The sequence below is a fragment of the Tabrizicola sp. T74 genome, assembly GCF_057219935.1.
In genome coordinates this window covers 381,166-437,632 of the sequence record NZ_JBXVVT010000005.1, presented here as the reverse complement: position 1 = coordinate 437,632, position 56,467 = coordinate 381,166, and the positions used below count along the sequence as shown (strand labels likewise).

Here is a 56,467-nt window from a genome sequence, read left to right as displayed (position 1 = left end):
GCGTCGCACTTCATCACGTCGACGCGGACCCGGGCGACCCGGGTGTTGGCCTTGTCGTTCATGAACAGGTACTTGCCGTCGTACTTGCCGTCGGTGAACGACATGTGGACGTGGTGCAGGTCGCCGTTGTCGTGGACCTTCTTGCCGTTTGCAGCGAGCTGCTTCTTCGTCTTCTCGGTCATGGTGCGCTGATGGATGCGGATCGATTCATTGGTCTCGCCCCAGCCGGTGGCCGAGCAACGGTTGAAGACCGGCACCCGCATCAACTCGCGCATCGACGGGATGCCGAGGATGCGCATTTCCCCGGTCTGGCCCGAGGACCAGAAGCCGTAATGCGTATCAAGCTGGCCGGGGGCGACGTCGAAGCCTTCCGCCGCCTGGGCCACCGCGGCCGAGGTGCCAAGCGCCAGCGCGCCGACGCCTGCGCCGGTGCCAAGCGCCAGACGCCCGCCCAAGGCGCCTGCCAGCGCCGCGCCGCCGGCCGTGGCTCCCAGAAGGCCGCGGCGTGAAATCCCCGTGTTCGGTCGTTCAGACATGGTCTGTCCTTTCATTCAGCTGGTTGGGGTTGCTTGTGGTTCGGATGGCCCGAGAGATCCCGGACCGGGCTGGCGGCCGCCGTTTCGCGCCGCTTCAGTTTCCTGATGACGACCGGGCATTTGGTCGTGGAGTGGTAGAGCACCTGGCAATGCAGGCAGTTGATGCATTCGTTCGGGTTGATCTCGCCCGTCGGGTGGATCGACTGCACCGGGCATTCATGCGCGCAGGTCTGGCAGGGGTTGCCGCATTCGCGGTAGCGCTTCAGCCAGTCGAACATCCGGATGCGTGCCGGGATCGCCAGCGCCGCGCCCAAGGGGCAGAGGTAGCGGCAGAAGAAGCGTTCGACGAACAACCCCGCTGCCAGCAGGGCCAGCGCATAGGCGACGAAGGGCCAGGCGCGGACGAATTTCAGCACGATAGCGGTCTTGAACGGCTCCACCTCGGCCAGGGCTTCGGCCTGTTCGATGCTGACGAGACTCGCCCCGAAAAGGCCAAGGAAGATCATGTACTTGATCGGCCACAACCGTTCATGGAGGCCCCATGGCAGGGTCCACTGCGGGATGTGAAGACGCCGAGCGATCTGGTTCGTCAGTTCCTGCAGCGCGCCGAAGGGGCAAAGCCAGCCGCAATAGGCCCCTCGGCCCCAGAAGATCAGCGCGGCGGCGACAGAGAACCACAGGATGAAGGTCAGCGGGTCCAGAAGGAACGCCTGCCAGCTGAAGCCCGAGGTCAGCGCCCCGAACAGCGCCATCAGGTTCACCACGGACAGCTGTGCATTGGCGTACCAGCCCAGGAAGACCAGCGTCACGGTCAGGAAGCCCATGCGGAACCAGTAGAACCGCCGTTCGTTCCGCACCGCGAAATGCTGGAAGAAGAACACCAGCGTCAGCACCGCCAGCATGGCGGCGGTCACCGCGATCTCCACCCGCTTGTCCGCCCAGATCCGCTTCCACAGTGCCTGGTGGGCAGCGGTTTCCTCCTGCGTGGCGACAGCCTCGGCCGGGGCGGTGTCGGTGGTGGCGGCGGCGGGCACCGGAACCGGGCGGAGGTACTTCTCCGGCAACTGGTAGCCCAGGTCGAAGGTGGTAAAGACCTTCTCGATCGGCCCGACCTCGCGGTGCACCAGAAGCTGGATACGGAAGGGCTTCGTCGGGTCGAACCCCACATCGGCCGGGACCTTGAACAGGTCGGTCTCGGTGAACTCCGGCGCGCCTTCGGCCACGACCGAGCCCAGCCGCTTGTGCATCTTGTCGCGGAACCGGACCGAGACATCGTCCTGGATCAGCACGATCCGGTCGAAGATGCCGCCGCGCACATAGCCCGAGCCCTTGAAGCTGTAGAGCCCGCGCCCCATCACGACGATGGCGTGTTCCCCGGGCTTCAGCCAGTTGCCCAAGTTCGCAGCCTCGCCTTCGCCCAGGATCGCGCGGGCAATGGCGGGGTGGGACACCAAGGCCGCCTGCATCTCGATGAAGGGTGTCTCCGGCGGCTCGGTCAGGGCGCGTTCAGTGGCGCGCGGGTCGCCCAGGGCGGCAAAGGCCGCGTTGACCTGGCCCACGTCCAGCGACAGGCGGCGCAGCGTGCCGTCGCCTTCCAGCGTCATCCAGTCCGGCGCGGCGGTGGCATCCGGGTTCAGCTCGAACACCGGGCCGGTTGGCGTGGCCCCAGCGGCCAGCCCCCCCAGCCCCAGCGCCCGCGCCACCTTCAGGCCCGCGCGCACGATGCTGTCGTCGATCACCATCACCGTGACCGTCGCGCCCGAGATGATGTCGACGTCATGCGCACTGCCGCCCGCCTGCGCCTCGGCCACCAGGTCAAGGCCGATGTATCCCGCGGCCATCGCATCGATCTTCGACTGCGGGATCCCGATCAGGACGATCGGCTCGGAATGCTTGACCAGCTTCACCCCGGTCACATGCGCGTCCTTGTCCACTGCGACCAGCGTATGGATCGGCTTGCCGGAATAGCCGGTGGTCGACACGAAATCGCTGGTGACGAAGGCCCAGCCGATCGTCTCTCCGCCCTTCAGGACCGGGGCGACGGACGGGTCGGCCTGCGGCAGGCCATAGGCCTCGGCCCCGGCGACAAGCTCGCTGGCGGGCACCTTGTCCAGGAATTGCGGCAGGACCGGCTCGGCCAGGGCGGGCAGGGCGGCCAGGACCAAGGGCAGGAGGAAGGAGAGGAGGCGGGGAAGGATCATGCTTGGGCGCCTTCAGGTATCGTCCGAAGGCCACTGACCCGGGGTCGCAAGCTGGATTGATCTTGCTCAATAATCCAGCTGACCGGCAGGGGAAGGGACCGGATGGCAGGGCGTGGTTCCCCGGGACGCCAGTCGTCGTCGCCCCCAAGCGGTGGGCCGCGGGTATCGGGGCGAAGATGGGTGGCAGAGTGGATGTCCGGGGTGCGCCAAAGCGCCGGATCCAAGGGGATGCGGAAAGCCACAGCAGCCAGGGCGACCACAGGTGTGCGCGGAAGTGGGGCAGAAAACAGAAGACAGTCCAGACACTTGACATGTGAACTGCCCGGATTGACCGGGTTGCCTTCACCGTCCAGCCAGACTTCCGTGATCTCTCCGCCGGCGCAAAGTTCAACCAGCATCGCGCCTTTGGCCGGGCCGCCGACACCCGGTCCGGCCAGGACCAAAGCCAGGGCCAGAATCAGGCTGTGGAGGCTGTGGACGATTCGCTGCATGCCAAAAGTCTGGGCCGACGCGAGGGGTATCGCATTGATAAAGATCAAATGGTGATAAATCTCGACCCTGCACTTGGCTCCACTTCCGGACCAAGGCCAGGTGGAGCCATGGGGCCCGCCCCGGTTTGCGGCAGCCTTCGGCTTGGGGAAGTCGCTGAATTCGCGGCGCGGATTGACTTTCGTCGCCGCCGGTCCTGAATTGCGTCAACCCAGTCAGGACACCCGATGCGCCCCGAAGATCTTGCGGAAATCCGGCAGCTGCCCCTGTTCCGCAACATGCTGCAAGCCAACTTTGCCGCGCTGATGCAGGCGGCCTATGCCCAGCAGTTTCCTGCGGGACTAGAGCTGATCCGCCAGGGCGGCCGTGCCGATTTCCTGCATGTGGTGGTCGAAGGCAGCGTCGAACTGCATGCCGACTGGCAAGGCCGCAGCACGACGATGGCGGTGGTGCGCCCGGTCGGCACCTTCATCCTGGCCGCCTGCATCCGCGACCTGCCTTACCTCATGTCGGCCCGGACACTGGAGCCGTCGCGGGTCCTGTTGGTGCCGTCCTCGGACCTGCGGGCGATCTTTCGCAGCGATGCCGAATTCGCGGTGTCCATCGTGGGCGAACTGGCCGGGGCCTTCCGGTTCATGGCCCGCCATGCGAAGAACCTGAAGCTGCGCACCTCACGCGAAAGGATCGCCAGCTATCTTCTGGAACAGTCGCAGCAGGCCGGGGGCGCGGACCGGTTCGTGCTGCAGGTCGAGAAGCGGCTGGTGGCCTCTTACCTCGGGATGACGCCAGAGAACCTGTCCCGCGCGCTGAAGTCGCTGGAGGCGGACGGGGTCTCGCTGAAGGGCCAGACGGTGACGATCACCGACCGCGCAAAACTGGTGGCGGCCAGCCCGCCCGATATCCTGATCGATGGCCCCGACCCCGAGCCGATGAGCGGCGGGGTCAGCCTTCCCGGCCCGGCTATGCCCAGGCGCTGACCCCCCGCCCTTGGTTCTTGACGGAGTCCCATCGATGGCGTAGGTCCGGTCTTGGGACACCCTTCCCCAACGAAGGGCTTTTAGCTGGAAGGCTACCATGACAGACCTGACCCCGCCGGCCTCGCGCCCGGCCAACCCGCGTTTCTCCTCGGGTCCTTGCGCGAAAATCCCCGGATATACCCTGAACATGCTGGCTGATGCGCCGTTGGGCCGCAGCCACCGCGCCGCTGTCGGCAAGGCCAAGCTGAAAGAGGCGATCGACCTGACGCGCGAGATCCTCGGCGTCCCGGCCGACTACCGGATTGGCATCGTCCCCGCCTCGGACACCGGCGCGGTCGAGATGGCGATGTGGTCGCTTCTCGGTGCCCGCCCGGTGGAGATGCTGGCCTGGGAAAGCTTTGGCGAGGGCTGGGTGACCGATGTGGTCAAGCAGCTGAAACTGGACGCGACCGTCCGCAAGGCGCCTTACGGCCAGATCGTGGACTTTGCCCAGGTCGACTTCGACAAGGACGTGGTCTTCACCTGGAACGGCACCACCTCGGGCGTGCGCCTGCCGAACGGTGACGCGATCCCCGCGAACCGCGCGGGCCTGACGATCTGCGACGCGACCAGCGCGGCCTTTGCAATGGACCTGCCCTGGGACAAGCTCGATGTCACCACCTTCTCCTGGCAGAAGGTCCTGGGCGGTGAGGGCGCGCATGGCGTCCTGATCCTGTCGCCCCGCGCGGTGGAGCGGCTGGAGACCTACACCCCCGCCTGGCCTCTTCCGAAGATCTTCCGGCTGACTGCCAAGGGCAAGCTGATCGAAGGCATCTTCCAGGGCGAGACGATCAACACCCCCTCGATGCTCGCCAACGAGGATTACCTCGTCGCGCTGAAATGGGCGAAGTCCATCGGCGGCCTCAAGGGCCTGATCGCCCGCGCCAATGCCAACGCCAAGGTCGTCTGGGACTTCTGCGCCCAGAACCCCTGGATCGCGAACCTGGCCGAGGACCCGGCAACGGCGTCCACAACCAGCGTGTGCCTCAAGTTCACCGACCCGCGCATCACCGACGGCGAGGCTTTCGCCAAGGCCGTCGCCAAGCGGATCGAGAAGGCCGGCGCGGGCTTTGACCTTGGCGCCTACCGCGACGCGCCTCCGGGCCTGCGCATCTGGTGCGGCTCGACGGTCGAGACCTCGGACGTCCAGGCGCTGATGCCCTGGATCGCCCATGCCTTCGAGGCCGAGATCGCGGCGCTCGCGCAGGCCGCGTGAACGCGGCGGTGCGCTGTAGCGCACCCTACACACCCCCTTCCGTAGGGTGGGCGATCCGCCCACCTTCCCCACCCAATTCAGGACCCGAACCATGCCCAAAGTCCTCGTATCCGACGAACTCTCCGAAACCGCCGTCCAGATCTTCCGCGACCGCGGGGTCGAGGTCGACTACCTGCCGAAGCTCGGCAAGGACAAGGAGGCGCTTGCCGCCGCCATCGGCCAATACGACGGCCTTGCCATCCGCTCGGCCACCAAGGTCACCGAGAAGCTGCTGGAACACGCCACCAACCTGAAAGTGGTGGGCCGCGCCGGGATCGGGGTGGACAACGTCGACATCCCGGCGGCGTCCAAGAAGGGCGTCATCGTGATGAACACGCCCTTCGGCAACTCGATCACCACGGCAGAACATGCCATCGCCATGATGTTCGCTGTTGCCCGGCAAATCCCCGAAGCCAACGCCTCTACCCACGCCGGAAAGTGGGAAAAGTCCAAGTTCATGGGGGTGGAGCTGTTCAACAAGACCCTGGGCGTGATCGGTGCGGGGAACATCGGCGGCATCGTCTGCGACCGCGCCGTGGCGCTGCAGATGAAGGTCGTGGCCTATGACCCCTTCCTGTCCGACGACCGCGCGAAGCAGCTGGGCGTCACCAAGGTCGACCTGGAAGACCTCCTCGCCCGCGCCGACTTCATCACGCTGCACGTCCCCCTCACCGACAAGACCCGCAACATCCTGAGCCGCGAGAACCTCGCCAAGACCAAGAAGGGCGTCCGCATCATCAATTGCGCCCGCGGCGGGCTGATCGACGAAGCGGCGCTGAAGGACGCGCTCGACAGTGGCCATGTCGCCGGGGCGGCACTCGACGTCTTCGAGACCGAACCCGCCACCGAAAACCCGCTCTTCAACCACCCGAACGTCGTCTGCACCCCGCACCTCGGCGCCTCGACCACGGAAGCGCAGGAAAACGTGGCGCTGCAGGTCGCCGAGCAGATGTCGGACTACCTCCTTACCGGCGCCGTGCAGAACGCGCTTAACATGCCGAACGTCACCGCCGAAGAGGCCGCGGTGATGGGACCGTGGATCAAGCTGGCCGGGCATCTGGGAGCCTTCATCGGCCAGATGACCGACGAGCCGATCAAGGCCATCAACATCCTTTACGACGGCACGGTCGCCAACATGAACCTCGCCGCGCTGAACCAGGCGGTGATCGCGGGCGTCCTCAAGGCGCACAACCCCGACGTCAACCTCGTCTCGGCCCCCGTGGTCGCCAAGGACAAGGGCATCCAGATCTCCACCACCCGGCAGGAGAAGACGGGGGTCTTCGACGCCTACATCAAGGTGACGATGGTGACCGACAAGCGCGAACGCTCGGTCGCCGGGACCTGCTTCTCGGACGGCAAGCCGCGTTTCATCCAGATCAAGGGCATCAACATCGACGCCGAGATCGGGCAGCACATGCTGTACACGACGAACGAGGACGTGCCGGGCATCATCGGCCTTCTCGGCATGACGATGGGCAAGAACAACGTCAACATCGCGAACTTCACCCTCGGCCGCTCGGGCGTGGGCCAGGACGCCATCGCGATCCTCTACCTTGACCAGCCGATCGACCCACGCGTGATCGAGACGCTGGAAGGCACCGGCATGTTCCAGCAAGTGAAAGCCTTGCAGTTCGACGTCGCCTAGGAAATCCTGCCTCGGCCGGGCACCCCGCCCGCGCCGAGGCCCCCATGCTTCTTCCCGATCTCCTCCACGCACTCGCCGAGTTGACGGCGACCGAGCCACGCGCCGAGGCGCAAGCTACTGCCGCAGACCTTCGCGCCGCTAAGGGCACCGATTTTCCGGCGCGGGCCGCATCCACCCTCTCCCCTGGCATCCTGCACACCGCCAGCCTGCCCGGCCATCCCGCCGCGCGCCTGATCCACGACGCGCACCAATGGCTCCCCTGGGCCGACAGTCCCGCCGCCTCGCTGCAGCCGACCGGCCTGCGCGCGATCAAGTCCATCGTCACGCTTCTTGGCCCCGAGGGACCAATCCCCTCCGAAACCCTCCTCTTCGGCCTCTTCTACCAGGCCCCGGGCAGCTATTACCCGCTCCACGCCCACAACGCCGCCGAGACCTACACGGTCCTCGCAGGCAGCGCCCTCTGGCAGGCCGGCGACCGTCGGTTCCAGACGACCGTAGCCCAGCCCATCCATCACCCGCCGAACCTGCCCCACGCCATGCGCGCCGGCCCCGAAGGTTTCCTCGCCATGTGGCGCTGGTCCGGCGACATCGGCTTTGACAGCTACCGGATGCTGCCCGACCCGGACGCCTGACCCGCACCCGAAACCTCACCGTCTTGCAGCTTGCTCTTTTCCCAAATACTCCACGGGGGTCCGGGGGTGTGAAACCCCCGGGGCTATCCAAGGGAACCCCATGCACCTTTACGCCATCGGCGACATCCACGGGCATATCGGCCTTCTGCAGGCCGCGCATGACCTGATCGCCGACGACATGGCGCGGCATGGGCCGGGCCCCGTGATCCACCTCGGCGACCTCGTCGACCGTGGCCCGGACAGCCGGGGGGTGATCGACTTCCTGATGCAGGGCATCGCGCAGGGCCAGGACTGGGTGGTCCTCAAGGGCAACCACGACCGGATGTTCTCACGCTTCCTGCGGAACCCGTTCGAGCCCGAACCCGGCCTGCGCGCTGACCTCGGCTGGCTGCACCCAAAGCTTGGCGGGCCGGATACGCTCCGCTCCTATGGCGTCGTAAACGCCGGTGATCGCCCCACCGACAAGGTCCATGCCGAGGCGCGGGACCTGGTGCCAAAGGCGCATCTCGACTTTCTGGCGTCCCGTCCGACCCTGCACCTGGCGGGAGACTGCGCCTTTGTCCATGCGGGGATCCGGCCCGGCATCCCGCTGGAGGAGCAGGCGGAAACCGACCTGGTCTGGATCCGCGAGCCCTTCCTGAGCGAGATCACCCCCCACGGCCCGCTGATCGTCCACGGCCACACTGCCATCGAGGCAGCGACCCACTACGGCAACCGGCTGAACCTCGACTCGGGCGCGGCCTATGGCGGCCCCCTGTCCGCCGTGGTGATCGAGGGCCGCGAAGCCGCGCTTCTGACCCCACAAGGCCGTCAATCCCTGCCCATCCGCCGCTGACCGCGAAGAGTGAGCGGCAGCGATCGATGAGCCGCCCCTTCAGGGATGCTGCCGCCGGATCAGCCGCTTGACCGACCGGCCACCGAGATAGCCGAAGACCACTGCGCCAATTCCGAACACTTCGACAAAGGCCGGGCCGTCCGGCATGCCACGAACGGCCAGAAGGGCGCCCAACATCATGTAGCCGGCCACACTGATCCACAGCCAGAACCACAGCTCGCCCCGCGTCGGACCAAAGCGCCAGGGGTTCTTTTCTTCCATCGCCTTGCCTCCTGCAGGCCTGCCACAGGACGCGAGGATTCGTCCCGACCTCTGGAATATACTACTTTACCGGCGCTTGGCCGCATGCTTGCCTCTGCGCCATGAACAGTCAAAGCTCGCCGAACCGCCTCACCCCGATCCTCGTCACGCTGGGGATCATCCTACTCTCTGCCGCTTACCTTCTGTGGATCGGGCGTGAGCCGATCTGCAAATGCGGCTACATCAAGCTGTGGCATGGCGAGGTGGTGAGTTCCGAAAACTCGCAGCATATCAGCGACTGGTACACCCCCAGCCACATCATCCATGGCTTCCTGTTCTTCGGCCTGTTGTGGCTTGTGGCCCGGCGGCTGTCCTTCGGCTGGAAGCTGGCCATCGCCACCCTGATCGAGGCTGCGTGGGAGATTGTCGAGAACTCGGACGCTGTGATCGAACGCTACCGGACGGTGACGATCTCGCTCGACTACTACGGCGACTCGGTGCTGAACGTGGTGGCCGATATCGTCGCGATGATCGTCGGTTTCTGGCTGGCGTCAAAGCTGCCGGTCTGGGCCACGGTGGCGCTGATCGTGCTGTTCGAGGCGGTCACGATCTGGTTGATCCGCGACGGGTTGGCGCTCAACATTCTCATGCTCCTCTACCCGCTCGACTGGGTGGCGGAATGGCAGGCGGGGCGCTAGGGCCCCGAATTTTCGCCGAAAATTCGTGCTCTCAGACCCGCATCCGCCGTAGCGACAAAAGCGCGGCCGCGCTGACTGTCACCAGGATCGCCGCCACCAGCACGAAGAAGCCCCGGTCGCCCATCCCGGCGCTCATCGGCGCAAGGACCAGCGGCGTCACGATTGCCCCCACAAGGCCCGAGGCGACGATGGTCGGCGGCACGCGCAGGTCCTCACCCATCTTGCCGCTGGCGGTCACGTAGAAGCCCGGGAAGAACAGGCCCGTCGACGCCCCCATCGCCACGAAGAACGGCCCCGGCGCCAGGAATACCGCGCCCAGGGCAAACAAAGCCGCTGACCCGACCGCCACAGTGTAAAGGACAAAGGGCTGCACCCGGTGCGCGACAAAGATCAGCACCACCCGTGCCAGCAGGAACACCACGAAGAACGCGCTGAGGAGCTGCGCTGCGGTGTCTTCCGCAACGCCGGCCCGGATCAGCGCGGTGGGGCCAAGGCCCGCTAGGCTCGCCTCCATCCCGATGGCGACCGCGCCAAAGACAAGGATGCCCCACTGCGGCCGGAACGCCTTGACCTCGCCCGCCTGCGTCCCGCCCTCGCGCCCCGCCGCCCCCGCGCCCAGCCAGATCGCCACCAGCGCGAGCGCCACGATCCCGAAGGCCCAGGCCGGATCGCTGCCCACCCAGACGAAGACCAGCGGCGCGGCGATGGCCCCCACGCCGAAGGTCGCGTTCAAGAGGCTCAGCATCGACGGCCCCGTCGCCCCGAACGCCCGCATCACGCGTGGATTGAACACCGCCGTCGCCATGCCATAGCCCGCCCCGAACAGCATCCCGCCCGCCAGGATCAGCACCCAGGTCGGCCCCAGCGCCATCAGCCCGGCGCCCGCCGCCATCACTGCCAGCGTCTGCCGCGGCCCGATCAGCGCGCCCTTGAAATACATCAGCCCCACGCCAAGGAAGCAGCCGACCCAGAGAAGCGCCACGAACAGGCCCGCCTCGCCATCACTCAGCGCAAAGTCCCGCACATAAACCGGCAGCGCCGGCCCGAACAGCGCCTGCCCCGCCCCCATCATCACGAATGTCGCCACCCCGGCGATGAGCAGCCCCAGATGGGCCCGGATCAGGTCTTTCACGTCGCTCTCCTGCTTGCCCGCCCCCTCTCCCGCGACCGTCAGTGCATGTCAATGCTGCCCGTGACGTGACGTCCGCCTCTGCAACCGGCCATCCATCGTGCAAATTGCTTCCACCCGTCAGGAGGACGCCATGACCGACATCCACATCCTCTCTGCCGCCCGCACCGCCATCGGCGGCTTCGGCGGCTCGCTCGCTGCCCTGCCGCCCATTGATATCGCCACCCACGCCGCGAAGGCCGCCCTTGCCCGCGCCGGGGTCGAGGGTGCGCAGATCGGCCAGGTCGTCATGGGCCATGTCATCAACACCGAGCCGCGCGACATGTACCTGTCCCGCGTCATGGCGATGAACGCAGGCATCCCCGAGACCACACCCGCGATGAACGTCAACCGCCTCTGCGGCTCCGGCGCGCAGGCCGTGGTCTCGGCCGTCCAGGCGCTGATGCTCGGCGACGCCGACCTGGCGCTGGCGGGCGGGGCGGAATGCATGAGCCGCTCGCCCTACATCCTCCCCGCCGCCCGCTTTGGCCAGAAGATGGGCGACACCCGCGCGCTCGACATGATGACCGGCGCGCTGACCTGTCCGTTCGGGACCGGGCACATGGGCGTGACGGCCGAGAACGTCGCCGTGCAGCATGGCATCAGCCGCGAGGATCAGGACGCCTTCGCGCTGGAAAGCCAGACCCGCGCCGCCCGCGCCATCGCGGAAGGCAGGTTCGTAAGCCAGATCGTGCCCGTCGAGGTCGGCGGCAAGAAGGGCCCCGCGATCTTCGCCCTGGACGAACACCCGAAGACCACCAGCGCCGAGGCCCTGGCGGGACTGAAGCCCGCCTTCCAGAAGGACGGCACGGTGACGGCAGGCAATGCGAGCGGAATCAACGACGGCGCAGCGGCGCTGGTCCTGTCGCGGTCCGACAAGGGCTCCCGCGCGCGCATCATGGGCTATGCGCTGGCGGGCGTAGACCCCAAGGTCATGGGCCTTGGCCCGATCCCGGCGGTGCAGGCGCTGTGCAAGAAGCTCGGCGTCAAGCCGCAGTCCTTCGATGTGGTCGAATCGAACGAGGCCTTCGCTGCACAGGCCATTGCTGTCTCCCGCGCGCTGGACCTCGACCCGGCGAAAGTGAACCCGAACGGCGGGGCCATTGCCCTGGGCCACCCGGTCGGCGCAACGGGGTCGATCCTGGTGGTCAAAGCCCTGCACGAGCTGGAACGCACCGGCGGGCGCACAGCCTTGATCACCATGTGCATCGGCGGCGGCCAGGGCATCGCGCTGGCCATCGAACGCGCCTGATCGCTCCTCTTTCGACTTCGTCTCCTCCTCGCTGTGCCGTACGCGAGGAGTGACGAAGTCATCGACGAGCAGACCCTCAGCGCACCTGCACCTGCACCCGGTCCGACCGCCCTTCGGCGTCGATCACGCTCAGCGTCACGAAGCCCGCTCCCGGCATCGCCAGCATCGCCTCGCGTGCGTCAAGGCCAACCACCACCGGCACACCGTCGGCCAGCCAGGTGAAGGGCGCCGTCCCGCCCGCGACTTTCACCTTCAGACCCGAGGCCAGCAGTTCCACCTCGGCCCCATCGGGGGGGAAGGCCACGGCGGGAGCGTCCGGCTCTGCCTCGAACACGGCGGACCGTGACCGGAACCGCTGCAAGGGCTGCGGCAGTTCGGCATTGGCGACCAGCAAGGTCGAGGCCGGGGCAGGGGGCTGCGGGTCAAGCTTGCCCTTCAGGCGGTTGAAGGCCTGGAACAGCACCGGGGCTGCCACATCGGCCCCGAAGGCTCCCGGCACCGGGGTGCCATCCGCCCGACCCATCCAGACCCCGATCACATGCGTCCCGTCATAGCCGATGGCCCAGGCATCCCGGTGGCCGTAGGAGGTCCCGGTCTTGTAGGCGAGCCGGTTCGACGGTGCCCCCGGCGGTGGCGCAAGGCCCGCCAGGATGTCGCCGACCTGCCAGGCCGCAACGTCCGACACCACCCGTTGCCCTTCCGCCCAAGCGCTGTCCTGCCGCCAGACCAAAGGCCGCGCCACGCCCCCCCGCGCCAATGTTGCGTAAAGCTGCACCATGTCGGACAGGCTGACGCCCACACCCCCCAGCGCGATGGCGAGGCCCGGCTGGTCGCCGGGGAACACGGGCTTCATCCCGGCCTTCTCCATCGCCGAGATCAGCCGCGCTGGTCCCATCGCATCGGTCAGCTCCACCACCGGGATGTTCCGCGACAGCTGCAGGGCCTCGCGCATCCGGATCGTACCCATGTAGAGCTTGTCGAAGTTCTGCGGCGCATAGGTGCCGAAGGCCATCGGCTTGTCGTCGATCATCGTCTCGGGGTGGCCCAGCCCCTCGTCGAAGGCCAAGGCATAGACCAGCGGCTTAAGCGTCGAGCCCGGGGACCGCAGCGCCTGGGTCATGTCGACGAACCCCTGTCGAAGGTCGGCCTGATACCCCGCCGAGCCGACGCTGGCCAGGACCTCCCCCGAGGCATGGTCCGCCACCAGTATCGCCACCTGCAACCGGTCCCCCCGGCCCTCCACCGCCTCCAGCGCCAGCGCCTCCAGCTTCTTCTGCAGGTCGCGGTCGAGGGTCAAATGGTGCGCCCCCGCCTGCGGCTGATCCGCCCGCGCGCGGTCGGCCAGATGGGGGGCAAAGGCCGGGAAGGGCTTCCTGAGGCCCGGCACCGCCTCGCGCAAGGCAGCCTCGGCCTCCTCGGGGTCAAGGACGCCTTCCCCCACCGCCCGCGCCAACACCCGGTTCCGCGCGGCTTCCGCACGGTCGGCGGCGCGGTCCGGGCGGCGGGTTTCGGGCGATTGCGGGATCGCCACGAGGAGCGCCGCCTCTGCGGGCGTCAGGCGGTAGGGTTCCTTGCCGAAATAGCTGATCGAGGCCGCCCGGACGCCTTCCAGGTTCCCCCCGAACGGCGCGAGGTGCAGGTAAAGCTGCAGGATCTGGTCCTTCGACAGCCGCCGCTCCAGCGCCAAGGCAACCCGCATCTGCCGCAGCTTGCCGCCGACCTCGCCGGTCGTGCCTTCCTCAAGAAGGCGGGCCACCTGCATGGTCAGGGTCGAGCCCCCCGAGACGACGCGACCGTTCCACACGGCCTGAAGCACCGCCCGGGTCATGGACCGCGTGTCCACCCCTGAATGCTGGTAGAACCGCTTGTCCTCATAGGCCAAGAGCATCCGCAGATAACCCTGGTCCACCTTGTCGGGCGGCAGTGCCAGGCGCCAACGGCCATCGGCCACCGTGTAGGCGCGCAGCAGATCGCCATCGCGGTCCAGGACCTCGACCGACATCTCCACCGCCAGGGGTGGCAGGATGGTCGCGTCGATCCAGGCATCGAACCGGTCGCGGCCCAAGGCGGCAAGCCAGAGGCCGAGGGCAAGGACAATGAACCAGCGTGCGCGGATCATGACGGGCCGCTCCTCGAGCACTTCGTGCACTCCTCGCTTGGCGCCCCTCCGACGAGTGCCCGAAGGGCTCGAGGAGGTTTACCCCGCGCCCCCGCAAGACAACGGAGGCGCGACTGCTTTCGCCCGTGGGTCACTTGACGACCGTCACCTCACCCGTCTCGCTTCTGGCCCGGAAGTCCGGCCGGTACATGTCCTCGACGCTTGCCGCAGGGTGGTGGAAGGTGCCGGGGCTCACCGCCCGCACCACGTAAGCCAGCTTGAAAGGCTGGTCCGACGACCAGTCGACCGCCGTCAGGAAGCGGTCCTGCCGGAACTCCGAATGCTGGACGTCCTGCAGCGTATCCAGCCACGACAGCTCGGACGTGGACCCCGCCGACATCAGGTTCGGGTTGTCGATCTCGAACCCTGCCGGCAGCGGATCGCTGACCATCAGCCGCGCCTCGCCGTAACTGAACGGAGTCACCTCCAGCACCACCACCAGCCGCGTCCCCGCCGCCACGTTCTCTAGCGCCACCGGTTCACCGGCCATGGTGAAATAGCTCCGCGTGATCGCATAGCCGTTGCCACCCGCCGGTTCGGGTTCCGAGGGCACGCCATAGGTGGTGACCGTCACCGTCGTATCCGGCCCGTCGTTCTTCACCACCACCGGCACCACCGACCCCGCGTCCATCACCCGCACCAGCGGGCCGTCCGCAGGCTTGCCGTCGATCGTCACCCCCTGCACGTCGGGCCGGTCGATCAGAGCATTGGCCGCCAGCAGCGTCCAGGTCGTCTCTTGCGTGGAAAGGTTCCCACCCCGCCGCGCCAGCCGATCCGTCAGCGCCTCGCGGTCGACCGCATTCGACCCCGCCTCCACCGCCAACGTCAGCAAGGCCGCCGCATCGCGGTACTGGGTGCCATAATCCACCCGCCAGACCTGCCCCTGCTCAGGCGCCTCGGCCTCCATCTTCGTCACGGCCTTGCGGAACATCGCATCCGCCCGCGCCTGGTCGCCGTAGGACGCCAGCGCCGCCCCCAACTGACCCATCGCGAGCGGGGTCGCGAAGTCGTCGCCCTTCACGTCCGCATAGTAGCGCAGGTCGCCAATCGCCGCCGCGCCTTCCCGCGCCAGCACCATCAGCGCATAGGCCAGCGCCTCGCCGCCGCCATTGGTTTCAGCCGAGAAATCAGGCGCGTAGTTCACCTGATTCCGCAGGTTCGCCAGCGCCGACTTGAACGCCACGTCCGGCACCGCGTAGCCCTGTGCCTTGGCCCGGCTCAGGAAGTCGGTGACGAAGGCATCCAGCCAGAAGTCGCCCTCGCCCGGACCCCAAAGCCCGAAGCCACCGGTCGAGGACTGATTGGCCAGGATCTCGACAATGGCCTCGTTGATCCGGCCCTGCAGCGCATCATCGCCGTCAAGATCCATCACCCGCGCCACTTCATCGAAGTACAGAAGCGGCAGCGCCCGGCTGGTCATCTGCTCGGTGCAGCCATAGGGATACCGGTCCAAGGCCGCCAGAAGGCCCGGAGCGTTCAGCCGCGCCAGGGGACCTATGGCCATCGTGGCCTTGCCTGACCCCGGCACCAACCCGGCAAAGACGTTCTCGTCGAAGGTGAAGGTCTGGCCGCTCGCAAGTTCCAACCGGCTGATCTTCGCGACCTCCGGATCGTTCACCTGCACCGGGATGGTCAGCGTCTTCTTCAGCACCTTGCCGTCCGGCGTCGTCAGCGAAATGTCGATGGTATCCACCCCGACATCCCCCGCCGTCACCGGCACCTCGAACACCGCCTTGGCCTTGTCACCAAGGTCAAAGCCCGAAGGCACCTCGCCCAGCGTTAGCCCGTTTGCAGTCACGTCCAGGCTCATCCGGCCCGACGGCCCGGTGGCATGGACGATCTCCAGCAAGAGCCGCGAGGTATCGCCCGGCGACAGGAAGCGCGGCACCGAAGCCGTCACCACCACCGGATCGCGCACCAGCACGTCGGCAGATGCCTGCCCGACCCCGGTCTTCGACCAGGCCACGGCCATCACCTTCACCGTCCCGTTGAAGCTGGGCAGGTCAAAGGTCGCCCGCGCATAGCCATCCGCGCCCACTTCCACCGGGCCGGTGAAATAGGCCACCAGTTGCTCTGTGGGCGGAGGCGCCTGCAACCGCGCCTGCGCGCCCGCATCACCGCCCGAGCGGACCTCACCCGTGGCACCGTTCAGCCCGTCGATCAGCCGGCCATAGATGTCACGGATGCCGACGCCCAGCCGCCGTTGGCCGAAGTAGTGGGCCTGCGGGTCCGGCGCCTCGAACCCCGTCAGGTTCAGGATGCCGACATCTACAGCGGCGATGGTGACATAGGCCGTCTCGCCTGCCGCCACCCCTTCCACCGTCACCGCGACGTCCAGTGGCCCACGCGGAGCCGCCTCTGCCGCCATCTCCACCGTCGCCTTCAGCGCCCGCGCGCCCGGGTCGATGCTGGCATGCGTCAGCCCCAGCGCCCGCGCCGGGTTCCGACCCGCCGCCACATCCATCGGCCGCAGGACCGAGGCCGTCACATAGACCCCCGCGCCCCATTCGTCTGTGACAGGAAGCTGGATGAGGTTCTCACCCTCCTTCACTTCCACCGCCTGCATGGCGACCAGCCGGTTCGACAGCACCGTCACCAGCGCCGTCCCCGCCGCGCGCGGCACGATCCGCAAGGTCGCGGTGTCGCCCGGCTTGTAGGCCGGTTTGTCCAGCGACAGTTCCAGCGTGTCCGGCGTGGCCGAGGCGTCCGCCGGCGCATACCAGCCCGCCCAGAACTCCATCGAGGTCGCGGCCTTCCCGCCATCCGCCGCCGTCACCAGAACCTCATAGGTCCCCCAGGTCACGTCCGCCGACACCTCGACCGGAGCGGTGCCCAAAGTCGCCTCGCCCTCGGCCACCACCTCGCGGCTGACCACCGGCTCCCAGCTCCAGTTGCCGTAGCTTTGGTACCACTGGTAGTCGTATTGCACGCGGGAGACGGTCCACTTGACCGGCAGTGCGACCGCTGTCTCGCCCTGCACGGCGAGAAGCTGGAACCGCGCCGCGCTGCCTTCGCCGACCACCCCGTCGAACAACGGCTTCACCCCGATCATCGGTTCTGCCGAAGTGACCGCCTTCGTCACCTGCCGCTCTACCGGACGGCCCGAGCCTTCGGCGACGCGGATCGTCACGCGGGCCTCCAGCGGGCGGTGCGGGTCCTCGATCACCGGCAGGAAGACCGGGATCGTGGCGTTCCCCGCCTCATCCGTCTCGCCCCCGTTCAAGGCTTCCATCACCGCGTTGAACGGCTGGTCATGCCGCCCGAAGACATAGCTGGGGAATGCCTCCAGACCCTCGGCGGCCCGCAACAGGACCTCGCCCTCGATGGCAAGCCCCGCGCCGGGGGCACCGAACAGATACTTCGCCGCCACTGTCAGATCGACCGCCGAATCCTGCCCGACGAGCAAGGGCGCATCGGCCAGCGTCAGGTCGAAGTCGATCCGTTCCGGCAGGAAATCCTCGACTAGGAAGGTCTTGGACGCCAGGGCCGGGGCCTCCAGATCGGCGAACATCTCCAGCCGCCAGACCCCGCGCGGGGCCGCGCCCGCGATGGGCAGGCTGAACACATGCCCGCCCGCGCCAAAGTCATCGACCTGCTGGCGCGAATACTCGACGCCATCGGGCCGCTTCAGCACCGCCGTCAGCGGCAGGCCTTCAACCGCCGCCTGCTCTGCATCGCGGGCCAAGGCCGTCACATAGACTGTCTCGCCCGCGCGGTAGGCCCCACGGTCGGTCGTGACGAACACATCCACCGGCGGAGCCGCCTCGCGCCCCTCGACGCCACGGTCCGACAGGTCGAACTCCGGATCGGTCAGCGACAGGAAAGCGATGTCCTGATCCGACTCCTTCACCACCACCATCGCCGGGGCCGAGCCCCCCGTCCCCCGCGTCAGGCCCGCATCGAACCGCGCATAGCCCTGGTCATCCGTGGTGGCCTTGCCCAGAACCGTATTGGCGCGGTTCAGCAGCTCCACCGTCACGCCGGGCTTGGCCCCCGCCGTCCCCAAGGAGCGGACGAACACATGCAGCCCGTCCACCCCCGACATCGTGGTGACGCCCAGGTCCGAGATCACGAACCACTGCCACGCGGGGGGGATATTGTAGGGGTCCACCCCCGGCACCGCTGCCTTCAGCGCGTAGATGCCCGCAGGCAGGCCCTGCAGCGCCTCGCCCATCGGCAGTCGGGTGGTGACGTCCTTGTTCACCTCCTGGCCCACCGTCGCGGACCCCGTCCACAGGCTTTCGCCCACGGTGTCGGCAAAGTATTCCTCGGAATAGACGTTGATCGGCGCGCCGAAATAGTAGTCCTGGATTGACCGCAGCAGGTTCCGGTCGGTCACCCGGTACAGCTCCAGGTCCAGCTTCTCGGTGTTCACCGTCTGCACCGGCAGCGCGGGATCACCCGCCTTCGGCAGCACATAGCCGCGTCCCGGGAACTTCACCCCCGGCGCGCGGTCGCGGATGTACTGGCTGATCTCCACCGACTTCGCCATCGCCTGCCCATCCGCCGCCGGAAGCCCCTCGCGGAAGGTCACACTGTAGCGCTTGCCATGCTCCATCCCCGCCACGCAGAGCTGCCGCCAGCCGCCGTTTTCAACGGTCAGGCCGGGGTCCTTCAGCTGGACGAAGGTGGAATAGTCGACGCCCGAGGCCACCAGGTCCTCAGAGAAGGTCACGCAGACCCGCGGAAGCGCCAGGTCGGACTGAACCAGCGTCTCGACGATCCGGAAGCCGTACTTCCCGATCGCATCTTCCAGAAGCGCCGCCGTATCCGTCCGCTCTTGCAGGGACTGCGCCAGCCGCAGGGCCTGCACCGTGTCGCGCCCCCGCCCGTTCCGTTCCAGCACTTCGGCCATCGTCACCAGTATCGTGTGCCGGAGCGCCGGATTTTCCGCGCGCAGATAGCCGTTGATCGACGACAGGAAAGCCTGGTTGAAGAAATACCCCGACTGATTGCTGTCCGCGATCCCCGCCTGCAGCTGCCGCCGCGCGAACTCGCCCCAGGTCGCCGCATCGTCGGTCAGGTTCAGGGCCGCCCCGGTGAAGGCCGCGGCCTCGCCCCAACTGCCCCGCCCCTCGGCCTCGACCGCCGCGGCCAGATGCTCTTCGGCAGTCCAGGGGCCCGTCGTGTGCTGCCGCCCGAGCCCCAGCGCCTGGTCGAAGGCGGGCTGGATGTCCCAGTCGGCCAGGAAGGCCAACTCGCCCCGCCGCGCGGTGGCGGCCTCGCGTACCCCGGCATCCGCCTCGATCACATAGGCCGAATAGGCGCCCGCAAAGAACTCGCCCGCGCCGGGGCCGTTCTTGATGAAACAGGACGCGTTTCGCGTGTTGAACACATAGGCCGTCGCACGCGCGTTGGTCAGCGCCGCCCGCTCGCAGGCTTCGATCGTTGTGTCAAACACGCTGGCGATGTCACCGCCCGGAAGGTCCTGGTCCTGGGTCACGACGAATCGCCGCTCGGGAATCAGGTCCTGCGCCGCCGCCAGTCCGGCGCTTCCCACGAATAGCGCTGCCAGCGCCACTTTCAGAAACCAACGCATCGAAAATGCCTCCCTGACCGATTGGCCCAACCGCTTGAACCGACTGTCGCATGGCCCGCCCGGCACAGGCAAGCGGGCGAACTGCGTCGGCGTTAAGCCTTGGTTCATCTTGAGTTGCGAGGCTAGTCGCGAAAACCGGATGTGCGGGTCCCCCCGGCATCGGATCGGGCAAGAAGTGTCGGCTGGGATAGAATGGACTTAACCGAACGGCTGGTCAGGGAACGGCGGGCGCGGCTTGCGGCCGAACGCCTGCTTGACCAGAAAAGCCGTGAGCTTTTTGCCGCCAACGAAAAGCTGGCGATCCATGCCCGTGCGCTGTCCGACCAGATCGTCGAACAGCGCATGGTGGTGAAGTCCGCGCTGACCGAAGCCGAACTCCTCAAGCACCAGAACACCCGCTTTGTCGAAGACCTCGACCGCGCCCATACGGCGGCGGTGATGGCGGAACGCAGGCTTTGGGACGCGATCAACACGATCCGCGACGGGTTTGCGGTCTTCGACCCGCAGCTGAAGCTTGCCACCGCGAATGAGGCCTGCCTGGCCTGGTTCGTCGGCCATCCGGTGGCCCCCGGCATCGCCTATGCCGACATGGTCGACTACATGGCCCGCAACATTCTCGACCTCGGCGAAGAGACGGCTGAGGATTTCACCGCGCGCATGCGCGCGCGGATCGAATCCGACCCGATCGAGCCTGTCACGCTCAAGCTGAAGACCGGCACCTGGATCAAGCTCCAGGACCGCCGCGCCAACGATGGTGGCCTGGTGACGCTGGCCATCGACATCACCGATCAGATGCGCATCTGGGCCGCCATCGATGTGCTGCCCGATGCCTTTGTCCTTTTCGACCGGGAGGAACGTCTCTTGACCTGCAACAAGCGCTACCGCGAAATGTTTCCCGACAGCGCCCCGCTGATCCAGCCGGGCGCCAGCTTCGAGGACCTCTTGCGCAACGGCCTGAAGAACGGCCATGTCCCCGAGGCCGTCGGGCGTGAGGAAGACTGGCTTTCCGACCGGCTGGCCCGGTTCCGCGCGGCCGACAGCGTGGCCGAGAATGTGCTTGCGAACGGCCGGGTGATCCTTGAATCCGATCACGTGACCCCGGATGGCGGCCGGGTCGGCCTGCGGACCGACATCACCGCGATCCGCGATCAGCAGGACCAGCTTGAAGCCGCCCGCAAGGCGGCCGAGGCCGCAAGCCGCGCCAAGTCGGCGTTCCTGGCCAACATGTCCCACGAAATCCGCACGCCGATGAACGGCGTCGTCGGCATGGCCGAGCTTCTGTGTGAAACCGCGCTGAATGAGGAACAGCGCCTGTTTGCCGAAACCATCCGTTCGTCCGGTGAGGCGCTTCTGGTCATCATCAACGACATCCTCGACTATTCGAAGATCGAGGCGGAACGGCTGACCCTGCGCCCCGAGCCTTTCGACCTGGAACGCACGATCCACGAAGTCACGATGCTTCTGCAGCCCAGCGCGCGGGAAAAGGGGCTCGATCTGATGATCGACTTCGACATGTTCCTGCCCACCCGCTTTGTCGGCGACCCGGGCCGTCTGCGCCAGGTGCTGACCAACCTGATCGGCAATGCGGTGAAATTCACCGAAACCGGCCATGTCCTGACCCGCGTGGTCGGCCTCGATGCGGCCGACGGCAACCAGACCCTGCATGTGACGGTCGAAGACACCGGCATCGGCATCGCGCCAGAGTATCTCGATCACATCTTCGGCGAGTTCAACCAGGTCGAGGATGAGCAGAACCGCAAGTTCAAGGGTACCGGCCTTGGCCTTGCCATCACCCGGCGGCTCATCGAACACATGGGCGGTGCGGTCTGGGTCGACAGCGAGGCGGGCCATGGTTCCTGCTTCGGTTTCCGCGTGACGCTGCCGGTGGCGGAAGAGTCCGGTCCGGTCCAGATTCCGGTCAAGGTCAGGCGTGTCATCGCGGTGGATGACCAATTCATCAACCGCACCATCCTGGAACGCCAGCTGACGCCCTGCGGGATCGAGGTGACGGTCTGCCGGTCCGGTGCCGAAGTGCTGGAAAAGCTGGCCCAGGACCCGAACTACGATGTCGTGCTGACCGACCATCTGATGCCGGAAATGGACGGGCTGCAGCTTCTCGACAACATCCGTGTCGCGGGCCACACGCTGCCGGTCATGCTTCTGACTTCGAACCCCACCGGCCTTGGCAACCTGACCCAGGATTTCGTTGCCGTGCTGCAAAAGCCGATCCTGCGGTCGGACCTGTACCGGCATCTGCAGGCGCTGTCCGTTCCCGATGCGACCCCAACGCCCGAAGCAGCGCCGGTTGCTGCAGCCGACCTGCGCCAGATGCGGGTCCTTGCGGCCGAGGACAACAAGACGAACCAGCTCGTCTTCCAGAAGATGGTGCGCGACATGGACATCGACCTGCGCTTTGCCGACAACGGGCGCATCGCGGTCGAGATGTTCCAGGACTTCAAGCCCGACCTGATCTTCATGGACATCTCGATGCCGGAAATGGACGGCAAGGAAGCCGCCCGCACGATCCGCGCGCTGGGATCGCAGGTTCCGATCGTGGCGATGACGGCGCATGCGATGCAGGGCGATGAAGAGGCGATCCTGGCGGCGGGCATCGACCGGTACCTCACGAAACCCCTGCCCAAGACCGCCATCGAAGGCGCGCTCTGCGAATTCTGCCCCCCCGGCGCCCGTTCGCCGGTTGCCGCACAGGCCGTCAACGCGGCGTGACCAGCAATGCCCCGGTGCAGCGCGGCGCAATCACCGGCGGTCCTCCGACCATGGGACCGCCGGGCCGCTGGCCGGCGTCGGGTTCCGCGTTCGCGGGGCGTGGCCGTCGATCAAAGGGTACTGTGTCTGGCGCGGGCAGGGCACCTGGCCTGACCTGTGCAGGCAGTCGACACCACTTAGGAGGTCCTTGCCAAATCCTTAACGAAAAAACTTAAGTATTTGATCTAATTTTATTTCTACAGTTTGTCCACCGTGGACAGAATTCTCACTCGTCCCGCAGGACCGCCAGGAAAGCCTCGCCGAACCGCTCCACCTTCAGCTCTCCCATCCCCTGGATGGCCTGCAGCTGACCCAGGGTCGAAGGTCGCCGCTCGGCGATGGCCCGCAGGGTGGAATGGGTGCAGGTCAGGTACTTCCCCGTCCCGTCTTCGCCCCGTGCCAGCTGAAGCTGGACCTCCGCCAGCCGGTCGAACAGCGCCCCCTCGGGCCGCCCGACCAGCTTCATCCGCGCCGGATGCAACCCCTCAGCCGCGCCGGTGATGACCTCCAGGAAGGCCGACCCGTAGCTTTCCAGCTTCTTCGCCCCCACTCCGGTGATCCCTGCCATCTTGTCCAGCGTCGCGGGCTTCCGCTCCGCCATCTCGATCAGCGTCTTGTCCGGGAAGACCACATAGGCCGGCACATTCTGCGCCTCGGCCAGCGCCCGCCGTTTCGCCTTCAAGAGGGCCAGGAGACCCGCATCCTCCTCCGCCACCTGGGCCCGCACCACCGGCTCCCGCTCTCCCGCCGCCACGACCGTATCCCGCCGCAGGGTCACCGAGGCCTCCCCCCGCAGCACAGGCCGCGCCGCATCCGTCATTCGCAGCGCGCCGTGGCGGTCGGGGTCGGGGCGGACAAGGTCGCGGCCCATCATCTGGCGGAAGACCGCGCCCCAGGCGGGTTTCGACAGGTCGCGGCCCACTGCGAAAGTGGGCAGCTGGTCATGGCCCTTCTCCCGGACCTTTTCGGTCGCGGTGCCGGTCAGGATATCGATCAGATGCCCCGCCCCGAACCACTCCCCCGTCCGCAGGATCGCGGACAGGGCCTTCCGCACCGCCTCGGTCGCGTCGAAAAGCTGCGCCGGCCGGTCGCAGAGGTCGCAGTTCCCGCAAGGCTCCGCCGCCTCGCCGAAATAGCCCAGCAAGACCTGCCGCCGACAGCCCAAGGCCTCGGCCAACCCGAGGAGAGCATTCAGCCGCGCATGATCTGCCGCCTTCCGGTCAGGCGGGGCTGCCCCTTCGTCGATCTGTGACCGTCGCAGGCGGATGTCGTCGGGTCCGTACAGTGTCATCGTCTCGGCGGGCGAGCCGTCCCGCCCCGCGCGGCCGATTTCCTGATAGTAGCCCTCGATCGACTTCGGCAGGTCGGCATGCGCCACCCAGCGGATGTCCGGCTTGTCGATCCCCATCCCGAAAGCGATGGTCGCCACCACGATCAGCCCGTCCTCGCGCTGAAAGCGGGTCTCGACCTGGCGGCGTTCCTCGGCCTCCATGCCCCCGTGATAGGCCACCGCCCCGTGCCGCGCCTCGCGCAGGGCCTGGGCGAGCGTCTCGGTCTTGGCCCTGGTCGCGCAGTAGACGATCCCGGATTGCCCCCGCCGCGCCCCGGCAAAGCGCAGGATCTGTTCTCTCGGCTTGTCCTTGACCGCGAAGGCCAGATGGATGTTCGGCCGGTCGAACCCGCGCAGAAAGGTGACCGGGGCCTCGCCGTCGAAGAGCCGGGTGACGATCTCGGCCCGCGTCTCCTCGTCCGCCGTGGCAGTGAAGGCCGCCAGCGGCACCCGCAAGGACCGGCGCAGCTCGCCGATCCGCAGGTAGTCCGGGCGGAAGTCGTGCCCCCACTGCGACACGCAATGCGCCTCGTCCACCGCGATCAGGCTGCACTTCGCCCGCCGCAGCAGCGCCAGCGCCCCACCCGAGGCGAGCCGTTCCGGCGCCATGTAGAGAAGCTTGAGCCGCCCGTCATCGACTGCCTGGAAGACCTCCTCGGTCTCCTCCTCGGTGTTGCCCGAGGTCAGCGCCCCCGCCTCGACCCCCGCCGCCCGCAAGGCGCGGACCTGGTCGCGCATCAGCGCGATGAGCGGCGAGATGACCACCGTCACCCCGTCGCGGCAGAGGGCAGGCAGCTGGAAGCACAGGGATTTCCCGCCGCCTGTCGGCATGATCGCCAGAGTGTTGCGACCCTCCAGCACCGATTGAACGATCTCGGCCTGGCCCGGGCGGAAATCGGGGAAGCCGAAGACGGAATGCAGAAGCTCGGCCGCGCGGTTCACGCGAAGTTCCCCCGAGCGTCAGGCGAGGTACGCGATGTTGTTCCGCAGGATGATCTCAAGGGCATAGATCGCGATCAGCACCACCAGCGGCGCCAGATCAAGCCCTCCCATTGTGGGCAGGATGCGGCGGATCGGGCCATAGAGCGGCTCCAAAAGGCGGCTCAGCCCGTACCAGACCTGCTGGACGAAGGGCTGGCGGATGTTCAGCACCTGGAAGCTGATCAGCCAGCTCATGATGAAATGCGCAAACACGAGGAACTTGGCGATGCCGAGGATCAGCATCAGGATCTCGTAGATCGAGTTCATCGGGCCCTCCGTCAGGATTTGGTCAGAGGTAGCGACCGGGGGCCGAAAGGGCAATCCCCACGCAGCGTCAAGCTTGACCTTAGATTAATTCCACGCAAGGCAGGGCACCGAACCGGAGTTAGCCGATGTACCCCTTCCTGCGCATGTTCAAGGAGATGGCACGCGCCAGCCGCATGCCGCCCCTTGGGCTATTTGACACCCATGTCAGCCACCACCGCTGCTGGCCCTGGGACCTTGACCCCTGGGTGGAGCTGAACAACGGGCGTACGCTGACGCTGTACGACCTGGGCCGGTTGCCCCTGGGGGCGCGGACGGGTCTGCACCGGGTGCTCAAGGCGAAAGGCTGGGGAATGACGGTGGCGGGGTCCTCGGTGCGCTACCGGCGGCGGGTGACGATGTTCTCACGCCTGACGACCTACAGCCGGTGCCTGGGCTGGGACGAGCGGTTCCTTTACACCGAGCAGTCGATGTGGACGGGCGAGGACTGCGCCTCGCAGGTCCTGATCCGGTCGGCCATCGTGGGCAGCACGAACGGCGCGCGGACCGGGATCGTGCCGCCCTCGGAATTGGCGGTGGCGCTGGGGGCCGCGCCCGAAAGCCCCGCGCTGCCCGACTGGGTCAAGGCCTGGATCGCCGCCGAGGCCGTGCGCCCTTGGCCGCCGCAACGCTGACATCGCTCGTCGTTCGTCTTCGACTTCTCCTCGCACAAGACCATGACGGGCGATGAGTGCCGAAGGCACGCGAAGAGCCTTCCCTTGCGCCGCGCCGCGTTTCCGGGTTCACTTGCCGAAAAAACAGGGGGCAGGCATGGTCAGCGCGAAGAAACGCATCTGGGGCTGGTACTTTTTCGACTGGGCAAGCCAGCCCTACAACACGCTGCTTCTGACCTTCATCTTCGGCCCCTACTTTGCCGAGATCGCCCGTGGCTACTACATGGGCACCGGCCTTGACGAAGAGGCCGCCAAGGCCGCCGCGCAGGCCTATTGGGGCTGGGGGCTGGCCGTAGCGTCCTTTACCATCGCCGTCCTTGCCCCGATCCTTGGGGCGATTGCCGATGGCACCGGAAGGCGCCTGGTCTGGGTCTGGGTGTTTTCGCTCTTCTACGTCGTTGGGTCCTTCGGGCTCTGGTGGGTTGCACCCGGGGGGACCGAGGGGATGCTGTTCTGGGCGGTCTGCCTGTTCGGAATCGGTTTCATCGGGATGGAATTCGCCACGATCTTCACCAACGCGCTGATGCCGTCGCTGACGCAGGCCGACGATCTTGGGGCGATTTCCGGCTCGGGCTTTGCCTTTGGCTACCTTGGCGGCCTTCTGGCGCTGATCATCATGCTGCTGTTCTTTGCCGAAGGGGCCGACAGCGGACTGACGCTGCTGGGCACGCCGCCCTTGTTCGGGCTTGATCCCGAAGCGCGCGAGGGGACGCGCCTTGTCGGTCCCTTCACTGCGATCTGGTTTGCAGTCTTCATGATCCCGTTCTTCCTGTGGGTGAAGGAACCGCACACCGACCGCCGCCCGCTGCACCTTGGACGAGCCTTCGCCAGTCTGCGTGACCTGATCCGGTCCTTGCGCTTTCGGAAAAGCCTGTCCGCCTATCTTGCCTCGTCGCTGTTCTACCGTGACGCGCTGAACGCGCTTTATGGCTTTGGCGGGGTCTATGCCTCGGGTGTCCTGGGATGGTCGATCATCCAGATCGGCATCTTCGGCATCGTCGGCGCTGTGACGGCCATGGTTGCGGCCTTCATCGGCGGGCGGGCCGACCGGGCCTTCGGGCCGAAGCCGGTCATCATGGTCTCGATCGTCGTCCTGATCTTCGTCTGCCTTATCATTGTCGGGATGAGCCGCGAAAGCGTGTGGGGCATCGGGATGGACCCGGCCTCGGGGCTTCCTGACCAGATCTTCTTTGCCTGCGGGGCGCTGATTGGAGCGGCGGGGGGCGCGCTGCAGGCGGCCAGCCGCACGATGATGGCGCGCCACACCACCCCTGACCGCGCGACCGAGGCGTTCGGGCTCTTCGCCCTGTCCGGCAAGGTGGCAAGCTTCATGTCCCCGGCCCTGATCGCGCTGGTGACGACAATCAGCGGATCGCAGCGGATCGGCATTGCTCCTCTGGTTGTGTTGTTCCTGATCGGGCTGGTTCTGCTAACCTTCGTCAAACCCAAAGGCGAGTTGCCCGCATGACCGTGATCCGCGCGCTGTGTCTGTCCTTGCTACTGGCCGCACCCGCCCAGGCCGAAAAGCTTGCCAACAAGCTCTTCGGCGCGATGGCGGCCCCGTCGAACCAGGACTCGATGCCCATCGGCAGCTATGCGCGCGGTTGCGGGGCGGGGCTCGTCGAACTGCCGGAAACCGGCCCGACCTGGCAGGCCATGCGTCTGTCGCGCAACCGCAACTTCGGCCAGCCCGAGATGGTACAGTTCCTGATGGACCTCTCGGCCACAGCGCGGGACATCGGCTTTGGCCGGGGGCTCTATATCGGCGACATCAGCCAGCCGCGTGGCGGGCCGATGACATCCGGGCATGCCAGCCACCAGATCGGCCTCGACGCGGACATCTGGATGCTGCCGCCCCGCAGCCTGAACCTGTCCGAGGCAGAGCGGGAGGAGATCAGCTCGATCCCCGTCCGGTCCGCCGACCAGCGATCAGTCACTGAAAACTGGACCCGCACGCACCGTGAGCTTCTGAAGGCGGCGGCCAGTGACCCCCGCGTGGATCGCATTTTCGTCGCGGCAGCGGTCAAGATCGAGATGTGCAAGACCGCCAAGCGCGCTGACCGGAAATGGCTGCAGAAGATCCGCCCCGTTGCGGGTCATGACACGCATTTCCACGTCCGACTGAAATGCCCCCAAGGCGCGCGGCTGTGCGAGACGCAGACACCTTCGGTGGACGAGCTGTCGAAGGGCGGCGATGGCTGCGACGAGACGCTGATGTGGTGGGTGACCGATTACCTCGATCCGCCGAAATCCGACGGCAAGAAGCCCAAGGACGAGGACGCACCGCGAAAGAAGGGCCCGCGCGAATTCACGATGGCCGACCTGCCGAAGCAGTGCAAAGGCGTGCTTGCGGCGGATTGACAGGAGACGGGGGCAGGTATACGCCCCCCTTGCCCCGGGTGACGGGGCCAAGTCTCCGCGACCTTGTCAAAACGGATATGACCCATGCGCAGCCTGATCCCTGGCGTTCTCGCCATGACGGCGATTGTCGTCGCCTCGAACATCCTTGTCCAATACCCGCTGGGTGCCTTCCTGACCTGGGGGGCGCTGACCTATCCCTTTGCCTTCCTGGTGACCGACCTGACCAACCGCCTGCAGGGCCCAGCCGCTGCCCGCCAGGTCGTGCTGGCCGGCTTTGCCGTCGGGATCGTCTGTTCCTTCATCGGAACGCAGATCATGGGAGAGTTCGGCCCCCTGGTGACGTTCCGCATCGCGCTGGGCTCGGGCCTTGCGTTCCTTTGCGCCCAGCTTCTGGACATCGCGGTCTTCAACCGTCTGCGGCAGGGCAGCTGGTGGAAGGCGCCGCTGGTGTCGACGCTGTTCTCCTCGACACTGGACACGGCGATCTTCTTTACCGTGGCCTTTTCGGCGGCCCTGACCGCGCTGGAACCGGCAAACGACGTCTCCTGGGCCACCGCGCCTGCCGCCCTTTTGGGCATGGGACCCGAGGCCCCGTTCTGGGTCTCGCTGGCGGTTGGTGACTGGCTGGTAAAGCTTCTGCTGGCTCTGGTGGCATTGTTGCCGTTTCGATTGGCAGTTGCGAAGCTCGGCGCAAAGGTTGCGTGATTTGTTTTGACAAACACAAAATCTGTGTCACGCTTTCCTTATCGGCAACCATTTTGAAAGGAGGTGATCCAGTGTCTAGAGTGATATTGGAGAGAGGTGTCGGGACAGTCGGGAGGAGTATTTTCTAAGGGCAGCCCCTGGAAAATAGACCACCGATTGGATTTGGATGCCCTAACTGGCCCATCTCCTTGGATCTCGGAAAGGGTTGCCCGAACAAGGCAGCCCTTTCTCTATTTCGAACCGTCGCATAGCCTGCCGAAATGCTGCATGTCACCGAAACCCTGACCATCGCCGAATGGGAATTGTCCGAAAGCTTCATGCGGGCATCGGGTCCTGGGGGGCAGAACGTCAACAAGGTCTCGACCGCGGTCGAGCTGCGGTTCGAGGCCGAGCGGTCCCCGCATCTGGCCCCCGGAGTGAAGGCGCGGTTGAAGAAACTCGCCGGGCGGCGCTGGACGACGGAAGGGGCCATCGTTCTGCAGGTCGATGAAACCCGCAGCCAGGCCCGCAACCGCGACATCGCGCGGGAACGGCTGGTGGAACTGATCCGCGCGGCCCTAGTCGCGCCGAAGCGGCGGATCGCGACGAAGCCCACGCTTGGCAGCCAGCGCCGTCGGGTTGCCGCCAAGACCCAGCGGGGCGAGGTCAAGGCGCTGCGCGGCCGCGTGAGCGACGAGGAATGACCCCAGCCGATCAGGCCGCCGCGCTGTGGGACGGGCAGGTCGTGCGCCTCTTGCGCGACCGCGAGAACCATGTCCTGGAAATGACCACCCCGCAGGGTCGCGCCGCCCTGCGCCTGCATCGCGCGGGCTACCAGTCGGCCGCCGCGATCCGGTCAGAGCTTTGGTGGTGCGCCGAACTGGCCCGGGCGGGCCTGCCGGTGCCCGCGGCCCTGCCGACGCGAGACGGCGATCTTCTGGCGGCCTTGCCGGACGGCCGCCACGCCTCGGCCATCGCCTGGATGGAGGGTGAGGCGCTGGGTGAGGCCGCCAAGCCCTTTGCCCTGCCGTTGCCGCAGGTGCTGGATGCCTACCATGCGCTTGGGCGCCTTCTGGCCCGCGTGCACCGCACGACGGACGTCCTGACCCTGCCCGACGGCTTTACCCGCCCGCGCTGGGACCTGGACGGTCTGGTCGGGGACAATCCGCTCTGGGGCCGGTTCTGGGAGCATCCCGTGGCCACCCCCGACCAGCGCGCCATGCTGATCCGCTCGCGTGACGCGCTGCGCGAGCGGCTGGCAGGTGAAATCGGCCTGATCCATGCCGATGTCCTGCGCGAGAACGTGTTGGTGAACGGTCGTTCGGTTTGCCTGATCGACTTCGACGATTCCGGCTTTGGCTTCCGCCTGCACGACCTGGGGACCGCCCTGGTGCAGACCTATGCCCACCCCGAACAGCCGCAGATCCGCGCGGCCCTGATGGCGGGTTATGGCACGGCCGACGAAGACATGGTCAAGGCTTTCACCCTGGCCCGGTCACTGTCCTCCGTCGGCTGGACCATGCCGCGCCTGCAACCCGACGATCCCGTGCATCAAAGCCACCTTGCCCGCGCAACGACCCTGGCCGATGAGGTGCTGGGTAGATCAGGCCGAACCGCGAGACGGTGAAATCGAACGACCGCTAGGGAACAAGGGCGGGACGATCTGTCAAACGACGACCTCCATCACCTTCTGCTGACCGACCCCGAAGACGCGCTTGTAGCGTTCGATTTCGTCTTTCGGCCCCATCGCCTTGGCCGGGTTGTCCGACAGCTTGACCGTCGGCCGCCCGTTTGCGGACAGTGCCTTGCAGACCAGGCTGAACGGCGCCAGCGCGTCATCGCCGACCAGGCCGCGGAAGTCGTTCGTCAGCATCGTGCCCCAGCCGAACGAGACCTTCACCCTACCCTGGAACCGGGTGTACAGCTCTTCGATCTTCTCGACGTCGAGGCCATCTGAGAAGATCACCAGCTTCTTCGTCGGGTCCTCGCCGCGCTCCTGCCACCAGCGGATCGCCGTCTCCGCCCCCGTGGCCGGATCGCCGGAGTCAATGCGGATACCGGTCCAGCCCGCCAGCCAGTCGGGGGCATTCTTCAGGAAACCTTCCGTCCCATAGGTATCGGGCAGGATGATGCGCAGGTTACCTTCATGCTCTTCCTGCCAGTCGGCCAGAACCGTGTAGGGGGCTTTGCGAAGCTCGGCATCCGTGTCCGCCAAGGCACTGTAAACCATCGGCAATTCATGCGCATTGGTCCCGATGGCCTCGACGTCGCGGTTCTTTGCGATCAGGCAGTTCGAGGTGCCGATGAACTTGGACCCTAGCCCCTCCTGCATCGCCTGCACTGCCCAGTCCTGCCAGAGGAACCCGTGGCGCCGCCGGGTGCCGAAATCGGCGATCCGCAGGCCATCGATCTGGCGCAGCCGTTCGATCTTTTCCCAAAGGCGGGTCATGGCGCGGGCGTACAACACCTGCAGCTCGAACTTGCCCATGTCGTTCAGGACGGCGCGGCTGCGCAGCTCCATCAGCACGGCCAGCGCCGGAATCTCCCATAGCATGACCTCGGGCCAGCGACCCTCGAAGGTCAGCTCGAACTGCCCGTCACGCTTTTCCAGGTGGTAGGCCGGTAGGCGCAGGCCCTCGAACCACTCCATGAAGTCGGATCGGAACATCTGGCGCTTGCCGTAGAAGGTGTTCCCGCGCAGCCAGGTGCTTTCGCCGCGGCTGAGGCTGAGCGACCGCACATGATCCAGCTGTTCGCGAAGCTCTCCCTCATCAATCAGGTCGGCAAGGCGGACCTTGGTGGAGCGGTTGATAAGGCTGAACACAACCGTCGTGTCCGGCTTGTTCCGGAAAATCGACTGGCACATCAAAAGCTTGTAGAAGTCAGTGTCGATCAGCGACCGCACGATCGGGTCGATCTTCCATTTGTGGTTCCAGACCCTGGTCGCGATATCCACCATTTACGCCTCCAGCGCGACGCCCGCCGCGCGCATCTTGTCCCGCGCCTCGGCCAGGCTGCTGTTCAGGTCGATCGCCCGGCACGCGCCTTCCAGCACGGTGGCCTTGAACCCAAGTCGCGCGGCATCCAGAGCGGAATAGGCGACGCAGTAGTCGGTGGCGAGACCGACGAGTGTCACCGAGGTCACCCCGCGGTTCCTAAGATAGCCTTCCAACCCGGTGGGCGTGGTCTGGTCGTTCTCGAAGAAGGCCGAGTAGCTGTCGATCCCGGCGCGAAAGCCTTTGCGGACAACCAGTTGTGCGGGATCGGTCCGAAGGTCCGCGTGGAACTCCGCCCCCTTGGTGCCCTGCACGCAATGCGTGGGCCACAGGACCTGCGGGCCGTATGACCTCGTGGTCAGGCTGAAAGGCGCTGCGCCGGGGTGGTTGGCCGCAAACGAGGCATGGTTCGCCGGATGCCAGTCCTGCGTCAGGACGACCGTCACGAAGTCACCCATCAACCCGTTGATCCGCTCGATAACTTCATCACCCCCTGCCACGGCCAGCGCACCGCCGGGGCAGAAGTCGTTCTGCACGTCGATCACGATCAGCGCGTCGGTTGCGGGTCTCATGGCGGCCTCCTCGTGGTGATCCTCCTTGCGTAAGGGCGGGCCCGGGGTGCGTCAAGCGAAGCGCTTGAAATTCCGACCCCATCGGCGCAAAGGAAGGCCATGCTGACCGTTGCGGCCCTGTATCACTTTACCCGCTTTCCCGACCCCGCCGCCCTGAAGCCGGGGCTTCTGGAGACCTGCGTGGCCCATGGCGTGAAGGGCTCGCTGCTGCTGGCGCCCGAGGGGATCAACGGCACCATCGCAGGCACGCGCGAGGGGATCGATGCGGCTCTGGCGGCGATCCGGGCGCTGCCGGGGTGTGACGGGCTGGAATGGAAGGAAAGCTTCGCGGAGGCCATGCCTTTCGGGCGCATGAAGGTGAAGCTGAAGCGCGAGATCGTGACCATGGGGCAGCCGGATGTGGACCCCCTGGCCCGCGTCGGGAACTACGTCGCAGCCCGCGACTGGAATGCGCTGATTTCGGACCCCGACACCGTGGTGATCGACACGCGGAACGATTACGAGGTCGCCATTGGCACTTTCCGGGGCGCGGTGGACCCCGGGACGAAGGCCTTCGGCGAGTTTCCGGACTGGTGGCAAGAGAACCGCGACCGCTTCGCTGGCAAGCGGATCGCCATGTTCTGCACCGGCGGAATCCGCTGCGAGAAGTCGACGAATTACCTTCTGGGACAAGGGGTTAATCAGGTCTTCCACCTGAAGGGCGGGATCCTGAAGTACCTGGAAGAAGTGCCCGAGCCGGAGAGCCTTTGGCAGGGCCAGTGCTTCGTCTTCGACGACCGGGTTTCGGTCGGGCATGGGCTGGTGCCCGGCGGGCTGGTATCTTGCGGGGCCTGCCGAAGACCGGTGACGGCAGAGGAGCAGGCGGACCCGGTCTACGAGGAGGGCGTCTCTTGCCCAGCCTGCACGGACGAGTATTCCGCTGCCGACCGAGAGCGGTTTCGGGAGCGTCATCGCCAGATGCTGCTTGCGGCCAAACGCGGGACACAACATCTGGGGTTTTCCCCAGAGTAAGGTGGGCGAGTCGCCCACCCTACGTTGCCGTTATGCGGCTTTGTCGGCCAGCATGTCCTGCACCATCGGAATGACCTTTTCGCCGTAAAGCCGGATGCACTCCATCAGGTCGGCATGCGGCACGGGGCCGGTCGAATACTTCATGTCGAAGCGCTGGATGCCCAGGGTCTTCACCGTCCTTGCGATCTTTCGAGCCACCGTCTCCGGGCTGCCAACATAGAGCGCTCCATGGTGGACTTCGTTCAGGTAGCGATCCTTGGTCACCGGGGGCCATCCACGTTCGCGCCCGATGCGGCCGAACATGTCGGCGTAGTGCGGCCAGAGCTTTTCCTGGGCGATCTCGTCCGTCTCCGCGACGAAGCCGGGGGAGTGGACCCCGATGGGGCGCAGGGGTTTCCCAAGTTGCGCACAGGCGCGTTGGTAGAGATCGACGTAAGGGGCAAAGCGGCTGGCGTCGCCGCCGATGATGGCCAGCATCAGCCGCAGGTCCTGGCGGACGACGCGGACGACGCTTTCGGGGCTGCCGCCGACGCCGACCCAGGTGGTCATCGGCTGACCGAGCGGCGGGTAGACGGTCTGGTTGGTCAGCGGACTGCGGGTCTGGCCTACCCATGTGATGCGGGGTTCGCGCAGGAGTTTCGCAAAGATTTCCAGACGTTCCTCGAAGAGCTGGTCATAGTCCTGCAGGTCGTGGCCGAACAGCGGGTAGCTTTCGGTGAAGGACCCGCGGCCCAGGATCGGCTCGGCCCGACCGTTGGACAGCGCGTTGAGCGTCGAAAACCGCTGGAAGACGCGGACGGGGTCGTCGGTCGACAGGACCGTGACGGCAGTGCCAAGCTTGATGCGATGGGTCCGCCCGGCGATGGCAGCCAACACGATTTCCGGCGCAGAGATCGCGAAATCGGCGCGGTGGTGTTCGCCGAGGCCGATGAAATCAATGCCGATCTCGTCGGCAAGCGTGGCCTGGTCCAGCACTTCGCGCAAGGTGACGTCCATCGGTTGCGGCTTCCCGTCCGGGCCGTGGGTGACATCGCCGAAAGTGTCGAGGCCAAGGGAAATGGCGGTCATGCGTATGCTCCTTTGCGGCCAAGGTAGGGGTTGGCCCGCCATTATGGAATGCGGATTTCGAGAGAGCCGCAGTTCAGGCCTGCACCCCTCGCGGACTGGCACGTTACCTTTGACCCGCGAATCAAGGAGACCGCCATGACCTCACCCGAAAAGCTTGCCATTCAGATGGGGCTGGATATCCCCGACTTTGACCGAGACGGCTATTACGGCGCGGACTACGGGACGATGAAGCCCTATCACCGGGTGGGGAGCCTGTTGTTCCTGTCCGGCCATGTGGCGCAGGTGGGGGCAGAGGTCACGCACAAGGGGCGGCTTGGCGCGGATGTCAGCGTCGAAGCGGGCTATCAGGCCGCACGGCGGACGGGGCTGAACGTTCTGGGGGGCATCCGGCAGGCGGTGGGGTCGCTCGACCGGGTGAAGGGGATCGTCCGCAGCCTGAACTTCGTCGTCTGCACGCCCGAGTTCGAGGAGGTGCACAAGGTGTCATCTGGCCTGTCCGACTTGTTCGTCGAGGTGTTCGGGCCCGAGCGGGGCCTGGGCGGTCGCGCGACGATCGGGGTGATGGCGCTGGCAAATGGGGTCTGTTTCGAGACCTGGGTCACGGTCGAGGTGGAGTGACGGCTCCTCGTTGCGGCTGCGCCTTCTCGTCGCGAGCGCCTGTCTGACTGGTGCGCCCGGTGACTGCCCCCGGGGCGCTGCCCCGGACCCCGGAGTATTTGCAACATGGGCAAATCAGGGGGTCGGTTCGGTTTGCACCGCCGGTGCGGGCCGGTGGGCGAAAATGGCGCGGAGGCGGGCGAGGCGGGCGAGCCAGCGCTGACGACGCGTGAGGCGCAGGGTTTCCAGATGCTCGGCCCGGTGGTGGGCATGCGGGTCATCGCGCCGGGTGGCGGCGCGGAGGAGGTCGAGGTTGACGCCGTGCATGGCTTACGTCCCGTCTGCGGATCATGCTTCAAAAGTGCCATGAAACGTGGAACAATTCGAATCAGGAAAATCCATGGAACGTAAGCTCAGATTACATGTTGCGCTGGCGTGATCTTCCGTCCTTGTCTCTGCTGCGGGCCTTTGACGCGACCGCGCGGCATGGTGGCTTCACCGGCGCGGGGCGGGCCCTGAACGTGACGCATGCCGCGGTGACCCAGGCAGTGCGGGCGCTTGAGGCAGAGTTGGGCGTGTCCCTTGTGCGCCGTGCGGGCCGGACGGTTGGGCTGACCGAAGCCGGGGAACGGCTGGCGCGCAGCCTGAACGAGGGGTTCGGGACGATCGCGGGAGGGCTTGCCGAGTTGCGCCAGGCCGAGGCGCGGCGGGTCCTGCGGGTCGCGACGACGACCTTCATCGCCGAAACCCACATGCTGCCACGCCTGGCCGAATTCTGGGCCAAGCATCCCGGGATCGAAGTGGCGATGACGCCGGGTCCGGCCTCGGTCGATCTGGGGCGCGAGGGCTTTGACATGGCGATCCGGGTGCTGGAGCCGGGCTGGGTCGAACCGGAAGGGCTGGAGGTCCGGCGGCTGGTCCAGACGCCGTTGCTTGCCACCTGCGCGCCGGCATTGGCGGGACGCGATCCGCTTGAGATCCCCTGGCTGGACGGTCCGGGCACGGCCTGGGACCGGGAGCAGTTGCGGAAAGCCGGCATCGACCCGGACGCCCTGCGCAAGGTGCAGTTCGGCAGCCCCCATCTGGAGATGTCGGCAGCGCGGCAGGGTCTGGGCGCGATGCTGGCAACCGAGATCATCTGCCGGGCCGATCTTGCGGCGGGGCGGCTGGTGGTTCTGCCGGTGCACGGCTTGCCGGTCGTGGATTACGTCGCGGTCATGCCGCGCGGGCCGAGGCGCCAGGCGGTCGAGGTCTTTGCCGAGTGGCTGGCGTCGATCTTCTAGGCGATCCGACTTAGGCCTTGTCGCGGACGACCAGGTGGTTGCCTTCGCCCTTTTGCACATCGAAGCGGCCGGTGCGTTTCAGAAGGTCGGACAGGCGCGCGCTGCCGTAGCTGCGGCTGTCGAAGTCGGGATAAAGCTGGGTCAGGACCTGGCCGAGCTGGCCGAGGGAGTAGGTGTCCTCCTCGATCCCGATCTTCTTCATCGCGGCCAGCACCAGGGGGATGGCCTTGGACGGCGGGTCCTTTTCGGCCTTTGCGGGGGCGGGCTTTGCCGGGGTGGGGGCATCGGCGGCTTCCGGCGTGGCGGCGAGGTTTTCCAGGAAGAGAAAGCGGTTGCAGACGTTCCGCAAGGATTCCGGCGTCTTCTTTTCGCCCACGCCGATGACCTGCAACCCGTCTTCGCGGATGCGCGAGGCGAGGCGGGTGAAGTCGCTGTCCGACGACACCAGCACGAAGCCGTCCACCTTGCCCGCGTGCAGGATGTCCATCGCGTCGATCACCAGGCCGATGTCGCTGGCATTCTTGCCCTTGGTGTTGGCGGATTGCTGGTGCATGACGAGGCCCAGGCTGCGGGCCTTTTCCTTCCATTGTGTCAGGGCCGAGGAGGACCAGTCGCCATAGACGCGGCGGACCGACGGCTCACCCAGCCCGGCGATTTCGTCCAGCACCGCCTCGATGTGGCGGGCGGGGATGTTGTCGGCGTCGATCAGGACGGCGAGGCGCGGGGTGCGGCTGTCGGGCATGGGGGCTCCTGCGGGTTGCCCCTTTGTCGCCGAGCCGGGGCCGCAAGGAAAGCGCAATCGGTCGGTTGACTTGTCGCGGGTGCCGGGCAACATCGCGGCGGTCAGTGTGGGGCGGGCGGATGATCGGTGGATTGCAGATGTTGCGCGGGGTGGCCGCGACGCTGGTTGTCCTGTTCCATCTGCAGGCCGCGGCAGTGTTCGAAGGCCATGACCCGGGGATCCTCGCGTGGTTCAAGGGCGGCGAGTTCGGTGTTGACGTCTTCTTCGTCCTGTCGGGCTTCGTGATCTTTCATGCCGTGCAGGGGCGGCAGGACCGGGGAGCGGGCTGGTTTCTGCGCCAGCGCTTCTGGCGGATCGTGCCGCCTTACTGGGCGGTACTGGCGCTGACGCTCTTGGCGATGGCCGCGCTGGCGGTGCTGCGCGGGGACTGGTCGGAATGGCCCACGGCCACGCGGATCGTGATTTCGGGCCTGCTTCTGCCGCTGCCGGATCAGGTAATGGCCGTGGCCTGGACCCTCACGGTCGAGGGAATGTTCTACCTGCTGTTCGCGGCCACCTTCTTCCGCTTTGGGGCACGTGGAGCGGTCATTGCGCTGGTCGTCTGGGCGCTGGTCACGCAACTCTTGCTGCTTGCGCCGTACAGCCTGCCCGACTGGATGGGGCTGATCCTGTACTCTGGGGTGATCGAGTTCCTTTTTGGCGGGCTGATCGCGCTGGCCCATACGGCAGGCTGGCGGAGGGGGGCGGTTCCGGCGGTAATTGTCGGCAGTCTGGGGCTGGCTGCGGTGGTGGCAGGGATCGTACCAGCCGATTGGGGCCGGGAATGGGTGGCGGGCCTGCCCTCGGCCTTGCTGGTCTATGGGCTCGCGGTCGGGAACTGGCGGGTGCCGCAGTGGACGCTGGTCTGGGGCGAGGCGTCGTATCTTCTTTATCTTGTCCACCTCCTGGTCTTTTCCATCGCGGGCACGCTCCTGCGGATGGCCGGGATCGAGCCCTATGGCTCGCTGGCAGCGATGCTTGGACTTGGGGCGCTGTCGATTGCGGTGTCGGTGGCTGGCACGGTCTGGGTGGAACGGCCCTATCGTACCTGGACCAAGGGGCGCTGAGGGCGGTCAGGCGATCAGCGGCAGGGCCTTTGCCGCAAGGGCGCGGAGGGCGTCGGCAGGCGGTAGCGACAGAAGCAACCCGCGCTGGCCGGCGTTGATCCAGACCCGGTCGGCGGTGCAGGCGTTGGCTTCCAAAGCGGTCGGCACGGCGCGCTTTTGCCCGAAAGGAGAGATGCCGCCGACGTGGTAGCCGGTCAGCTTTTCCGCCTTGGGCACTGGCATCATCGCCGCCGACTTGCCGCCAAAGGCCGCCGCGACGCGCTTCATCGACAGCTGCCGGTCCGAGGGTATCACGCAGCAGGCGGGCTTGCCGTCGACCTCGACCATCAGGGTCTTGAGCATCACGGCTGGGTCGATCCCCAGCGCCTGCGCGGCCTGCAATCCCGTCGCCTCGGCCTTGGGGTCGTAGGGGTAGGGGTGGAGCGTGACCTCGATCCCAAGGGCGGCAAGGGCGCGGAGAGCGGGGGTGGACGACATGGCCAGGTTCCGGCGACACCCTCATCGTTCACTTCGTGTCCTCCTCGCAGGAGTCAGGCGAGGAGTGCACGAAGTGTTCGACGAGCGATCTGGTTCAGTACACCACCACCGCCCGGATCGACTTGCCTGCGTGCATCAGGTCGAAGCCTTCGTTGATGCGGTCCAGCGGCAGGATGTGGGTGATCATCGGGTCAATCTCGATCTTGCCGTCCATGTACCAGTCGACGATCTTCGGCACGTCGGTGCGGCCCCGCGCGCCACCGAAGGCGGTGCCTTTCCAAACCCGCCCGGTGACCAGCTGAAAGGGCCGCGTCTCGATGGTGGCGCCTGCCGGGGCGACGCCGATGATGATCGACTGGCCCCAGCCGCGATGGGTGCATTCCAGCGCGTCGCGCATCACCTTGACGTTGCCGGTGCAGTCGAAGCTGTAGTCCGCCCCGCCGATCTTGTCGAAGGGGGTCTTGGTCATGTCGACGATGGTTTGCACGACCGAGGTGCCCTCGGCCAATTTCTTCGGGTTGACGAAATGGGTCATGCCGAAGCGTTCGCCCCATTCCTTCTTGTCGTCGTTGATGTCGACGCCGATGATCATCCGCGCGCCCGCCATCTTGAGGCCCTGGATCACGTTCAGCCCGATGCCGCCCAGGCCGAAGACCACGGCGGTGGCATCCTGTTCCACCTTGGCGGTGTTCAGGACCGCGCCGATGCCGGTGGTGACGCCGCAGCCGATGTAGCAGATCTTGTCAAAGGGCGCGTCGTCGCGGACCTTGGCCAGCGCGATCTCCGGCATCACGGTGTGCTGGGCAAAGGTCGAGCAGCCCATGTAGTGGTAGATCGGCGTGCCATCCAGCATCGAGAAGCGCGTGGTGCCATCAGGCATCAGGCCCTGACCCTGCGTCGCGCGGATCGCGGTGCAGAGGTTGGTCTTGCGGCTAAGGCAGGACGGGCATTCCCGGCATTCCGGGGTGTAAAGCGGGATGACATGGTCGCCCGGTTTCAAGGACTTGACCCCGGGGCCGCACTTCACCACGACGCCCGCGCCCTCATGCCCCAGGATCGAGGGGAAGATGCCTTCGGGATCGGCGCCCGACAGGGTGAATTCGTCGGTGTGGCAGATGCCGGTGGCCTTGATCTCGATCAGGACCTCGCCCTCTTTGGGGTCGTCAAGGTTGACCTCCATGACCTGCAATGGCTTGCCTGCGGCGACGGCAACGGCGGCACGGGTGCGCATATGGAATTCCCTCCCTTAAGGTTTTCCCGGAACCTGTGCCAATCTGGGGCGTAAAGCAATGCGGGATTCTATCCCGACCCATGAGGACGCGACCATGAAACATGCATTTCCCCTGCTGCTCTGCGCCCCCCTGCTGCTGTCGGCGTGCGTGATGGAGCCGGTGCCGATGCCGCCGGACGACAACCTGTCAAGCTGCGGCGCCGACGACCTGCAGTATCTAGTGGGACGGCCGGGCGTTGTCCTGGACGGGATGCGCTTTTCCCAGGACGTGCGGGTTATCCAGTACGGCATGGCGGTGACGATGGACTATAGCCCCTACCGGCTGAACTTCTGGCTGGACCGCCGCGACGTGATCGAGCGGGTCGTCTGTGGTTAGGCTGGGGCTGTTTCTGGTCCTGGCGTTGGCCGGCTGCGTCGCGGGACCCGAGCAGGACGCCTGCGGCGCGGCCGGGATGCAGGGTCTGGTCGGGACGGACGATGACGTGCTGGCAGCGATGACGCTGCCGGCCGGCACCCGGCTGATCTATCCCGGCACACCGGTGACCGAGGATTACCGTCCGGACCGACTGAACATCGACATCGAGCAGTCCGGCCGGATCAGCGGGGTCTGGTGCGGATAGGAAAAGGCCCCGGCGGATGACCGGGGCCTTTTCTGTTGGTTTGATCCTGCTGCGCCGTGGCGCGGGATCAGTTCATGATGCGGAAATCGGTGTGGCAGTCCTTGCAGGCACCGCCAAGTGCACCCATCCCGGCACCGATCGTTTCGACCGAGGCGACGTCCATTGCGGCAGCGGCGTCACCCATGGCCTTGGCATCAGCCAGGAACTCGTCCCAGTTCGTCCAGATTTCGGGCTTGGCTTCCGAAGCCGGGTCAGCCCCGCCCTGGTCCTTGAAGGCGGCTTCGATGGCGGCGGCGTCAGCGATCAGCGCGGCCTTTGCCGCTTCGGCGGCGGCGGCGTCATAGGCGGCCTTTCCGCCTGCCATGTCGCCCAGGACGCCGATGTTCTTGCCGATGTCGCGCATCAGGTCCGACCGCGCCTTGGCGTTCGGGTCGGTGCGGTCGCCCTTGGCATAGGCGGCGCCGGCAATCACAACAGCGCCGATCATTACGGCTTTGACAAACTTCATTTACTGGCTCCCTCGCTGGTTTCCGGGCCACTATAGGCGCGACATTCCGTCGCGGAAGCCGGACAATTGTGCCCTCACGCACTTGTCATCTGCGGTACGGGAAGACTCGACAGGTGCGCGTGGGGATGGCAAGACGAGAACGTAAAGTGAACATGAGAGTCGCGCATGGCGGGTCGTCGCATCCTGTCGCTGTGGTTTCCCCGGCTGGCCGCAGACCGGGTTGCCCGGCGCCGCGCGGATGCGGTGCCGATGCCGCTGGCCGTGGTGGGCGACCGCAACGGCGCGCAGGTGCTGGTGTCGCTGTCGGTCGAGGCCGAGGCGGCCGGTCTGGCGCTGGGCCAGCCCCTGCGCGATGCGACCGCGATCTGCCCCGCCCTTCTGACCGTCCCCGCTGACCCGCCGGGCGAGGCGCAGTTCCTCATGACCCTGCGCCGCTGGGCCGGGCGCTTTTCGCCCTGGGTGGCCGAGGAACCCCCGGCTGGGCTGATGATCGACCTGACCGGCTCGGCTCATCTGCATGGCGGCGAAGAAGGCGTGCTGGCCCGGGTGGCCGAGGATTGCGAGGGGCTGGGGCTGACCGTGCGCGCGGCGATTGCCGACACGCCCGGCGCGGCCTGGGCGCTCGCGCGCTATGCGCGGGCCGGGTTGACGCCCCTGCGATCCGGCGATGCCATCGACCAGGAGGCGCGGGCGACCCGGTCGCGCGCGGCCAAGCGCCGGGGCTGGGAACGCGGCGGTGGCCCGCCCCGCGTGGTGGCGGCCCGGGGGGCCGAGGCAGCGGTGATCGCCCCGCCCGGGCGGCTCTACGAGGCCTTGGCCGACCTGCCGTTGGCCGCGCTGCGCCTGCCGGGGGATGTGGTCGACCGGCTGACCCGCCTGGGTCTGCGCCGGATCGGCGAGATCAGCGGAATCCCCCGCGCGGCGCTGGCCCGCCGCTTTGGCGCGGATACCCTGCGCCGCCTGGACCAGGCCCTGGGGCTGGAGCCGGAACCGGTCAGCCCCGCCCGCCCGCCGATGCATTTCGCCGTGCGGCTGACGCTGCCCGATCCGATCGGGTTGCGGTCTGATGTCGAGGCGGCGCTGGACCGTCTGCTGCCGCCCTTCTGCGACAAGCTCAAGGCCAAGGGCCGGGGCGTGCGGCGCGTTCTCTTCCAGGGCTTCCGGGCCGATGGCGGGGTGGCATCGGTCGAGGTGGGCCTGGCCCGCGCCAGTGACAGCCCCGACCGTATCCGCCCGCTTCTGCACCTCAAGCTTGACCAGATCGACGCCGGTTTCGGGATCGACTGCCTGCGGCTGGAGGCGCTGGCCACCGAAGCCGTCAGCGCCGTCCAGCATCGCGGGCAGATCGAGGTGACGGCCCATGCGCTGGCCAATCGCGGGCGGCCCCCGACAGGCTCGGCCCAGGCGCTGGAGGACCTGATCGGCCGCCTTGGCGCAAGGCTGGGGACCGAGGCGGTGTTGCGCCTACACCCGGCCGACAGCCATGTGCCGGCGAAATCCGCCAAGGTCCTGATGGCCGCCTGGAGCCAGCCGCATGACGGCCCCTGGCCCGCGCCGCCGTCGCCCCGGCCGCTGGTCATGTTCCGCCCCGAGCCGGTGGACGCGCCCGAGACGCCGGACCTGCCCGCCCGGTTCCGCTGGCGCCGGCGCGAGTTCCGCTTGCGGATGGCGGCGGGGCCGGAACGGCTGCAGCCGGAATGGTGGTTCGAGGACCCCGACTGGCGCGGCGGCACCCGTGATTACTGGCGGGTCGAAACGGACGGGGGCGAACGGCTGTGGCTCTTCTACGGGCGCGGGGGGGCGGTGACCGACCAGTGGTACTGCGAGGGGGTGTTTTCCTGAACCCTTGCGCGAGGGGCACGACTTTTCTGCGAAAAGTCAGACACGTGAACGATTTTGTCTCACGAAAAATCGCAGGGTTGCAAACCTTCGCAGAGGGTTTGTCCCTTCCGAGTTTTCGCCGAAAACTCGTGCTTGCGGGGCCACGATATCCATGGAAACCATCATTCCATGAAGTCCCGCAACCGCATTTCCGTCCACCAGACCCAGCGCATGGCGCTGACGACGGGGCTTGCGACCTCGATCCGCATCCTGCGGGCCGATGCCGCGGGCCTGTCGCGCTATCTGGAAGAGCAGGCAGCGGAAAACCCGCAGATCATCCTGACGCGGCCCCAGGTGCAGGACTGGATCCCGCGCTGGAAATCCGCCTTCGCCTCGGACGCCGAACGGCCCGAGCAGGAGGCCGCCGGTCCCAGCCTTGTCGCCCATGTCCTGGGGCTGATCGAGGCCCTGCGCCTGAACCCGGTCGAGACCCGCATCGCCATGGCCCTGGCCGAAGCGCTGGAGCCGTCCGGCTGGATCGGGCGGTCGCTGCCGGCCATCGCGGGGCAGCTGGGGGTCAGCACCTCTGCAGTGGAAAGCGTGCTGATCCGGCTGCAGGTCCGGGCCGAACCCACCGGCCTTTTCGCCCGCAACCTGGCCGAATGTCTGCGGCTCCAGGCGGAAGAGGCGGGCGAGCTGGACAAGCCGATGCGGGTGCTCTTGGACCGGCTGGATCTTCTGGCCAAGGGCGAGATCGAGCGCATCGCCCGCGAGGCGGGGCTGGAACTGGCCGACCTGCGCCAGGCCTTCGGGCGGCTTCGTAGCTATGACCCCAAGCCAGGCAGCGGTTTCGAGGCCTTTGCCGCCCCGGTCCGCGAACCCGACCTGATCGCCGAGAAGGGCGCTGCGGGCTGGATCGTGTCGCTGAACCGGTCGGCCCTGCCGTCCGTCTCGGTTGCCGAGGGTCGCGGCAAGGGCCGGGCCGAGGCGCGGGCGCTGATCAAGATGATCGAGGGGCGGAACGCGACGCTTCTGTCGGTAGGGCAGGACGTCCTGGCACGGCAAAGCGCGGCGCTGGAGGCAGGGTTTGGCGCACTGGTTCCAATGACCATGGCCGAGGTTGCCCAGTCCCTCGGGCTGCATGAAAGCACGATCAGCCGGGTCGTCGCAGGCACGGCGGTCGACACGCCGCGCGGCACCTGGTGGCTGCGGTCGCTCTTCACCAAGGCCCCGCGTGAGGGCGGCCTTGCGGCGGGCGCCCTGCGGGACAGATTGGCCCGGCTTGTCGCCGGGGAAGACCCCGACCACCCCCTGTCCGACGACGCTTTGGCCGCCGCGCTGGCCGACGACGGCGACCCGCCTATCGCCCGGCGCACGGTTGCCAAGTACCGCAGCATGCTGAACCTGCCCCCCGCGCATCGGCGCCGGCGGCGGCATTGATGTCGCTTCCGGGGCTGACAGCGGCCTGATCCTGCACTAGCTGGCAGGAAACGACGGGGACAGCGGCAAAAATGGCGATCTTTCTGGGTGTCGATACTGGGGGCACCTACACCGATGCGGTGATCCTGGACGAGGCGGCGAATGCCGTCCTTGGCAAGGCCAAGGCGCTGACCAGCCGCCACGACCTGGCCGTGGGGATCGGACAGGCGGTCGATGCGGCCATCGCGGCGGCGGGGGTCCAAGCGTCGGACGTGGCGCTGGTCTCCCTCTCTACCACGCTTGCCACCAACGCACTGGTCGAAGGGCAGGGCGCCCGCGTGGCGCTGGTCTTCATCGGGTTCGACGAGGCCGACCTGGGCCGCAGCGGGCTGACCGAGGCCCTGAAGGGCGACCCCGTGGTGCGCCTGCCCGGCGGCCACACCCATGCCGGGACCGAGGTCGCGCCCCTCGACCTTCCCGCGCTGGAGGCGCAGGTCCGCGCGCTTGGCGAGGAGGTCTCGGGCTTCGCCGTCGCCGCCCAGTTCGCCACGAGGAACCCCGCGCACGAAGTGGCCGCCCGCGACCTGATCCGCCGGGTGACGGGCCGCCCGGTGACCTGCAGCCACGAGCTGTCGGCCAACCTCAACGGCCCGAAGCGCGCCCTGACCGCGGTCCTGAACGCCCGCCTGATCGGCATGATTGACCGCCTCGTCGCCGCCTGCGAACGCCACCTCGCCGCCGTGGGCATCGACGCGCCCCTGATGGTCGTGCGCGGCGACGGGGCGCTGATTTCCGCAGCCATGGTCCGCGAACGCCCGATCGAGACCATCCTCTCCGGCCCCGCCGCGTCCATCGTCGGCGCGCGCTGGCTGACGGGGGCCTCGGATGCCTTGGTCAGCGACATCGGCGGGACGACGACGGATGTGGCGTTGCTGCGGGACGGCCTGCCCGAGATCGACCCGCAAGGCGCCCGCGTTGGCGGCATCCGCACCATGGTCGAGGCCGTGGCGATGCGCACCACCGGCCTTGGCGGCGACAGCGAAGTGCATCTGGTGACCGAGGGGCTGAAGGGCGGCCTCCGCCTTGGTCCCCGGCGGCTGATGCCGGTCTCGCTGCTGGCCGTCGACCACGGCCCGATGGTGCATGCCGCGCTGGACCGCTGGCTGTCCAGTGAGGCCGTGGGCGAGATGGACGGGCGCTTTGTTGTGCCGATGACCGGCCAGCGCGGTGGCCTGAACGCGCGGGACATCGCGGTGCTGGACCGGATCACCCAACCGATGCCGATGGCCAATGCTCTGACTTCCCGGCTGGAAGTGGCCGCTTTGGAGCGGCTGGTGGCGCGGGGGCTGGTGATGATTTCGGGCGTCACGCCCTCGGACGCGGCGCATGTGCTGGGGCGGCTGGACAGCTGGGACGGTGCCGCGGCGGAAAAGGCGTTGCGGCTGATCGCCAAGCGGCGGACCGGGGCGGGCGAACGGTTCGCCACGGGGCCGGAGGTCTTTGCGCAAGCTGTGGTGGATCAGCTGACCCAGCAGACGGTCGATTGCCTCTTGGAGGCAGCCTTTGGCGAAGACGCGGGCTTTGCGGGCGAGGACCCGCAGGCGCTGGCAAGGCACAAGCTGACCACGCAGGGCCTTCATCAGCATCGCGGTGTGGTGAAGGTCGCGGTCAAGCTGGGGGTGCCGGTGATCGGGCTTGGCGCCTCGGCGCCGTCCTATTACGGCGCGGTGGGAGAGCGGCTGCATTGCCCGATGATCCTGCCCGAACACGCAGGGGTGGCGAACGCCATCGGCGCGGTGGCAGGACAGGTCAGCCAGCGGGTGACGGGGACGGTGTCCTCCCCCGCTGAGGGACGGTTCGTGGCGCATCTGGCGGGTGGGCTACAGGTCTTCGCCAGCGCCGATGCCGCCCTTGCGGCGCTGGAGGCGGCTCTGGTGGCCGAAGCTTCAACCCGCGCGAAGGCGGCTGGGGCGGTGGACCTGCGCGTGACCGTCGACCGCGAGGTGAAAGAGGTCGAGATCGAGGGCCGCACCATGTTCATCGAGGCCAGGGTGACCGCCACGGCCTCGGGTCGGCCCCGTGTCGCGCATTAGCGTGGCTCCTCGTTCGCCTTCGGCTTCTCGTCGCACGCTCGGCCTCCGACGAGGGGACGAAGTCGACCGAGGAGGTCTCCCGCAGCGGATTCACCCTTGACCTCTGAGGCACACGCCCTTAATCCGCCGCCCAGTGGCTAGGTAGCTCAGCTGGTTAGAGCGCGCGACTCATAATCGCGAGGTCGAGGGTTCGAGTCCCTCCCTCGCCACCACTTCCTTCTTCAGGCAGGTCCGTGCCGGTCCGGAACACCGGCGGCATCAGAGGGATGCAGGGCAGCGTCCGCTTACCATGTGGCGCGTCACAGTACGCCGCGGCGGGCCAGGTTCTCGATCAGCGCGCGGGTGCCGAAGGTCCAGGGGGCGATTGCGTCGCAGGGCTTGACGGTGTTCACCAGCCTGCCGAGCGGGCCCGAGGAGATCGTCACCCGGTCGCCGGTGTGATGCGTAAAGCCCTGACCGGCCGCGTCGCGGTCCTTGGTGGGGGCGAACATCGTGCCCAGGAACAGCACGAAGCCATCCGGGTACTGGTGGCTGCGGTTCAGGGTCTGGGCGGCGATGTCCTCGGGCGGGCGCGAGATCTGGCCCATGTCGGAATGGTCCTGCAACAGGAACCCGTCCTCGCCCCTGATTTCCAGCCCGACCCGCAGCGCCTTGACCGTGGCCAGGTCGAAGCGCCCGTCGAACAGCCGGATGAACGGGCCGATGGCGGCCGAGGCGTTATTGTCCTTGGCCTTGCCGAGAAGAAGCGCCGAGCGACCCTCGACATCGCGCAGGTTCACGTCATTGCCCAGCGTCGCGCCGACAATGGTGCCCTGGCTGTTCACCGCCAGCACCACTTCCGGCTCCGGATTGTTCCAGGCCGATTTCGCATGCACGCCGATTTCTGCGCCACAACCGACGGCAGCCATCGGCGGGGCCTTGGTAAAGACCTCTGCGTCGGGGCCGATGCCGACCTCAAGATACTGCGACCACATGCCCGCCGCCTGCAGCTTGGCCTTCACCGCCGCCGCCGCGACCGACCCGGGCTTCACCCCGCGCAAGGACCCGCCCAGGATGTCCGCAAGCTCGGCCCGGATCGCCTCCGCCCGCGCGGGGTCGCCCTTAGCACGTTCCTCGATCACCCGTTCGATCATCGACCCGGCAAAGGTCACCCCCGCCGCCTTGATCGCCTGCAAGTCGCAGGGCGCCAGCAGCCGCCCCTGACGCCCAGTGCCGTCGCCGAGGTCCAGGAAGGCATCCAGCGGGCCAAGGTGCGGGACGTCGGCGGACAGCAGGTCCACCAGACCGTCGCGTTCCAGCAGGCCCGACATGGTCGGGGACAGTGCGGTCAGATCGTACAGCTCGCCTTGCCGGCAGAGCACGGGGCAGGGCCCGCCCGCCGCATCCGACCAGACCCGCCCCACCAGCAGGGCAGCGGGGTCATCGGGCAGGATGTCGGTGGCGGAAAGGTGGAGTGGCATCGGGGGTCCCTGTTGTCCGGTTTCGCGCAGAGCCGCGCCCCTAGATCAGAAGCATGACTGCGATCACGATTCCATAGCTGATCTGTCGTGAGTGATCGGCAAACGGTACCCGCGCGCGCCTGGTGGTCGCTGACCGCAGAAGACATCTAGACCCGGCGTGCCATCGGCACGGGGGCGGCCATGGCGCGCAGGTACATCTCGCGGTAATGCGGCAGACGGTCGTCCATCAGGCGTGCGGCCCGTTCGACGGCCTGTCGCTTGCGACCCAGGGTCTCGGCAGCCTCGGCCAGCAGGGCCGCACGGTCCAGACGGGTGACGCGACCGGCTTCCGCGACGATCTCGCCCGCAACCATAGTCAGGCGGACGGAGGCTCCGGTTTCGCAATGCACCAACTGCCGGGGGGCGTGGTTCAGGGGCAGGTAGGCAAGGGCCGAGAGGTCGACCAGGATCAGGTCTGCCGGGGCACTGGGGGAGAGCTGGCCCAGGCCCGGCACCCGCATCGCCTTGCCACCGCCTTCCGTCGCGGCCTGCAGCACCTCCTCGGCCTGCGGCCAGCGCAGCCAGTCGGGGTCGGTCAGCGAATGGATCATCCCGGCGGTCTTCATCACCAGCCACATGTTCACCGCGTCATCGGCAATCGCCTCGTCCACCCCGAGGCAGAGGTTCACCCCCCGGTCGCGTAGCGCACGGAACGGCATGATCCCGGACCCGAGCCGCAGGTTGCTGATCGGGTTGTGCGCAACGCTCGCGCCCGATGCGGCGATGAGATCCATGTCGGCCTCGTCGATCCAGATCGCGTGGATGATGTTCATCCGGTCGGACAGAAGACCGAGGTCGGCGGTGTAGCGCACCAGGGACCGGTCCCCCAGACGCTCCTGCCCGAAGACCCGCTGCAGGCGGGTCTCCAGCATGTGGGCGTAGAACGGGAGGTCATGGGCTCGGCTGATCTCGTCAAGCTCGGCGAAGTAATCCGGTGTCACCCGCTGCGGGGCGGAAATCGAGACGGCGGCCTGCACGCGCCCATCCGCCGCGCCGTGCCAGCGTTGCATGAGGTGGCGGTTCAGGGCGCGCATCTCGGCGTGACCGACCTTCGGCGGCTGGGACAGTTCGGCCTTGAGCGCGGGGGGGACAAGGTCGGCAAGGTAGGGCAGCTTGTCCAGTTCCGGCACGACGGGCTGGTCGATCGCCAGCCGCGCGCGAATGCCGCTGTCAACATAGGCCTGCATCACTGCGTCGATGACATCGGGTTCGGGTTCGGGGACGAAAAAGCAGTCGTCCTGCACGGCGGTCGTGCCGCCCTCCAGCATCTCGATGCAGCCGAGCATCGTGCGCAGGTAAGCCTCGCGCGGGGTGGGGCGGAGGACCTCCAGCTCCGGGCATTCGTAAAGCATGAAGATTTCCAGCGGCATCCCCGGCAGGCGGCCCTTCATGTGGTTGACCGAGGAGTGGAAGTGGCCGTTCACAAGGCCCGGCATCAGAAGGTCGCCCTTTCCGTCGATCACTTTCTCGCCCGGTGCGGGGGTCAGGGGGCCGATCTCTGCGATGCGCCCCGCCTTGACGCGCAGGCAGGTTGCCGGGCCAAGCCCTTCGGGCGCCGCCTGATCCAGCAGGCGGACGTTGGTGAACAGACAGTCCAAGGCTTCCTCCCTGATCCCGCGTCAGCTGCGGGACGAAGCGTGGTAGAACGGGTCCCGTTTCGGCTCGGCCTGCAGGTAGCCCGCGTAGAATTTCTCGACCTCCGGGAAGATCTCGTGCCGAAGCCAGCGCCGTTTTGCCTCGCTGTCGCTGCGGGGCTTGGCGAAGACTTCGGCAATCTCGGCCAGCACGGCCTTGTGGTCGATCCGGGTGAAGGTGCCGTCGCGGAAGATGACTTCGCCGTCGACCATGACCGCATGCACGTCCTTGGCCTTGGCCCGGGCGATCATGGTGTCCAAGGGCGGGATGTCGGGGTCCTGGTAGGGGTAGGTCGCGCTGCCATAGTCCAGCACCACGGCATCGAAGCGGCGGCCCGGGTCAAGCCGCCCGATCTCGGCCCCGAAGGCGGTGGTCAGCGCGCCGTGCTCCGAGGCCATGCGCAGGACCTGTGTCGGCGTCGGCACGGCGGAGTGGTCCATGCCTGGGATGCGGTGGACGGTCAGCGCCATCCGCATTTCCTGCAGCATGTCGCGGTCTTCGTTGATCCCGGCCTCGTCGATGCCCATGCCCACGGTGATCCCGCGTTTCTGCAGCTCCATCAGCGGCAGGACGCCGGACCGCAGCCGGAAGTTCGAGGAACAGTTGTGGCAGACGCAGGTGCCGGTGCCCGCGCAGATTTCGATATCTTCCTCGGTCATCCAGACGCCGTGGCCAAGGGTCAGCTTCGGCCCCAGAAGCCCCAGCTTTTCCAAGTGCTTGACCGCCGTGGTCCCGGTGCGGCGGCGGGCGTATTCCTTTTGGTAGGCGGTCTCCAAGAGGTGCATGTGCATCGGGATGCCGCCGGCGTCCGACCGTTCCTTCATGGCAAGGAGACCGTCGTCCGTCATCCAGTGCAGGTTGGCTGGGGCCAGCTGGATACGGGCGCGGGGGTTGGTGTTGGCAGCCGTCAGCGCGTCGAACAGGGACATGTAGTCCGGGAACGCCATCTTCTGCCGCGCGAAGTTTTCCGCCATCGGCCCGGCCAGATGCGGCGGCAGACGGGCGACGAAATCCTCATCGGCCTCGTAGACGAACCGGTTCTGCTCGCGCACTGCATAGCAGTAGGACACGCGCATCCCGACCGCACGGTAGCCCTCTAGGACGCCCGAGGCAGAGGCGAAGACCTCCTCGTAAGTCCCCGGCGCCCAGCCCTGGATGTGCTGGACGGTGGTCACCCCGGTCGAGATCATCTCGAAGGCGGAATAGAGCGTGTCGAGCCGGGGGTCGATGTCGCGCATCGTCAGCCGGGCGGCGAACCACAGTTCCAGCGCAAAGTCCGGCGCGCCGTGCTGCAGGGGGGTGATGCCAAGGTGGTGATGGCTATTCACCAGCCCCGGCATCATCAGGTGGTTCCCGTAGCGGACCTCCTTCGCGCCCGGATAGGCCGCGCGGATCGTGGCGGCGGAGCCTACGGCCAGCACGACACCATCTTCATGCGCCAGCGCGGCGTCTTCAATGATGTCCGGCTCGGTGACAGACTTCGCGCCGGTGACGATCCAGCGGGCCGAGGCAAGTTCGACGGTCATAGCAGTTCCTGTTCCTGAAAAGCCTTGGTCACCTCTTCCGCCAACAGCGCCTCGCAGCGGCGGGCGAGGTCGATCATTTCCGGCCCCCGCAAGTCGCGCGGGCGGGGGGCGTCGATGGCGATCTCGGCCTTGATCTGGCCGGGGCGGGCGGTGAAGACGACGATGCGGTCGGCAAGCGCCAGCGCCTCGTCGATGGAGTGGGTGACCAGCAGCACCGAGGCGCCCGACGCCCGCCAGATCGCCAGCAGGTGGTCCTGCATCCGGGCGCGGGTCTGGATGTCGAGCGCGGCGAAGGGTTCGTCCATCAGCAGGACCTTCGGGTCCATCGCCAGGGCCCGCGCCAGTGCCGCCCGCTGTCGCATGCCGCCCGAAAGCTCATCCGGTCGCTTGTCCCCTGCGCCGCCCAGGCCGACCATGCGCAGAAGCTTGTCGACCTTTTCCGCCCGCGCCCCAGGCTGACCGCCCTTGATCGACAGGCCGAAGCCCAAGTTGTCGCGCACTGAGAGCCAGGGGAACAGCGCTGCCTCCTGAAAGATCAGGCTGCGTTCGGGCGAGGGTTCCTTGACCGGCAGCCCGTCGAAGGTCACCGTGCCAGAGGTCGCATCCTCCAGCCCCGCGACGATGTAGAGAAGCGAGCTTTTCCCGCAGCCCGAGGGGCCAAGGAGGACGACGAACTCGCCCGGTTTCACGTCCAGCGTCAGGTTGGTGACGGCGGGCACCGGGTCGGGCCCATCGGGGTTCCAGACCTTGGAGACATTGGTGATCGACAGTCCCAGCATCACAGCGCCCCGATGTTGGACGGCTGGATCCACCACAACACCTTCCGCTGGATCAGGCGCAGGGCCTGGTCGAAGAGGAAACCCGTGAGGCCGATCAGCGTCATGGTGAAGAAGACAAGGCTCGCGTTGAAGGTGTTGCGGGCCATCATGGTGACCTGACCGAGACCCGATCCAACACCCACCGCCTCGGCGATCAGGACGACCATCCAGGCGCCGAAGAGGTTCATCCGCAGCGTGACGAACAGCCCCGGCAGGATCGCAGGCAGGATCACCCGCAGGAAGATCTGCCGCTTCGACGCCCCCATGACGCGGGCCAGCTGGATGTAGTGGCGCGGGACGGCGTCGATCTGCGCGAGCGTCGCAAGGACCATCACGAAGAAGATCGAGATGAAGACAAGGAAGATCGCCGGCGGGTTGCCGATGCCGAAGACGAAGATCGCCACCGGCAGCCAGGCGACGGGAGAGATCGGCGCAAGCATGGTGATCAACGGCAGGGTCAGCTTGCCGAAGATGCCGAAGTAGCGGATCGCCACGCCGACGATGACCGAGGCGACGAAGCCGATCAGCAGCCCCAGGAAGACCCGCAAGGACGACCAGCCGATGACCCCCAGGACCGACAGGAACGACCCCCCCGTCGACAGCGCGCCGATGCGTTCGCCGTTCGGATCGAAGAAGCGGAACTGCTCGGTCAGATTTGCGAGGAAGATGTGCGGTGGCGGCAAGAGTAGCGGGTTCGCCCAGCCCCGCCACCAGGCAAGCTCCCAGAAGGCGACGAACAGCCCGATGGACAGGCTGGCCCAGCCGATGGACTTGGCCAGGGGCAGCCAGCGGGCGACCCCCGGTGATTTCCGGCGCAGGCTGGCGCTGGCGGGCAGGCTGTTGTCGCTCATCTGGTCCCCCTTACGCCGACTTCAGCTTCAGTCCGGCGAAAAGGTCGGCGTTCTCGGCGATCACGGCTTCCAGCAGGGTCCAGTCCACCGCCTCGTCCGGCATCAGGTTCTTCACGTAGCCCATCGCCTGCATCGACGCCGAACGGTCCTTGAAGAAGGCCGTGTTCAGCCGCTGGTCGATCATGATCGGCTGGCGGGACTGGGCCAGCGTCAGGGCCTCGATGTCGGTCTTGTAGTAGGTGCCGACAGTCTGGTTCAGCGCGGCCGCGACATCGGCCTCAGCCTGGCTTTGCGCGGTCATCATCGCCTTGATCAGCGCCTTCACTGCATCGGGGTTCGACTCGATCAGCGGCGTCCCGGCGGCAAGCACGCAGTCGGAATAGTTCGCGCCGTAGAGGTCGATGCCGTCGGTCAGGATCGACGAGCCAGCCCGTTCCGTCAGGCACTGCGTCGCATAGGGTTCGATATGGCAGACCGCGTCGATCGCCCCGTTGATGTAGGCTGCGGCCAGTTCCGGCGAGGTGTTGAAGTACTTGACCTCGACATCCTGGAACGACAGGCCCGCCTTGACCAGGTAGTCATAGGGCAGCACTTCCAGCGTGTCGGCCTGGAAGGTCCCGATGGACTTGCCCTTCAGGTCTTCGGCCTTGGTGATGCCTTCGGCGGCGACCAGCACGCAGCCCTGCACACCGGCGCCTGCGACGATCTTCACCGGCGCGCCTTGGTCGACGAGGGTCAGGAAGTTCGAATAGGGGATGACCGAGACATCGACGATACCGGCGCCGAACAGCGTCACCACGTCGGTCGTCGTCGGGGCCACGACGAATTCCAGATTCACGCCATCGGCTTCTGCAAGCTTCCGCTCCTTGGCCAAGAAGATCCCCAGGTTGCACAGGCCCGAGCCGTGAGTGGCCTTCAGCGTCGTCGGGTCAGCCGCAAAGGCCCCGGTCGCACCGATGATCTGCACCGCGCCCGAGGACAGCGCCACCGCCGCCAGCGCCCCGAAGCCCGTCTTCAGGAACCCGCGGCGCGAGGCTTCCATGATCTTGGCATGGGTATTTCCACATCTGTCGCACATGATTTCGACCTCTCTCTGTTGCGTCACAGGTCGGGTCGAGGTGCGCCAGACAAGCAGCAGAACCGTCGACCTTAGTCGCGAGTGACGAGTTCGGCACGCCAACCTTGAGAAGAGGGTGTTGAAAAGGGTGTCGCCACCCTCCCTGCGCTGAGGTTCAGGAAAGGGGGCAGGGCGATTCGTTAACAGCGGTTTCTGAGCCAGGTTGCGGCTTCGGGCGTGCCGTGCTGCGTTGCGGCAGAAAGCTGGTCAGTTTACCGGGCAGAAGGCCAAGATTTGGGCAGGTCGCGAATCCGGCACCGTCTCAGAGGCGGGCAAAGACACCGCCCCAGCCGGTGACGAGCGCCGGGTCCAACCCCACCTGCCGCAAGCAGAAGGCCGCCGTGACCGCCACGGAATCCAGCACGGGAAGGCCCAGCTCTGCCTCCAGCGCCTCCGCCAGCGGCGCGCCGCGGAAGTTGGTGCAGATGATGGCGATGGCGTCAGGCTTGGCCTGGGCCACTTGCCGCACCAGACCCGCGACACGGTCGGGGCTGTAGTCGGCGAAGGAATGGTTGCCCTTGTCCGACAGGTGCACCTCCGCCACCACATCGATGCCCTGCGCGGCGAAGTTGGCGATGATCTTCGCCTGGATCTCTGGCAGGTAGGGCGTCACCAGGCCCAGCCTGCGGACCCCCGTCTGCGCCAGGATCGCCTGATAGGCCAGCATGGTCGAGGTCGCCGCCACCCCCGTCCGTTCCGTGATCGCCGCGCACAGCGACCGGTCGCGGTCGAGCCCCAGCCAGGAGGCCGAGGTGCCGTTCCAGCAGATCAGCCGGGGCAGCGTCTCGGCCAACCGGTCGGCGGCCTCCAGGATCGGCTCCAGCGCGAATTGCCCGGTCGAGGCATCCGACAGCGAGATTTCTACCACGCGGAAGCGGGCGTAGTGCACGCTCGCCGCATCGCCGAACGGGGCCAGCATGGCCGAGGTATAGGGTTCAAGCACCGTGTTGGACGACGGCACCAGCATCCCGATGCGGACTGGCTGGGTCATGGGTCTTCCTCTTGGGCAATCAAGCGGGCAAGGGCAGGGGACAGGCCGGTGGAGCGTTTCGGCACCGGCCGCGCCGCCCACCCGGCCCCAAGCCCCGCCAGAGCCACAGCCTGCCGCGTCGCCGCCGTGATCGGGTCCAAGAGGATCGCCGGGACCTCGCCCGCCATGTCTTGCGCCAGCCCCGCCAATGGCGCGCCGCCCAGGATCACCACATCCGCCCCGTCCCGGGCCGCTTCGGTCGCCAGGTCCCGCAACACCGTCCGCCGGGTCTCGGCCACATCGCCGACCTGCGCAGCATGGTCGGGCGGCGTCCGCACCCCCAGACAGTGCGGGCCCGCTCCCAACGCCTCGACGCTGGCCAGATACCAGCCGCGCATCGCCGGGGTGAAGGTGACGATGGCAAAGCGCTGCCCCAGCTGCAGCGCCGAAAGGATTGACGCCTCGGCCATGCCAACGACCGGGAAGCCGAACAGCTCACGCGCTGCCGGAAGGCCCGGGTCGCCGAAGGCCGCGATGATGGCCGCGTCGGCGGGTCCGGCCGCGGCGATCATCTCCAGCGCGATGGCCCCGGCAATCTGCGCCTCGGCCAGCGAGGAGATGTACGGAAACCCGCGCGGGGCGGTCAGCGGGATGACCTCAGCCCCCGGCGCAGCCGCCCGGGCCAGCGCGGCCATGCGGTCGGTCATGCCTTGCGTCATGTTCGGGTTCACCAGGAGAAGCCGCATCAGGATACCCCCGACAGCACCGGGGCCAGCCGCTCGGCCAGTCCCAGAAGGGCTGCGTCCTGTCCGGGCCCGGCCATGATCTGGATGCCCAGCGGCAGGCCGGTCCGGGTATGGCCACTGGGCAGGCTGATCGCCGGGATGCCCGCATGGTTCGCCTGCGGCGTGAAGGTGGCATGGTCCCGTGCCGAAGCGGGGCGGCCCCCGATGCTGGGCGGCGCGATCAGGTCTACGCTCCAGGCCGGGCAGGGCGTGGTCGGGGTCAGCAGGAAGGGGTGGCGGGACAGGAAAGCGCGCAGCGTCTCGCCCATGCGGTGGCTGGCCTGGTGCGCCTCGGCGACCTCGACGCCTGACAGGGCCAACCCACGCTCGATCTGCGCGGCGATATCGGGGTCGAACTGCCCCGGGTCCGCGCGGAAGGCGTCCCCATACAGCGCGGCAAGGCCCGCCCATTGCAGCGGGGCCACGTCGCCTCGCCCCGCCCCTTTGGGCCATTCGGGGGCGGCATCGACAAGGGCGAAGTCCGCCGCACGCAGCAGATCGAGAACGGCCGCGAAGTTCGCCGCAACATCGTCGTCCAGCGGTTGGTCAACGCCGAAGCTGGACGCCACGGCCAGCGCTGGCATGCCCGCCTGCGGCGCTGGGGACAGCCCCGCCAGAACGGTCATGGCCAGCGTGATGTCTTCTATCCCGCGCGCGATGGGGCAGATCGTCGAGATACCCCAGACCGGCTCGGCAAAGCCCGGGCCGTAAGGGATAGCATCCTGCGAGGGCTTGAAGCCCGCCACGCCCACATGCGCCGGTGGCCTGCGCGACGAGCCCCCGGCATCCGTCCCCAGCGCCAACGGCACGTAGCCCGCCGCCACCGCTGCCGCCGGTCCACCAGAGGAGCCGCCCGGCGTCAGGCGTGGGTCGACCGGGTTCCGTGTCCGGCCATAAAGCGGGCTTTCGGTGACGCCCTTGCAGGCAAACTCCGAACAGGTGCCGATGCCGACGACCAC

General features: G+C 67.1%; 49 protein-coding genes and 1 tRNA gene (2 of these 50 running past the window's edge). 24 read left to right on the top strand and 26 right to left on the bottom strand.

The window, feature by feature from the left end; all coding sequences use genetic code 11:
• The 3 genes in view from nosZ to AC2EAL_RS16995 are tightly spaced (at most 11 nt apart) and all read right to left on the bottom strand, a layout consistent with a single transcriptional unit that may run on beyond the window.
• A protein-coding gene (gene nosZ / locus AC2EAL_RS17005) for a TAT-dependent nitrous-oxide reductase (protein WP_484725418.1) crosses the window boundary here: on the bottom strand, positions 1-536 show its 5' portion. 1,417 nt of this gene lie to the left of the window's left edge; only the first 536 of its 1,953 coding nucleotides appear in the window; the start codon lies at positions 534-536; the stop codon falls past the left edge of the window.
• An 11-nt stretch (positions 537-547) separates the two neighbouring features.
• Positions 548-2,737, bottom strand: a complete 2,190-nt coding sequence (locus AC2EAL_RS17000) for a 4Fe-4S binding protein (RefSeq protein WP_484725417.1) — start codon at positions 2,735-2,737, stop codon at positions 548-550.
• Positions 2,734-3,228, bottom strand: a complete 495-nt coding sequence (locus tag AC2EAL_RS16995; RefSeq protein ID WP_484725416.1) for a hypothetical protein — start codon at positions 3,226-3,228, stop codon at positions 2,734-2,736. Before AC2EAL_RS16995 ends, AC2EAL_RS17000 begins: the two co-directional genes overlap by 4 nt.
• 225 nt (positions 3,229-3,453) lie before the next feature.
• Between AC2EAL_RS16995 and AC2EAL_RS16990 the strand changes: the two genes are divergently transcribed.
• The 5 genes from AC2EAL_RS16990 (at position 3,454) to AC2EAL_RS16970 (ending at position 8,609) form a co-directional block, all read left to right on the top strand.
• Positions 3,454-4,203, top strand: a complete 750-nt coding sequence (locus tag AC2EAL_RS16990) for a helix-turn-helix domain-containing protein (RefSeq protein ID WP_484725415.1) — start codon at positions 3,454-3,456, stop codon at positions 4,201-4,203.
• A gap of 97 nt (positions 4,204-4,300) precedes the next feature.
• Entirely contained in the window at positions 4,301-5,458 is a 1,158-nt protein-coding gene (locus tag AC2EAL_RS16985; RefSeq protein WP_484725414.1) for a phosphoserine transaminase, read from the top strand.
• Between the two features lie 91 nt (positions 5,459-5,549).
• Positions 5,550-7,142, top strand: a complete 1,593-nt coding sequence (serA, locus tag AC2EAL_RS16980) for a phosphoglycerate dehydrogenase (RefSeq protein ID WP_484725413.1) — start codon at positions 5,550-5,552, stop codon at positions 7,140-7,142.
• A 44-nt stretch (positions 7,143-7,186) separates the two neighbouring features.
• Positions 7,187-7,774 (top strand): dimethylsulfonioproprionate lyase family protein, encoded by a 588-nt coding sequence (locus tag AC2EAL_RS16975; protein ID WP_484725412.1) that lies wholly within the window; start codon positions 7,187-7,189, stop codon positions 7,772-7,774.
• Positions 7,775-7,874: 100 nt separating this feature from the next.
• On the top strand, positions 7,875-8,609 hold the full coding sequence (locus AC2EAL_RS16970) for a metallophosphoesterase (RefSeq protein WP_484725411.1): 735 nt from the start codon (positions 7,875-7,877) through the stop codon (positions 8,607-8,609).
• Between the two features lie 39 nt (positions 8,610-8,648).
• Here AC2EAL_RS16970 and AC2EAL_RS16965 read toward each other — a convergent pair whose 3' ends face one another.
• Positions 8,649-8,870: a hypothetical protein gene (locus AC2EAL_RS16965; protein WP_484725410.1), complete on the bottom strand. Its 222-nt coding sequence runs from the start codon at positions 8,868-8,870 to the stop codon at positions 8,649-8,651.
• A gap of 101 nt (positions 8,871-8,971) precedes the next feature.
• Between AC2EAL_RS16965 and AC2EAL_RS16960 the strand changes: the two genes are divergently transcribed.
• Positions 8,972-9,547, top strand: a complete 576-nt coding sequence (locus AC2EAL_RS16960) for a DUF2585 domain-containing protein (RefSeq protein WP_484725409.1) — start codon at positions 8,972-8,974, stop codon at positions 9,545-9,547.
• Between the two features lie 31 nt (positions 9,548-9,578).
• On the opposite strand, the gene AC2EAL_RS16955 is transcribed toward AC2EAL_RS16960, so the two are convergent.
• Positions 9,579-10,679: an MFS transporter gene (locus AC2EAL_RS16955; protein ID WP_484725408.1), complete on the bottom strand. Its 1,101-nt coding sequence runs from the start codon at positions 10,677-10,679 to the stop codon at positions 9,579-9,581.
• A gap of 130 nt (positions 10,680-10,809) precedes the next feature.
• Between AC2EAL_RS16955 and bktB the strand changes: the two genes are divergently transcribed.
• Positions 10,810-11,967, top strand: a complete 1,158-nt coding sequence (gene bktB, locus AC2EAL_RS16950; RefSeq protein ID WP_484725407.1) for a beta-ketothiolase BktB — start codon at positions 10,810-10,812, stop codon at positions 11,965-11,967.
• A 76-nt stretch (positions 11,968-12,043) separates the two neighbouring features.
• Here the strand turns inward: bktB and pbpC are convergent, their stop codons facing one another.
• Together pbpC and AC2EAL_RS16940 are read right to left on the bottom strand one after the other, a co-directional pair.
• The gene (gene pbpC / locus AC2EAL_RS16945) at positions 12,044-14,086 is read right to left on the bottom strand and encodes a penicillin-binding protein 1C (RefSeq protein ID WP_484725406.1); all 2,043 of its coding nucleotides are present in this window, start codon (positions 14,084-14,086) and stop codon (positions 12,044-12,046) included.
• 130 nt (positions 14,087-14,216) lie between these two features.
• Positions 14,217-19,664, bottom strand: a complete 5,448-nt coding sequence (locus AC2EAL_RS16940) for an alpha-2-macroglobulin family protein (RefSeq protein ID WP_484725405.1) — start codon at positions 19,662-19,664, stop codon at positions 14,217-14,219.
• A gap of 192 nt (positions 19,665-19,856) precedes the next feature.
• On the opposite strand from AC2EAL_RS16940, the gene AC2EAL_RS16935 reads away from it, so the two are divergent.
• Positions 19,857-22,391, top strand: coding sequence for a hybrid sensor histidine kinase/response regulator (locus tag AC2EAL_RS16935; protein WP_484725404.1), 2,535 nt, complete (start codon positions 19,857-19,859; stop codon positions 22,389-22,391).
• Positions 22,392-22,656: 265 nt separating this feature from the next.
• Here AC2EAL_RS16935 and recQ read toward each other — a convergent pair whose 3' ends face one another.
• Positions 22,657-24,702, bottom strand: coding sequence for a DNA helicase RecQ (recQ, locus tag AC2EAL_RS16930; RefSeq protein WP_484725403.1), 2,046 nt, complete (start codon positions 24,700-24,702; stop codon positions 22,657-22,659).
• Between the two features lie 18 nt (positions 24,703-24,720).
• On the bottom strand, positions 24,721-25,008 hold the full coding sequence (locus AC2EAL_RS16925; protein ID WP_484725402.1) for a YggT family protein: 288 nt from the start codon (positions 25,006-25,008) through the stop codon (positions 24,721-24,723).
• 125 nt (positions 25,009-25,133) lie between these two features.
• On the opposite strand from AC2EAL_RS16925, the gene AC2EAL_RS16920 reads away from it, so the two are divergent.
• The 6 genes from AC2EAL_RS16920 to AC2EAL_RS16895 all read left to right on the top strand — a co-directional run bounded on the left by AC2EAL_RS16920 (position 25,134) and on the right by AC2EAL_RS16895 (position 30,390).
• Positions 25,134-25,679, top strand: a complete 546-nt coding sequence (locus AC2EAL_RS16920; RefSeq protein ID WP_484725401.1) for a thioesterase family protein — start codon at positions 25,134-25,136, stop codon at positions 25,677-25,679.
• A gap of 136 nt (positions 25,680-25,815) precedes the next feature.
• The gene (locus AC2EAL_RS16915) at positions 25,816-27,186 is read left to right on the top strand and encodes an MFS transporter (protein WP_484725400.1); all 1,371 of its coding nucleotides are present in this window, start codon (positions 25,816-25,818) and stop codon (positions 27,184-27,186) included.
• A complete protein-coding gene (gene mepA / locus AC2EAL_RS16910) occupies positions 27,183-28,079 on the top strand; it encodes a penicillin-insensitive murein endopeptidase (RefSeq protein WP_484725399.1) in 897 nt (298 codons plus the stop codon). The genes AC2EAL_RS16915 and mepA overlap by 4 nt, the downstream gene beginning before the upstream one ends.
• Positions 28,080-28,163: 84 nt before the next feature.
• On the top strand, positions 28,164-28,784 hold the full coding sequence (locus AC2EAL_RS16905; RefSeq protein ID WP_484725398.1) for a queuosine precursor transporter: 621 nt from the start codon (positions 28,164-28,166) through the stop codon (positions 28,782-28,784).
• Between the two features lie 260 nt (positions 28,785-29,044).
• A complete protein-coding gene (gene arfB, locus AC2EAL_RS16900) occupies positions 29,045-29,467 on the top strand; it encodes an alternative ribosome rescue aminoacyl-tRNA hydrolase ArfB (protein WP_484725397.1) in 423 nt (140 codons plus the stop codon).
• A complete protein-coding gene (locus AC2EAL_RS16895; protein WP_484725396.1) occupies positions 29,464-30,390 on the top strand; it encodes a phosphotransferase enzyme family protein in 927 nt (308 codons plus the stop codon). The genes arfB and AC2EAL_RS16895 overlap by 4 nt, the downstream gene beginning before the upstream one ends.
• Positions 30,391-30,429: 39 nt before the next feature.
• On the opposite strand, the gene pncB is transcribed toward AC2EAL_RS16895, so the two are convergent.
• Together pncB and pncA are read right to left on the bottom strand one after the other, a co-directional pair.
• Positions 30,430-31,722 (bottom strand): nicotinate phosphoribosyltransferase, encoded by a 1,293-nt coding sequence (gene pncB, locus AC2EAL_RS16890; RefSeq protein WP_484725395.1) that lies wholly within the window; start codon positions 31,720-31,722, stop codon positions 30,430-30,432.
• On the bottom strand, positions 31,723-32,331 hold the full coding sequence (pncA, locus tag AC2EAL_RS16885) for a bifunctional nicotinamidase/pyrazinamidase (RefSeq protein ID WP_484725394.1): 609 nt from the start codon (positions 32,329-32,331) through the stop codon (positions 31,723-31,725).
• A gap of 99 nt (positions 32,332-32,430) precedes the next feature.
• Here pncA and trhO point away from each other — a divergent pair, with 99 nt between their 5' ends.
• Positions 32,431-33,342 carry an oxygen-dependent tRNA uridine(34) hydroxylase TrhO gene (trhO, locus tag AC2EAL_RS16880; protein ID WP_484725393.1) on the top strand — a complete coding sequence of 304 codons (912 nt, stop codon included), beginning with the start codon at positions 32,431-32,433 and terminating at the stop codon, positions 33,340-33,342.
• A gap of 30 nt (positions 33,343-33,372) precedes the next feature.
• Here trhO and AC2EAL_RS16875 read toward each other — a convergent pair whose 3' ends face one another.
• A complete protein-coding gene (locus AC2EAL_RS16875) occupies positions 33,373-34,410 on the bottom strand; it encodes an LLM class flavin-dependent oxidoreductase (protein WP_484725392.1) in 1,038 nt (345 codons plus the stop codon).
• A gap of 135 nt (positions 34,411-34,545) precedes the next feature.
• On the opposite strand from AC2EAL_RS16875, the gene AC2EAL_RS16870 reads away from it, so the two are divergent.
• Positions 34,546-35,028: a RidA family protein gene (locus AC2EAL_RS16870; protein WP_484725391.1), complete on the top strand. Its 483-nt coding sequence runs from the start codon at positions 34,546-34,548 to the stop codon at positions 35,026-35,028.
• Positions 35,029-35,142: 114 nt separating this feature from the next.
• Here AC2EAL_RS16870 and AC2EAL_RS16865 read toward each other — a convergent pair whose 3' ends face one another.
• On the bottom strand, positions 35,143-35,334 hold the full coding sequence (locus AC2EAL_RS16865; protein ID WP_484725390.1) for a hypothetical protein: 192 nt from the start codon (positions 35,332-35,334) through the stop codon (positions 35,143-35,145).
• A 95-nt stretch (positions 35,335-35,429) separates the two neighbouring features.
• On the opposite strand from AC2EAL_RS16865, the gene AC2EAL_RS16860 reads away from it, so the two are divergent.
• A complete protein-coding gene (locus tag AC2EAL_RS16860) occupies positions 35,430-36,290 on the top strand; it encodes a LysR substrate-binding domain-containing protein (RefSeq protein WP_484725389.1) in 861 nt (286 codons plus the stop codon).
• Between the two features lie 10 nt (positions 36,291-36,300).
• Here AC2EAL_RS16860 and AC2EAL_RS16855 read toward each other — a convergent pair whose 3' ends face one another.
• Positions 36,301-37,032, bottom strand: coding sequence for an NYN domain-containing protein (locus tag AC2EAL_RS16855; protein WP_484725388.1), 732 nt, complete (start codon positions 37,030-37,032; stop codon positions 36,301-36,303).
• A 119-nt stretch (positions 37,033-37,151) separates the two neighbouring features.
• Here AC2EAL_RS16855 and AC2EAL_RS16850 point away from each other — a divergent pair, with 119 nt between their 5' ends.
• A complete protein-coding gene (locus AC2EAL_RS16850; protein WP_484725387.1) occupies positions 37,152-38,138 on the top strand; it encodes an acyltransferase family protein in 987 nt (328 codons plus the stop codon).
• Positions 38,139-38,144: 6 nt separating this feature from the next.
• Here AC2EAL_RS16850 and ybaK read toward each other — a convergent pair whose 3' ends face one another.
• On the bottom strand, positions 38,145-38,615 hold the full coding sequence (gene ybaK / locus AC2EAL_RS16845; protein WP_484725386.1) for a Cys-tRNA(Pro) deacylase: 471 nt from the start codon (positions 38,613-38,615) through the stop codon (positions 38,145-38,147).
• A 94-nt stretch (positions 38,616-38,709) separates the two neighbouring features.
• Positions 38,710-39,846, bottom strand: coding sequence for an S-(hydroxymethyl)glutathione dehydrogenase/class III alcohol dehydrogenase (locus AC2EAL_RS16840; protein WP_484725385.1), 1,137 nt, complete (start codon positions 39,844-39,846; stop codon positions 38,710-38,712).
• Between the two features lie 94 nt (positions 39,847-39,940).
• Between AC2EAL_RS16840 and AC2EAL_RS16835 the strand changes: the two genes are divergently transcribed.
• Positions 39,941-40,222, top strand: coding sequence for an I78 family peptidase inhibitor (locus tag AC2EAL_RS16835; RefSeq protein ID WP_484725384.1), 282 nt, complete (start codon positions 39,941-39,943; stop codon positions 40,220-40,222).
• Complete coding sequence (locus AC2EAL_RS16830; RefSeq protein WP_484725383.1) at positions 40,215-40,466, top strand: I78 family peptidase inhibitor; 252 nt, start codon at positions 40,215-40,217, stop codon at positions 40,464-40,466. Before AC2EAL_RS16835 ends, AC2EAL_RS16830 begins: the two co-directional genes overlap by 8 nt.
• A 67-nt stretch (positions 40,467-40,533) precedes the next feature.
• On the opposite strand, the gene AC2EAL_RS16825 is transcribed toward AC2EAL_RS16830, so the two are convergent.
• A complete protein-coding gene (locus tag AC2EAL_RS16825) occupies positions 40,534-40,974 on the bottom strand; it encodes a cytochrome c (protein WP_484725382.1) in 441 nt (146 codons plus the stop codon).
• Positions 40,975-41,139: 165 nt separating this feature from the next.
• Between AC2EAL_RS16825 and AC2EAL_RS16820 the strand changes: the two genes are divergently transcribed.
• From AC2EAL_RS16820 to AC2EAL_RS16805, 4 genes are all read left to right on the top strand, one after another.
• The gene (locus AC2EAL_RS16820) at positions 41,140-42,816 is read left to right on the top strand and encodes a Y-family DNA polymerase (RefSeq protein ID WP_484725381.1); all 1,677 of its coding nucleotides are present in this window, start codon (positions 41,140-41,142) and stop codon (positions 42,814-42,816) included.
• Positions 42,817-42,984: 168 nt separating this feature from the next.
• Positions 42,985-44,235, top strand: coding sequence for an RNA polymerase factor sigma-54 (locus tag AC2EAL_RS16815; protein WP_484725380.1), 1,251 nt, complete (start codon positions 42,985-42,987; stop codon positions 44,233-44,235).
• 71 nt (positions 44,236-44,306) lie between these two features.
• On the top strand, positions 44,307-46,307 hold the full coding sequence (locus tag AC2EAL_RS16810) for a hydantoinase/oxoprolinase N-terminal domain-containing protein (RefSeq protein ID WP_484725379.1): 2,001 nt from the start codon (positions 44,307-44,309) through the stop codon (positions 46,305-46,307).
• A gap of 135 nt (positions 46,308-46,442) precedes the next feature.
• A tRNA-Met gene (locus AC2EAL_RS16805) sits at positions 46,443-46,519 on the top strand.
• Between the two features lie 87 nt (positions 46,520-46,606).
• On the opposite strand, the gene AC2EAL_RS16800 is transcribed toward AC2EAL_RS16805, so the two are convergent.
• The 9 genes from AC2EAL_RS16800 to AC2EAL_RS16760 all read right to left on the bottom strand — a co-directional run.
• Complete coding sequence (locus tag AC2EAL_RS16800) at positions 46,607-47,767, bottom strand: fumarylacetoacetate hydrolase family protein (RefSeq protein WP_484725378.1); 1,161 nt, start codon at positions 47,765-47,767, stop codon at positions 46,607-46,609.
• A gap of 146 nt (positions 47,768-47,913) precedes the next feature.
• On the bottom strand, positions 47,914-49,404 hold the full coding sequence (locus AC2EAL_RS16795; protein WP_484725377.1) for an amidohydrolase family protein: 1,491 nt from the start codon (positions 49,402-49,404) through the stop codon (positions 47,914-47,916).
• Positions 49,405-49,425: 21 nt separating this feature from the next.
• Positions 49,426-50,967: an amidohydrolase family protein gene (locus AC2EAL_RS16790; RefSeq protein WP_484725376.1), complete on the bottom strand. Its 1,542-nt coding sequence runs from the start codon at positions 50,965-50,967 to the stop codon at positions 49,426-49,428.
• Positions 50,964-51,746, bottom strand: coding sequence for an ABC transporter ATP-binding protein (locus AC2EAL_RS16785; protein ID WP_484725375.1), 783 nt, complete (start codon positions 51,744-51,746; stop codon positions 50,964-50,966). Before AC2EAL_RS16785 ends, AC2EAL_RS16790 begins: the two co-directional genes overlap by 4 nt.
• Positions 51,746-52,636 (bottom strand): ABC transporter permease, encoded by an 891-nt coding sequence (locus tag AC2EAL_RS16780; protein ID WP_484725374.1) that lies wholly within the window; start codon positions 52,634-52,636, stop codon positions 51,746-51,748. Before AC2EAL_RS16780 ends, AC2EAL_RS16785 begins: the two co-directional genes overlap by 1 nt.
• Before the next feature lie 10 nt (positions 52,637-52,646).
• The gene (locus AC2EAL_RS16775; RefSeq protein ID WP_484725373.1) at positions 52,647-53,678 is read right to left on the bottom strand and encodes an ABC transporter substrate-binding protein; all 1,032 of its coding nucleotides are present in this window, start codon (positions 53,676-53,678) and stop codon (positions 52,647-52,649) included.
• A 337-nt stretch (positions 53,679-54,015) separates the two neighbouring features.
• Positions 54,016-54,744 (bottom strand): maleate cis-trans isomerase family protein, encoded by a 729-nt coding sequence (locus AC2EAL_RS16770; protein WP_484725372.1) that lies wholly within the window; start codon positions 54,742-54,744, stop codon positions 54,016-54,018.
• Positions 54,741-55,469, bottom strand: a complete 729-nt coding sequence (locus tag AC2EAL_RS16765; RefSeq protein WP_484725371.1) for an aspartate/glutamate racemase family protein — start codon at positions 55,467-55,469, stop codon at positions 54,741-54,743. Before AC2EAL_RS16765 ends, AC2EAL_RS16770 begins: the two co-directional genes overlap by 4 nt.
• A protein-coding gene (locus AC2EAL_RS16760) for an amidase (protein WP_484725370.1) crosses the window boundary here: on the bottom strand, positions 55,469-56,467 show its 3' portion. The gene runs 357 nt beyond the window's last position; 999 of the gene's 1,356 nt are visible here — the last part of the coding sequence; its start codon lies beyond the right edge, outside the window; it ends in the stop codon at positions 55,469-55,471. The genes AC2EAL_RS16765 and AC2EAL_RS16760 overlap by 1 nt, the downstream gene beginning before the upstream one ends.

Bases quoted from the DNA above. Each gene is read 5' to 3' on its own strand.
- AC2EAL_RS17000 (WP_484725417.1), bottom strand. From the start codon at position 2,737: ATGATCCTTCCCCGCCTCCTCTCCTTCCTCCTGCCCTTGGTCCTGGCC.
- AC2EAL_RS16995 (WP_484725416.1), bottom strand. From the start codon at position 3,228: ATGCAGCGAATCGTCCACAGCCTCCACAGCCTGATTCTGGCCCTGGCT.
- AC2EAL_RS16990 (WP_484725415.1), top strand. From the start codon at position 3,454: ATGCGCCCCGAAGATCTTGCGGAAATCCGGCAGCTGCCCCTGTTCCGC.
- AC2EAL_RS16985 (WP_484725414.1), top strand. From the start codon at position 4,301: ATGACAGACCTGACCCCGCCGGCCTCGCGCCCGGCCAACCCGCGTTTC.
- serA (WP_484725413.1), top strand. From the start codon at position 5,550: ATGCCCAAAGTCCTCGTATCCGACGAACTCTCCGAAACCGCCGTCCAG.
- AC2EAL_RS16975 (WP_484725412.1), top strand. From the start codon at position 7,187: ATGCTTCTTCCCGATCTCCTCCACGCACTCGCCGAGTTGACGGCGACC.
- AC2EAL_RS16970 (WP_484725411.1), top strand. From the start codon at position 7,875: ATGCACCTTTACGCCATCGGCGACATCCACGGGCATATCGGCCTTCTG.
- AC2EAL_RS16965 (WP_484725410.1), bottom strand. From the start codon at position 8,870: ATGGAAGAAAAGAACCCCTGGCGCTTTGGTCCGACGCGGGGCGAGCTG.
- AC2EAL_RS16960 (WP_484725409.1), top strand. From the start codon at position 8,972: ATGAACAGTCAAAGCTCGCCGAACCGCCTCACCCCGATCCTCGTCACG.
- bktB (WP_484725407.1), top strand. From the start codon at position 10,810: ATGACCGACATCCACATCCTCTCTGCCGCCCGCACCGCCATCGGCGGC.
- pbpC (WP_484725406.1), bottom strand. From the start codon at position 14,086: ATGATCCGCGCACGCTGGTTCATTGTCCTTGCCCTCGGCCTCTGGCTT.
- AC2EAL_RS16940 (WP_484725405.1), bottom strand. From the start codon at position 19,664: ATGCGTTGGTTTCTGAAAGTGGCGCTGGCAGCGCTATTCGTGGGAAGC.
- AC2EAL_RS16935 (WP_484725404.1), top strand. From the start codon at position 19,857: ATGGACTTAACCGAACGGCTGGTCAGGGAACGGCGGGCGCGGCTTGCG.
- AC2EAL_RS16925 (WP_484725402.1), bottom strand. From the start codon at position 25,008: ATGAACTCGATCTACGAGATCCTGATGCTGATCCTCGGCATCGCCAAG.
- AC2EAL_RS16920 (WP_484725401.1), top strand. From the start codon at position 25,134: ATGTACCCCTTCCTGCGCATGTTCAAGGAGATGGCACGCGCCAGCCGC.
- AC2EAL_RS16915 (WP_484725400.1), top strand. From the start codon at position 25,816: ATGGTCAGCGCGAAGAAACGCATCTGGGGCTGGTACTTTTTCGACTGG.
- mepA (WP_484725399.1), top strand. From the start codon at position 27,183: ATGACCGTGATCCGCGCGCTGTGTCTGTCCTTGCTACTGGCCGCACCC.
- AC2EAL_RS16905 (WP_484725398.1), top strand. From the start codon at position 28,164: ATGCGCAGCCTGATCCCTGGCGTTCTCGCCATGACGGCGATTGTCGTC.
- arfB (WP_484725397.1), top strand. From the start codon at position 29,045: ATGCTGCATGTCACCGAAACCCTGACCATCGCCGAATGGGAATTGTCC.
- AC2EAL_RS16895 (WP_484725396.1), top strand. From the start codon at position 29,464: ATGACCCCAGCCGATCAGGCCGCCGCGCTGTGGGACGGGCAGGTCGTG.
- pncB (WP_484725395.1), bottom strand. From the start codon at position 31,722: ATGGTGGATATCGCGACCAGGGTCTGGAACCACAAATGGAAGATCGAC.
- pncA (WP_484725394.1), bottom strand. From the start codon at position 32,331: ATGAGACCCGCAACCGACGCGCTGATCGTGATCGACGTGCAGAACGAC.
- trhO (WP_484725393.1), top strand. From the start codon at position 32,431: ATGCTGACCGTTGCGGCCCTGTATCACTTTACCCGCTTTCCCGACCCC.
- AC2EAL_RS16875 (WP_484725392.1), bottom strand. From the start codon at position 34,410: ATGACCGCCATTTCCCTTGGCCTCGACACTTTCGGCGATGTCACCCAC.
- AC2EAL_RS16870 (WP_484725391.1), top strand. From the start codon at position 34,546: ATGACCTCACCCGAAAAGCTTGCCATTCAGATGGGGCTGGATATCCCC.
- AC2EAL_RS16865 (WP_484725390.1), bottom strand. From the start codon at position 35,334: ATGCACGGCGTCAACCTCGACCTCCTCCGCGCCGCCACCCGGCGCGAT.
- AC2EAL_RS16860 (WP_484725389.1), top strand. From the start codon at position 35,430: ATGTTGCGCTGGCGTGATCTTCCGTCCTTGTCTCTGCTGCGGGCCTTT.
- AC2EAL_RS16855 (WP_484725388.1), bottom strand. From the start codon at position 37,032: ATGCCCGACAGCCGCACCCCGCGCCTCGCCGTCCTGATCGACGCCGAC.
- AC2EAL_RS16850 (WP_484725387.1), top strand. From the start codon at position 37,152: ATGATCGGTGGATTGCAGATGTTGCGCGGGGTGGCCGCGACGCTGGTT.
- ybaK (WP_484725386.1), bottom strand. From the start codon at position 38,615: ATGTCGTCCACCCCCGCTCTCCGCGCCCTTGCCGCCCTTGGGATCGAG.
- AC2EAL_RS16840 (WP_484725385.1), bottom strand. From the start codon at position 39,846: ATGCGCACCCGTGCCGCCGTTGCCGTCGCCGCAGGCAAGCCATTGCAG.
- AC2EAL_RS16835 (WP_484725384.1), top strand. From the start codon at position 39,941: ATGAAACATGCATTTCCCCTGCTGCTCTGCGCCCCCCTGCTGCTGTCG.
- AC2EAL_RS16825 (WP_484725382.1), bottom strand. From the start codon at position 40,974: ATGAAGTTTGTCAAAGCCGTAATGATCGGCGCTGTTGTGATTGCCGGC.
- AC2EAL_RS16820 (WP_484725381.1), top strand. From the start codon at position 41,140: ATGGCGGGTCGTCGCATCCTGTCGCTGTGGTTTCCCCGGCTGGCCGCA.
- AC2EAL_RS16815 (WP_484725380.1), top strand. From the start codon at position 42,985: ATGAAGTCCCGCAACCGCATTTCCGTCCACCAGACCCAGCGCATGGCG.
- AC2EAL_RS16810 (WP_484725379.1), top strand. From the start codon at position 44,307: ATGGCGATCTTTCTGGGTGTCGATACTGGGGGCACCTACACCGATGCG.
- AC2EAL_RS16800 (WP_484725378.1), bottom strand. From the start codon at position 47,767: ATGCCACTCCACCTTTCCGCCACCGACATCCTGCCCGATGACCCCGCT.
- AC2EAL_RS16790 (WP_484725376.1), bottom strand. From the start codon at position 50,967: ATGACCGTCGAACTTGCCTCGGCCCGCTGGATCGTCACCGGCGCGAAG.
- AC2EAL_RS16785 (WP_484725375.1), bottom strand. From the start codon at position 51,746: ATGCTGGGACTGTCGATCACCAATGTCTCCAAGGTCTGGAACCCCGAT.
- AC2EAL_RS16780 (WP_484725374.1), bottom strand. From the start codon at position 52,636: ATGAGCGACAACAGCCTGCCCGCCAGCGCCAGCCTGCGCCGGAAATCA.
- AC2EAL_RS16775 (WP_484725373.1), bottom strand. From the start codon at position 53,678: ATGGAAGCCTCGCGCCGCGGGTTCCTGAAGACGGGCTTCGGGGCGCTG.
- AC2EAL_RS16770 (WP_484725372.1), bottom strand. From the start codon at position 54,744: ATGACCCAGCCAGTCCGCATCGGGATGCTGGTGCCGTCGTCCAACACG.
- AC2EAL_RS16765 (WP_484725371.1), bottom strand. From the start codon at position 55,469: ATGCGGCTTCTCCTGGTGAACCCGAACATGACGCAAGGCATGACCGAC.